Consider the following 57,671-nt stretch of genomic DNA (forward strand, 5'->3'; position numbering starts at 1 on the left):
GGGTGTGACCGGGGCGGGCGCCGCGGCCGGCTCCTCCTCGACCGAGACGCCGAAGTCGGTCGCGATGCCGGCCAGCCCGTTGGCATAGCCCTGGCCGACCGCGCGGGCCTTCCAGGCGCCGCCGCGGCGGTAGACCTCGATGACCACGAGCGCGGTCTCGGCGCCCAGCCGCGGCGGGGTGAACGTGGCGAGCGCAGTGCCGTCGTCCGCGTTGCGCACGGTGGCCGTGGGCTCGATGCCCTGGAAGGTCTGACCCGCTCCGTCCGGGCTCGCGGTGACGACGATCTTCTCGATGCCGGGCGGCACGGCCGCGGTGTCCACCACGATCGCGTCGGGTGCGGTGCCGCCGCCGGAGCGGTAGGTCACACCCGGGCCCGCGGGCTGGTTGTAGAAGATGAAATCGTCGTCGGAGCGCACCTTGCCGTCGGCGGTGAGCAGCAGGCCCGATACGTCGAGCCGCACGGGAGCGGCGACGTCCACCGCCACGCGGGGGGCGGAGAGGGGGATGTTCGAGCCGGGTGTCATAGCGGTCATGCCAGGGGTAACGACTGACCCGGCTTTGCCGTTCCCTTACCTTCGGACGGCTTCGCCCGTACGGCGGCGGCGCGAGCCCTTCCGGGTGGGCTCAGTGCGGCCAGATCGGCGGGTTGGTGCAGAAGTGGCCGCCGAGGTGGGCGTGGTCCGGGTTGTCCGGGTCGAGCTCGCCGTGTTCGGCGATGAGCTTCGCGGCGTACTCCTCCGAGTCGTCCTGGGGTTCGTAGCCGAGGGAGCGGGCCGTCGTCAGGTCCCACCACAGGCGGGTGTTGTCCGAGGAGCCGTGGATCACGGTGTGGCCCACGTTCTCCGCGGTGAGCGCGGCGTCGAAGAGCCGGGCCCCGTCGCCGGGGCTCATCCAGACGGACAGCATCCGTACGGAGGTCGGCTCGGGGAAGCAGGAGCCGATGCGTACGGATACGGTCTCCAGGCCGTGCCGGTCCCAGTACAGCTGGGCGAGGTCCTCGCCGAAGGACTTGGACAGCCCGTAGAAGGTGTCCGGGCGGCGAGGCGTGTCGATGGGGATGAGCGGGTCGCCGGGGAGCGGCCGGGGGGTGAAGCCGACCGCGTGGTTGGAGGACGCGAAGACGATGCGCCGGACGCCCTCCGCGAGAGCGGCCTCGTACAGGTTGTAGGTGCCCTCGATGTTCGCCCGGAGGATCTTGTCGAAAGAGGCTTCCAGGGAGATACCCGCAAGGTGGATGATCGCGTCGACGCCCCGCACGGCCTCGCGCAGCGCCTCCTTGTCGCCGAGGTCCGCGGTGATCGCGTCCGGCTCGCCCTCGACGGGGACCATGTCGAACAGGCGGAGCGCGTAGCCGTGGGCGGGCAGCAGTCCGCGCATCAGGGTGCCGAGACCGCCGGCGGCGCCGGTGAGCAGGACGGTGCGGGGAGCGGACATACGCGGATCTCCTCGGTAGGCCGGCGAGCGTGGCGAGCGGGCGCTCGCCCGATGCGTGGATGGCATTCACATGCGTGGACAAGTTACGGAGCGTGTGTGGTGGCGTCAAGGGGTGTTGTCCCTCCCCTGGGCTGGGGGTTCCGTCCTCCATCGCCGGACGGGCTGGGGGTGGCGTGCACCACTCAAGCCCGTCCGGCGATTGAGGACGGAAGCCGGCACCCCGGAAAGGGGCAACGGCAAGGGGCCCTGCGGCCCCCAGGACCCCCAACTGCCGCCCGCCCAAGGGCCCCGCCTTGACCCGCCCCAGCCGCTGCCTTAGCGTAAGAGCGTTCATGAATATGGACGTCAATCAGAATTGTGCACGCCTGAATCCGCTCAGGGAGCGCCCGTGACCTCAGCCCCACTTGCCGCCCGACTCACCGCTGTCGCCGGGCCGCTCTTCTTCCCCGTCACCGCCTACGGGCCGGACGGCTCCGTCGACCTCGACGTCTTCCGCGCGCACGTGCGCGCGGGCGTCGACGCGGGTGCCGCGGCCGTTTTCGCCTGCTGCGGCACGGGCGAGTTCCACGCCCTGACGCCCGAGGAGTTCCGCCTCGTCGTCGCCGCGGCCGTCGAGGAGACCGCCGGTGCGGTGCCCGTCGTGGCGGGCGCCGGATACGGCACCGCCCTGGCGGTCCAGTTCGCGAAGCTCGCGGAGGAGGCCGGCGCGGACGGGCTCCTCGCCATGCCGCCGTACCTGGTCGTCGCCGGACAGGAAGGGCTGCTGGCGCACTACGCGGCGCTGGCCGCCGCCACCCGCCTGGAGACGATCGTCTACCAGCGCGACAACGCCGTCTTCACCCCCGAGACCGTGGTCGCGCTGGCGAAGACGCCGGGGATCATCGGCCTCAAGGACGGCTACGGCGATCTGGACCTGATGCAGCGCATCGTCAGCGCCGTCCGCACCGGACTGCCCGGCCAGGACTTCCTGTACTTCAACGGGCTGCCCACCGCCGAGCTCACCGGCCTCGCCTACCGGGGCATCGGCGTCACGCTCTACTCCTCCGCCGTGTTCGCCTTCGCGCCCGACATCGCGCTGGCGTTCTACCGCGCTCTGGAGTCCGGCGACGACGGCCTCGTCAACGCGCTGCTCGACTCGTTCTACCGGCCGCTCGTCGAACTGCGCGCCAAGGGCCGCGGCTACGCCGTCTCCCTGGTCAAGGCGGCCGTCCGCCTCCAGGGTCTGGACGTCGGCGAGGTCCGCAGCCCGCTCACCGAGCCGCCGGCCGCGCACATCAAGGAGCTGACGGAGATCATCGGGGCCGGCCGGGCACTGCTGGAGAGCGCCGGCGCGGGGGAGCGCGGGTGAAGACCTCCGCCTTCCTCTACCCCTGGGACGTCGTCGGGGATCCGGACGCGGCTGCCCGCGTCCGGGACCTCGGCGTCCAGCAGGTGACGCTCGCCGCCGCCTACCACTCCACCCGGGCGCTGACCCCGCGCCATCCTTCGCGCCGCATCGTCACGGCCGAGTACGCCGCGGTGCTGTACCCACCGGACGCCGAGCGGTGGGCGGGACGCGCGCTGCGGCCGTTCACCCAGTCCTGGGTGGACTCGGACGACGCCTACGCCGAGGCCGCCGAGGCGCTGACCGGCGCCGGGCTCGATGTGCACAGCTGGGTCGTGCTCGCGCACAGCTCCCGGCTGGGCGCGGAGCATCCGGAGACCTCCGTGGTCAACGCCTATGGGGACCGCTACCCGTGGGCCCCGTGCATCGCGCAGCCCGCGGTCCGCGCGTACCTGGTGGACCTGGCCGCCGAGGCGGCGGTACGGGACGGGGCGCGCGGGACCGAGCTGGAGTCCTGCGGCTGGTACGGCTTCGCGCATCTGCACGCCCACGACAAGGTCGGGGGCGTCGGTCTCGGGGACGCGGCGCAGTACCTGATGTCGCTGTGCTTCTGCCCGGACTGCCGGGCCGGATACGAAGGGCAGGGGCTGGACGCCGAGGAGTTGGGCCGTGCCGTGCGGGGCGCGCTGGAGCCGGTCTGGGCCGGTTCCGGCACCCCGGAAGCGGGCTGGGGCGGGGTCGAGAAGCTGCTCGGCGCCGATCAGGCCGGGGCCGCGCTCCGCCATCGCACCGAAGTGGCCCGGGGGCTCCAGGAGTCGGTGGTCGCCGCGGTGCGCGCGGCCGCCGCCCCCGGGTTCCAGGTGCTGCTGCACGCGGACCCCGCGCCCTACCGGTCCGGCGCCAACGTGGGCGTCGACCCGGGGCACATCCTGTCCGTGGCGGACGGCGTGGTGCTGCCGTGCACCGGCGGTGACGCGGCGCGCGAGGCGGTGCTCGGCCCGTTCGCCGGACGCGGGGGTGTCCTCGCGGCCAACCTCACCGTGGTGCGCGGGATGGGCGGCAGCCCCGGCACGCTGGAGCGCGACGCCGCCCACGCGGCCTCGCTCGGCGCGAACCAACTGCGCCTGTACCACGCGGGGCTGGCCTCGGGGCCGGACCTCGAAGCAGTCGCCGAGGCGCTCTCACGCCTCGGCCGCTGACGCCCGCGGGCCGGCGGGGAGTCTTCCCCGCCGGCCCGTGACCAGCGCGGCGGCCGTCAGCAGCGCCATCGCGCCCACCAGCGGCAGCAGCACCCGCACGTCCGCCAGCGCGAGCAGCCCCGCGCCGAGCGCCAGCGCCGCCGCGTTGGGCGCCATCATCAGCGTGCCCGCGGTCGCTGACGTCCGGCCCAGGACCGCGTCCGGCGTCTCCCGCTGTACCGCAGTCATCGCGGTGATCAGCACGCAGGGCAGGCCCAGACCGATCAGTGCGCACGCCGTCAGCGCCACGGGGTCGTACGGCAGTGCCCGCAGGCCCACCGCCACCGCGAACACGGCGATGCCCGCCGCTGCGAAGACCCGTTCCGGCAGCCGTCGCAGCAGCGGTCCGGCCAGCAGTCCGACCGTGACGGACCCGATGCCCTGCGCCGCGTAGAGCACTCCGGCGTAGGCGGGGGAGCGGCCGAGCACCCCGTCCACGACGGCGTACAGCATCGCCCCGTTGAGCCCGGCGCACAGCATCGTGACGGATCCGGCGAGTACCAGCGGCCGCAGCACCGGCGACCCCCACACCTGCCGCATCCCGGAGGAGCGGCGGACCTCGGCCGGTGCCGCTCTCCGCACCCGCAGCAAGCCGTAGAGGGCTGCGGCCAGGGCGAAGGATGCCGCGTCCAGCAGGGCCACCGCGGCGCCGCCGAAGCGGGCGTAGAGCGCCGCGCCGGTGAGCGGGGCCACCAGCTTCATGCCCTCGTTCGCTGTCATCCGCAGGCCGTTGAAGTCGCCCAGCAGCCGGGCGTCCACGGCCTGCGCGACCAGGGCGGACTCGGCCGCGTCCATGAGGACCGAGCCGGCCCCGTACAGCAGGAGGACGGCGAACAGGATCCAGATCCGCCCCGACCGGTCCACGGCGGTCAGTGTCGTCAGCAGCAGCGCCATGACGACGTTCGCCCCGACCAGCAGCGGCTTCATCGGCAGCCGGTCGGCCACCGCTCCGAGTACTGGCCCGAAGAGCACCGGCAGCCAGACGGCGAAGAGGGCCAGCGCCGCCAGACTGTCCGAGCCCGTCAGCGACTTGACCCAGATCCCGGCGGCCAGTGACATCGCGGAACTGCCGAAACCGGACACGACCACCGAGGTGAGCAGCAGCCCGGCCGTCCGGTCCCGCAGTACCCGCCCCGTTGCCGACTCACCCATCGAACCTCCCCGACCTGCACGTTCGTTACCCGATCAGGCTGGCGGGTAAGGCCATTGCCGGACATCGGGAAGGTGCCGTAGGCGGCGGGGCGGGTGCGGGCCGCCGCGGAGATCGGTGTACGGCACACGTCGTAGTCCGGTGAAGTTCTTCTGTCAGAAGCGTTGACGAAACATTCGTGGCGCCTCTAGCTTCATCGCGTCGTACTTCGTACGTCATATATGAGACGCGATACGCGAGATGCGAGAGCCCTTCACTCATGACCTTTGCGCCCACCCCGATTCCGTCCCGCACCCAGTACGTGCTGGAGGCGATCAAGCACGCGATCCTCACGGCGCAGCTGAGACCAGGGCAGGCGCTCGTCGAGACCGAACTCGCCGCACAGTTCGGGGTGTCCAAGACCCCCGTCCGTGAGGCGCTCAAGACGCTCGCCGGAACCGGCCTGGTCGTCATGAGCCAGTACAAGGGCGCCATCGTGCGGCTGGTCGACGCGACCATGGCCCGGGAGGTGTACGACGTGCGGCTGCTGCTCGAACCCGAGGCGCTGCGTCGCTCCATCACCCGCAGGGCCTCGCTCGACGAGGCCCAGGAGGCCTTGGAGCGCGCCGACTCGGCGGGGGACAAGGCCGACCGGTCGCTCGCCAACCGGGACTTCCACCGGGCGCTCTACCTTCCCTGCGGCAACCCCCTGCTGGCCCGGATGCTCGACGAGGTCCGCGACCAGGCGGCGCTCGTGTCGACGGTCGCCTGGTCGACGATCCCGTCCTGGGAGCGGGAGGCGGCCGAGCACCGGGAGATCCTGCGGCTCGCGCTCGCCGACGACGCGGACGCGGCGGCCGGGGCTCTGCACGACCACATCGCGTCGTTCGTGCGCCGCGCGTTCCCCGACGACGAAGACGGGGGCGGGGCGGCGTGAACCAGCAGCACATCGACGAAAGGCCTGTCCGCATGGACCTCACACCGCTGAAGGCGGCCCTCGCAGACGTCGTGGCGATCCCGGTGACCCCGTTCGCCGGGGACGGCACCATCGACACCAAGGCGCACCGCGCCCTGCTGCGAAGGATGCTCGACGGCGGCGTGCGCATCCTCACCCCGAACGGCAACACCGGGGAGTTCTACGCGCTCACCCCCGAGGAGCGGCGTACCGTCACCGAGCTGACCATCGAGGAGGCCGGCGGCCGCGCCACGATCCTGGTCGGTGTCGGGCACGACGTGCCGACCGCCGTCGCCGCCGCCGAGCACGCCCGCGACGCCGGCGCCGAGATGGTGATGGTGCACCAGCCCGTTCACCCGTACGTCTCGCAGGACGGCTGGATCGACTACCACCGGGCCATCGCCGAGGCCGTCCCCGGCCTCGGTGTCGTCCCCTACATCCGCAACCCGCACCTCGACGGCGCGTGCCTGGCGGTGCTCGCCGACAGCTGTCCCAACGTCATCGGCGTCAAGTACGCCGTCCCGGACGCCGCGCGCTTCGCCGCCTTCGCCCGGGACGCCGGCCTGGACCGCTTCGTCTGGGTCGCCGGTCTCGCCGAGCTCTACGCCCCCGCCTACTTCTCCGCGGGAGCCACCGGCTTCACCTCCGGCCTCGTCAACGTCGCGCCCGGCGTCTCGCTGGCCATGCTGGAGGCGCTGCGGGCCGGTGACCACCCGGCCGCGATGAAGGTCTGGGAACAGATCCGCCGCTTCGAGGAACTGCGCGCCGACCGGCAGTCCGCCAACAACGTGACGGTCGTCAAGGAAGCCCTGGCCTCCCTCGGCCTGTGCGGCCGCGATGTCCGCCCGCCCAGCCGGGTGCTGCCCGAGTCCCAGCGCGCCGAGGTCGCCGACCAGGTCGCCGGGTGGTCCATATGACCGGTCGCATCGCCCCCGAGGAGCTGCGCAGCCACCAGTGGTACGGCACCGACGGGCTGCGCTCCTTCAGCCACCGGGCCCGCACCCGTCAGCTGGGCTACCTCCCCGAGGAGCACCTGGGCAAGCCCGTCATCGCGATCCTCAACACCTGGTCGGACATCAACCCGTGCCACGTCCATCTGCGCGATCGCGCCCAGGCGGTCAAGCGCGGAGTCTGGCAGGCCGGCGGATTCCCGCTCGAGTTCCCCGTCTCGACCCTCTCGGAGACGTTCCAGAAGCCGACCCCGATGCTCTACCGCAACATGCTGGCGATGGAGACGGAGGAGCTGCTGCGCTCCTACCCCGTCGACGGTGCGGTGCTGCTGGGCGGCTGCGACAAGTCGACGCCCGCGCTCCTGATGGGCGCCGCCTCCGTCGACCTGCCCGCCGTCTTCGTACCGGCCGGGCCGATGCTGCCGGGGCACTGGCGCAACGAGGTCCTCGGCTCCGGTACCGACATGTGGAAGTACTGGGATGACAAGCGCGCCGGCCTCATCGGTGACTGCGAGATGGACGAACTGGAGAACGGCCTCGCCCGCTCACCCGGCCACTGCATGACGATGGGCACCGCCTCCACCCTCACCGCCGCCGCCGAGGCGCTCGGCGTCACCGTCCCCGGAGCCTCCTCCATCCCGGCCGTCGACTCCGGCCACGACCGGATGGCCGCACAGTCGGGTCTCCGGATCGTCGAACTGGTGTGGCAGCAGCGGAAGCTGTCGTCGATCCTCACCGCGGAGGCGTACGAGGACGCCGTCGCCACCGTCCTCGCGCTCGGCGGCTCCACCAACGCCGTCATCCATCTGATCGCGATGGCGGGCCGTTCCGGCATCAAGCTCACCCTGGACGACTTCGACCGCATCGCCCGCACCGTACCCGTGCTGGCCAACCTGCGGCCCGGCGGGAAGTACCTCATGGAGGACTTCCACTTCGCCGGCGGACTGCCCGGCTTCCTGGCCCGGCTGACCGACGTCCTGCACCTGGACCGGCCCACGGTCGCGCACGACACCCTGCGCGAACAGCTCGACGGCGCCCTCGTGCACAACAGCGACGTCATCCGCGAACGCGACAACCCCCTGGCCGAGGAAGGCGGCGTGGCGGTGCTGCGCGGCAACCTCTGCCCGGACGGCGCCGTCATCAAGCACATCGCCGCCGAGCCGCACCTGCTGCGCCACACCGGCCCCGCGGTCGTCTTCGACGACTACAAGGAGATGCAGCGCACCATCAACGACCCGGCCCTGGCCCTCACGCCGGACCATGTGCTGGTGCTCCGCAACGCCGGGCCCAAGGGCGGTCCGGGGATGCCGGAGTACGGGATGCTGCCGATCCCCGACTACCTGCTGAAGCAGGGCGTACGGGACATGGTGCGGATCTCCGACGCCCGCATGAGCGGCACCAGTTACGGCGCCTGCGTCCTGCACATCGCCCCCGAGTCGTACGTGGGCGGGCCCCTCGCGCTGGTGCGGACCGGTGACCCGATCACCCTGGACGTCGAGGCGCGCCTGCTCCATCTCGCCGTGACGGAAGAGGAGTTGGAGCGGCGCAGGGCCGAGTGGACGCCGCCCGCCACCCGGTACGAGCGCGGCTACGGGGCGCTCTACCACGACCAGATCACCCAGGCCGACACCGGCTGCGACTTCGCCTTCCTGGCCCGGCCGGGAGAAGTCCCGGACCCGTACGCCGGCTGAACGGCCCAGCAGAATTCGGGCGCCCCGCAGCGTTCGGTATATCGAACACCATGCGGCAAGCGCTTGCGCACTACACGCATCACCGCACGTCACGCATCACACGCATCACCGCACCGTCCAACACCCTCACGCACCCTCAGCACCACCGTGCACCCCGTACCTGAGAGAACGGAGACGTGTCATGGCCCAAGCCGCCGCTGTGGCCACACCGCCCAAGGTGCCCAGGCGCCGCTCCGCGAGCCCCCGCCGACTGCCGTATCTGCTGATCGCCCCCGCGGGGCTGCTGATGCTTGGCTTCATCGCCTACCCGGTGATCAGCGTCTTCTACTACAGCCTGCAGAACTACAACGTCACCAAGCCGTGGCGGAACGGCTTCGCGGGCTTCGACAACTTCACCCGGATCTTCACCGAGGACGACCAGTTCTGGACGACGCTGGGCTTCAGCGCCCAGTGGGTGGTCGTGCAGGTCGCGCTCCAGCTCACCCTCGGGCTCGCGCTCGCCCTGATCGTCAACCAGAGCTTCATCGGCCGCGGCATCTCCCGCGCCATGGTCTTCTCGCCGTGGGCCGTCTCCGGCGTGCTGACCAGCACCATCTGGATCCTGCTCTACAACTCCTCGACCGGGTTCAGCCGCTACCTGGCGGACGCCGGCATCGGTGACTACGGCACCTCGGTCCTCTCCGACACCGGAACCGTGTTCTGGGCCGCGACCGTCGCCGAACTCTGGCGCGGAGTCCCCTTCTTCGCCATCCTCATCCTCGCCGACCTGCAGTCCGTCTCCAAGGAGCTGTACGAGGCGGCGTCCGTCGACGGCGCCGGGCGGCTGCGCCAGTTCTTCCACATCACCCTGCCCCACCTGCGGGACGCGATCATCCTGTCCACGCTGCTGCGCGGTGTCTGGGAGTTCAACAACGTCGACCTGCTCTACACCCTCACCGGCGGCGGACCGGCCGGCGAGACCACCACGCTGCCGCTCTACGTCGCCAACACCGGCATCGAGGGCCACGACTTCGGGTACGCCTCCGCGCTCACCACCGTCGCCTTCGTGATCCTCCTCTTCTGCTCGATCGTCTATCTGCGCCTGAGCAAGTTCGGAGGCGAACACAAGTGACTGCCGCACTGGCCGAGAAGAACGGCACCGACGCAGCACGACAGCCCGTCCGGGACCCCCACCGCACACCCGCCGCGCACCGACGCGGCAAGCCCGGCCGTGAACGCGCCTTCGACGAGGTACCGCGCTGGCAGATCTACGTACCGCTGGGCATCTACCTCGTCTTCACCCTCATCCCGTTCTACTGGATGTTCCTGTTCGCCGTGCGCCCCGCGGGCTCCACCTCGCTGGTGCCGTGGCCGATGACCGGGGAGCACTTCTCCAAGGTCTGGAACGAGCGCAGCTTCGCCGTCTTCTTCCAGAACAGCATGATCGTCGGGGTCTGCACCCTGGTCTGCACGACGCTCGTCGCGCTGGCCGGCGGTTACGCGCTCGCCCGGTTCAACTTCAGAATCAAGAACGGCTTCATGCTGGCGCTGCTCTGCTCGCAGTTCATCCCGGGCGCGCTGATGCTCGTACCGCTCTTCGAGATCTTCAAGAACCTCCAGATGATCAACTCACTGGGGAGTGTGGTCATCGCGGAGACGGTGTTCCAGCTGCCGCTCTCCATCATCCTGATCAGCGGTTTCATCAAGAACGTGCCGGTCACCCTGGAGGAGGCCGCGTGGGTGGACGGCTGCTCGCGCTTCCGGGCCTTCTGCGCGGTCGTGCTGCCGCTGCTGCGGCCCGGCCTCATCGCGGTCGGCTCCTTCGCCTTCGTACACAGCTGGAACCACTTCCTGTTCGCCCTGATGTTCCTCAGCGAGCAGGACAAGCAGACGATCCCGGTCGGCCTGAACACCCTCATCGGCGCGGACAGCGTCGACCTGGGCGCGCTCGCCGCCGGCGGAGTGATCGCCGCGGTCCCCGTGGTGATCGTCTTCGCCTTCATCCAGAAGTGGCTCATCACCGGCTTCAGCGCCGGCGCAGTGAAGGGGTGACGGACATGCCGTCCCTGCCCACCACACCCGTCCCGATCGTCCTCGCGGGCGCCCGCGGCCACGGACGCTGGCACCTCGCCAATATCCGCCGCCTCCAGCACCAGGGCCTCGTCCGGCTCGCCGGAGTCTGTGAACTGAACCCCCTCGACGACGGCGAACTCGACGCCTTCGCCGGTGAACTCCCGGAGCAGTCCGCCGACTTCGGCGCGCTCCTGGACTCCACCGGGGCGCGTGCCGCCGTCATCTGCACCCCGATCCAGACCCACGCCGAACTGGCGCTGACCGCCGCCGGCCGGGGCGTGCACCTCCTGCTGGAGAAGCCGCCCGCCGCGACACGGGCCGACTTCGAACGGATCCTGGCCGGGGTGCAGGAGGCCGGTATCGCCTGCCAGGTGGGCTTCCAGTCCTTCGGCTCGCACGCCGTGCCCGCCATCCGCGAGCTCGTACGCTCCGGCGCCATCGGTACCGTCCGGGGCTACGGGGCCGCGGGCGCCTGGGTCCGGGACGAGGCCTACTACCGGCGGGCGCCCTGGGCAGGGCGGCGCCGGATCGGGGACACCGACGTCGTCGACGGGGTCCTGACCAACCCGCTCGCCCACGCCGTCGCCACCGCCCTCGAACTGGCCGGCAGCGGCACCGCCCAGGACATCGCCTCCATCGAGACCGAGCTCTTCCGGGCCCACGACATCGAGGCCGACGACACCTCCTGCGTCCGCATCACCACCGCCTCCGGCGTCCCGGTCACCGCCGCCGTCACCCTCTGCGCGGAACAGGCCGGGGAACCCTATGTGATCGTCCACGGCGACCGAGGCCGGATCACCTTCTGGTACAAGCAGGACCGGGTGCTCGTCCAGCGCGCCGGACACGGTCCGGAGGAGGCGGTGCACCGGCGGACCGACCTCCTGGAGAACCTCGTCGAACACCTCGTACGGGATACCGCACTGCTCGTCCCGCCGCACCGCACCGGGGCGTTCATGGAGGTCGTCGAGGCCGTACGGACCGCCGACGAGCCGCGCGCCCTGCCTGCCGACGCCTGGTACACCGTGCCCGCGACCGAATCCGCCGCCCCCCGCCGGGTGGTGCGCGGGATCGGCCAACTGGTCGCGGCGGGCGCCGACACCCTCACCCTTTTCTCCGAACTCGGCGCCCGCTGGGCGCTCAGGTCCGGCCTGGGGACAGGACCTACCACTGAGGTGAGTTCATCGTGACGACCACCGCACTGCTGAGCTGCGCCGGGCGACCGGTCGGCCGCTACACCTACCTCCCCGCCCCCGACGGCCGCCCCTACCTGGACGAGCAGTGCGGTATCCCGTACGAGGTGTTCGACGAGGTTCTCCAGGAGGTCGGTCCGCCGGTGCACCGCCTCCTCCGGACCGTGTCCGGCGCGCTGGACGAGCACCCGGTCACCACCCTCGCCGGCACCCCCGTCACCGAGGAACGCCCGGCCGACCACGTGCACCACCTGGGCACCTCCGTCGCCGTCCCCGACGTCGCCGGGCACAACTTCTGGGGCGGCCGCACCTTCGTCCGCGGCCAGGGCCCCACCGTGCTCGACAACCACGGGGTCCAGCGCCACCTCGGCTGGAAGCTCCGCGACCCGGACGGGTTCGTCGAGGAGCTCAGCTGGGAGGCCGGCGACACCGAACTGCTGCGGGAGCACCGCACGGTCGCCGCCACGGAACTGTCCCCGGCCGCCTGGGCGCTGGACTTCTCCTTCTCGCTCACCAACCGGGGCACCTCCGACCTGTCGATCGGCAGCCCCGCGACCAACGGGCGTCCGGGCGCCGGATACGGCGGCTTCTTCTGGCGGGCGCCCAAGGAGACCTCGGCGCCCGCCGTGTTCAGCGGGACGGCGGACGGCGAGGAGGCGGTGCACGGGAAGGCCGCCGACTGGGTGGCGATGAGCGGCGACGGCTGGACCCTGGTGTTCGCCGGGGCCACCGAGGAGACCCGCCGGGACCCGTGGTTCGTGCGGACCACCGAGTACCCGGGAGTCGGCTCCTCCCTCGCCGCCGACCGCCGCCTCCCCGTCCCCGCGGGCGCCACGATCGTGCGCCGGGTCGTCACCGTCATCGCGGACGGCCGGCTCGGCCGGGACGAGGCCGCGGCCCATGTCCGCCGGGCGGTGACCGCGTGAGCGCCCCGGCCGAGCGGCCCTGGACCGCCGACCTCGGCGACGGCACCTACCGCAACCCGGTGCTGAACGCCGACTGGTCCGACCCCGACGTGGTGCGGGTCGGCGAGGACTTCTACCTCACCGCCTCCAGCTTCGGGCGGGTCCCCGGACTGCCGCTGCTGCACTCGCGCGACCTCGTCAACTGGACCCTGATCGGCCACGCCCTGGACCGCCTCGAACCGGCCGCCGACTTCGCCGTGCCCCGGCACGACTGCGGGGTGTGGGCGCCGTCGCTGCGGCACCACGCCGGACGGTTCTGGATCTTCTGGGGCGACCCCGACCACGGCATCCAGCAGATCAACGCCGAGGACGTGCGCGGACCGTGGAGCGCGCCGCACCTGGCCAAGGCCGGCAAGGGACTCATCGACGCCTGCCCGCTGTGGGACGAGGAGACCGGCGAGGCGTATCTCGTGCACGCCTGGGCCAAGTCGCGCTCCGGGATCAAGAACCGGCTCACCGGCCACCGGATGAGCCCCGACGGACGGGAGCTCCTCGACGAGGGCAAGACCCTGATCGACGCGGACACGATCCCCGGCTGGTTCACCCTGGAGGGCCCCAAGCTCTACCGCAGGGACGGTGAGTTCTGGATCCTCGCCCCGGCCGGCGGGGTCGCGACCGGCTGGCAGGGCGCCTTCCGCTCCCGGGAGTTCTTCGGGCCGTACGAGGAACGCGTCGTCCTCTCCCAGGGCCGTACCGAGGTCAACGGGCCGCACCAGGGCGGCTGGGTCACGACCCCGGCCGGTGAGGACTGGTTCCTGCACTTCCAGGAGCGCGGGGCCTACGGCCGGGTGGTGCACCTCCAGCCGATGCGCTGGGACGCGGCGGACGGCGGCTGGCCGGTCATCGGCGACGGGGGCGAGCCCGTCACCGTCCACACGAAACCGGCCGCGCCCGAGCAGTCCGCGGCGGCCCCGGCCAGCGGCGACAGCTTCCCGGGCGGCCGGTTCGGCAGACAGTGGCAGTGGACGGCCAATCCCCGTCCCGGCTGGACCGTCGAGCACGGCGGGGACGGGCTGCGGCTCAGCTGCGTACGGACCGCGTACGCGCACGATCTGCGGGCCCTGCCCAACGTGCTGGTCCAGCGGCTGCCCGCCGAGACGTTCACCGTCGAGGCCGATCTCGCGCTCGGCAGCGAGGTGCCGGGGGCCAAGTCCGGTCTCGCGGTGCTCGGGGACGCGTTCAGCTGGATCGGCCTGGAGCGGCCGGCGGACGGCGCGGGCGGGATACGGCTCGTGCACCGGTACGCCGAGACGGTCGCCGAGCACGAACGCGACGCCGCGCACGCCAGGGCGGCCCCCGACGGCACGGCCCGGCTCCGGATCGAGGTCGCCGCCGGCGCCCGCTGCCGCTTCTTCGCCGACACCGGGGACGGGGCCGGCTTCAGGGCATCGGGCCAGGTCTTCGCCGCCACACCGTGGCGCTGGGTCGGCGCGCTGCTCGGCCTGTTCGCCACCGCACCGCCGGGAACGGGGCCGGCCGGGACGGCCTGCTTCACCGGATTCCGCACGACCCCCTGAAACGCGTACCGGCCGGGCCGTCGAAGCACGACGGCCGGCCGGCACCGGACCACCGAACCCCCCACTCATGCGCACGAACCGAGAGAACCGAGAGAGAAGAGCCGATCATGAACATCTCGAAGACGCAGCGGGGGCGTGCCGCGGCGGCTGTCTCCCTTGCCGCGGTGCTCGCACTGACCGCGACCGCCTGTGGTGACGACGGCAGCGACACCGGTACCGAGGGCAGCGGTAAGGGCGAGATCACCTTCTGGGACAACAACGGTGGACCGCGTACCGCCATCTGGACCGAGATCATCAAGGACTTCGAGAAGAAGTACCCGGACATCAAGGTCAAGTACGTGCCGATCCCGATCGCCGACGTGCAGTCCAAGTACGACACGGCCATCGCGGGCGGCGGGCTGCCGGACGTCGGTGGCGTCGGCACCGCCTACCTCGCCAACATGGTCTCGCAGGAGGCCCTCGACCCGCTCAACGACCGGATCAAGGGTTCCTCCCTCAACGGCAAGCTCGTCGAGAGCATGGTCGACGGCGTCAAGGTCGCGGGAGGCCGGGGCGACGACATGTACTCCGTGCCGACCTCCGCCAACAACGGCGCACTCTGGTACCGCACCGACCTGTTCAAGACCGCGGGCCTCGAAGCGCCCACCACCTGGGCCAACTTCTACAAGGCGGCCGAGAAGCTCACCGACTCCAAGGACAACAAGTTCGGCTACACGATCCGTGGCGGCGCCGGTTCCATCGCCCAGGCGATCGACGCCGCGTACGGCCAGTCCGGCATCACGGAGTTCTGGAACGGCGACAAGACGACGCTCAACGACCCGAAGAACGTCGCCGCGGTGGAGAAGTACGTGGCGCTGTACAAGAAGGCGACGCCCGCCGCCGACGTCAACAACGACTTCACCAAGATGGTCGCCCAGTTCGACACCGGCACCATCGGCATGCTGAGCCACAACCTCGGCTCCTACCAGGACCACCTGAAGGCGCTGGGCAAGGAGAAGTTCGCCGGCATACCGAACCCGATCGGCGACGGCGGCACCCGGGTCCAGGTCTCCAACCCGGTCGACGGGCTCGGCCTGTTCCGGTCGAGCAAGAACAAGACGGCGGCCTGGAAGTTCATCGAGTTCGCCGCCTCGCACAAGTGGAACAGCAAGTGGAACGAGTCCGCGGGCGCCATCCCGGCCAACACCGAGGCCGCCAAGGACCCGTGGATCAGCGCCACCGAGTCGACCGAGCTCGCCGCGAAGGCCCTCACCGACGGCTCCACGAAGATCGTGCAGCTGCCGTACTACCTGCCGGACTGGAACAACATCAGCAAGGCGGACAACGAGCCCGAGTTCCAGAAGCTGCTGCTCGGCAAGGTCACGGCCAAGGACTTCCTGGACAAGATCGCCGACGAGCTGAACACGGCCCAGAAGGAGTGGAAGGAGATCGGCAACGGCTGATCAGGCGCGGCCGACCACCCCGGTGACCGGGGACCGGTGGCGGTCCGGGTCGCGTCCCGCCGCCGGTCCCCCTCCTCCTGCACTTCTCCTCCTGCACCCCGTACCGCCGTACGCCCCGCGCGTACGCACCGCTACGCACCACGAGAGAGGCAGCTTCACCGTGTCACTCACCCGCAGGCAGGCCGCGGCCGCCGTCGCCGCACTGCCCCTGGCTCTGGCCACCGCCACCACCGCGGCGGCGCACGGCCCGGGCGGCCGTCCCCGCCCCCGCACCCTGCACATCGCCGGCGATTCGACCGCCGCGCAAAAGTACGCCGACGCGGCACCCGAGACCGGCTGGGGCATGGCCCTGCCGTTCTTCCTCGGCCGCACGCTGGCTGTCGCCAACTACGCGATGAACGGCCGCAGTTCGAAGAGCTTCATCGACGAGGGACGGCTCGCCGCCCTGCTGGAGGAGGTGCGCGGGGGCGACCTCCTGCTGATCCAGTTCGGGCACAACGACGAGAAGACCGAGGACCCCGCCCGCGGCACCGACCCGTACACCACCTACCAGGACCACCTGCGCCAGTACGTGCACGGCGCACGGTCGCGCGGGGCGCGGCCGGTCCTGCTCACCCCGGTGGAGCGGCGCCGCTTCGCCGACGACGGTACGGCCAAGCCCACCCACGGCGCGTACCCGGCCGCGATGCGCGCGCTGGCCGCCGAGGAGCGCGTACCGCTGCTCGACCTCCAGGCGCTCACGCTCGCGCGCTGGCAGGAACTCGGCCRCGACGGCACGTTGGAGTACTTCAACTGGCTGGAGCCGGGACAGTCGCCCAACTACCCCGACGGGCGACAGGACAACACGCACTTCCAGCCCCGCGGCGCCGTCGAGGCCGCGCGGCTCGTCGCCCGGGCCCTGGTGACCGGGAAGGTGCTCGCCCCGCGCGACGTACGACGCACCGACTCCGCGATCCCGCTCGAATGGATCACCTGGCCGCAGGCCTGACCCCGGCCGCCACCCCGTACCTCCCTCCTTCTTCTCACCTCACCTCACCACCGAAGGATCCGCCATGCCCGCACGCATCTGTCATGCCCGCGCCATTGCCTTGGTGATGGGCTGCGCCTCCCTGGCGCTCGCCGTGTCCGTCCCCGCCCAGGCCACCGCGCACCCGGGCGGAGCCGGCCACCAGAAGGGCATCGACCGCGCCGTCCTCGCCCAGGGCGACGGCTGGGCCGCCGCCGACGGCTCCACCACCGGCGGCGCCGCCGCCACCCCCGACCACATCTACACCGTGAGCAACCGGGCCGAACTCATCGCCGCCTTCGAGGACGCGGGCGACGCCCCGAAGATCATCAGGATCGACGGCACCGTCCACGGCAACTCCGACGCGGCGGGCACCCCGATCGACTGCGAGGCGTACCAGACCGACGGCTACACCTTGGACAAGTACCTCGCCGCCTACGACCCGGCCACCTGGGGCCGCACCGAGGTTCCCGCGGGCCCCCTGGAGGACGCCCGGCTGGCCTCGGCCAAGCTGCAGAAGGCAGCCGTGAACGTCTACGTCCCGTCCAACACCACGCTCGTCGGCGTCGGCAAGGACGCGACGGTCATCGGCGCCAGCCTCCAGATCCAGAACGTCTCCAACGTCATCGTCCGGAACATCTCGTTCGAGGACACCTACGACTGCTTCCCCCAGTGGGACCCCACGGACGGCGAGACCGGCCACTGGAACTCCGAGTACGACAACCTCGTCGTCTACGGCTCCGACCACGTCTGGGTCGACCACAACACCTTCAGCGACGGGGACCGACCCGACGCCGCCCAGCCGCGTTACTTCAATGAGCTGTACCAGCAGCACGACGGGCTCTTCGACATCGTCAAGGGCGCCGACCTCGTCACCGTCTCGTACAACGTCCTCAAGGACCACGACAAGACGATGCTCATCGGCAACAGCGACGGTGCCGGAGCGACCGACAGCGGCAAGCTCCGGGTCACCCTGCACCACAACCTCTTCAAGGACGTGAACGAGCGCGCTCCCCGCGTCCGCTTCGGCCAGGTCGACTCGTACAACAACCACTTCGTCGCCACGAAGGGCAGCGTCTACGGCTACACGTACGGCATCGGCTCGAAGTCCCAGCTCGTCGCCGAGCACAACGCGTTCAGCCTCAGCGGTGAGTTCGACAAGGCGAAGATCCTGAAGAAGTGGTCCGAGTCCTCGGTCACCGCCGCCGACAACTACGTCAACGGCCGCCGGACGGACCTCATCGCCGTCCACAACGCGGGCGTTCCCGCCGAGCAGCTCACCGCGGGCGCCGGATGGACGCCGGCCCTGCGTACCCGGGTCGACCACCCGCTGCTCGTCCCCCTGGTCGTCGGCCTCAAGGCGGGCGCCGGCCGGATTCCCGGCGCCTGAGCGGCGACAGTCCCGTAGCGGCGGGGCCGTGCCGGTGCCTTTCCGGTACCGGCACGGCCCCGCCGCACACCCCGCGCACGGAAGTAAGGAAGTACCGCCATGCCCAGCAGACGCAGTGCCCTGGCCCTGCTCGCGGGCGGCAGCGCCGCCCTCGCCCTCGGCGCGGCCCCCACCGCGCACGCCCACGGCCGGCCCGGCGCCCGCCCCTTCGGACGCCACGGCTCACCGTCCCGCCGCCTCGACGCCGCGACGCTGTACGTCGACGCACGCGGCCGGGGCGACCACACCACCGTCCAGTCCGCCGTGGACGCCGCGACCGGCCCCGGCCGCACCCTGGTGATCGCCCCGGGAACCTACCGCGAGACCGTCGACATCCCGGCCGACCGGACCGGCCTCACCCTCATCGGCGCGAGCGACGACCCCCACGACACCGTCATCGTGTACGCCAACGCCAACGGCACCCCCCGGCCGGACGGTTCGGGAACCTACGGCACCAGCGGCTCCGCCACCGTCACCGCCCGCCCCGCCCAACTCGCCGCCCACGGCCTGACCTTCGCCAACGACTGGCTGCGCGCCGACCACCCCGAATACACCGGAACCCAGGCCGTCGCCATCAAGGTGCAGGGCGACCGCTCGGCGTTCTACGGCTGCCGCTTCCTCGGTCACCAGGACACCCTGTACGCCGACTCCCTCGCCCTGACCGACTTCGCCCGCCAGTACTACCGCGACTGCTACGTCGAGGGCGACGTCGACTTCGTCTTCGGCCGCGCCACCGCCGTCCTCGACGGCTGCCACTTCCGCACCCTGGCCCGCACCGACCTGGCGGCCGCACCGTACGGCTTCGTCTTCGCGCCCAGCACCGCCGGCGCCAATCCGCACGGCTACCTGGTGCGGCGCTCCCGCTTCACCAGCACCGCGCCGGACGGCTACTTCAAACTGGCCCGCCCCTGGGTGCCCTCCTCCGACCTCACCGCACACCCGATGCTGACCGTGCGCGACAGCCACCTCGGCGCCGGGATCGACACGGACGAGCCGTACGGCACCATGTCCTCGGGCTTCCCCTGGCAGGAGCAGCGGTTCGCCGAGTACCGCAACACGGGCCCCGGCGCGCGCGTCACCGTGCCCGCCAACCGCCCCCGGCTGACCGCGGCCGAGGCGCGCCTGCACACCCCGGCCGCCTGGTTCGGCGACTGGCGCCCGTACCGGTAGGAACGCCACGCATGACGGGAGCCCCGCCGGACCGGTCCGGCGGGGCTCCCGTCACCGTCGCTCAGCCGTAACTGATGTCCGAGCTGCTGTACTTGCAGTACGTGCCGTCCGGCCCGCTGCCGGTCTCCGTCGGCTCGTCACCGTCGTCGTTGCCCGTGTAGCGCACGCACGGCTTGATCTTCTTGCCGCTGTCGCCGTGGATCCGGACCGACCTCAGCGTCGCGGTGTCGCCGTAGTTGGTGTTGATACCGACCAGGGCCTTGCCGGGCGCCGTCACATCGACGTCGCTGACCGCGATCGTGCGCTTGTACTGCTTGGAGCAGTTGCCGCAGGACCGCACGAGCTTGCCGAAGTCCGAGACCTGGAAGCCGCTGATGGTCAGGGTGCCCGCGCCGTTGAACTGGAAGACCTTGTCGTCGGCCTTTCTGGCGCCGCCGCCGGTCACCTTGTACGTGGCGCCCGACGACGTGCCCTTGAAGGACGCCGCGTCCTCGCCGACGTCCTCCCACCACACGTTCTGGATCGTGCAGCTGCCCTTGCAGTGGATGCCGTCGGCGGCCGGTGAACCGACCACCACGTTCTTCAGGACCGCCCCGTCGGCCAGTTCGAAGATCGGGTCCTGGCCCTCGTCCTGCCCGCCGTCGCCCAGGTCCCCGCTTCCGTAGAAGCGCTTGAGCCCGCCGTCGTACGTCCCCGAGACCTTGATGGTCGCCGAGACGGCCTTCGAACCCGAGGGCGTCGGCCACGCGGCGGCCGCGGCGGCGCTGGGGGCCGCCCCGGCCGACTGGACCAGCAGGCCCGTGGTGAGCGCGGCGCCGGTGACGGCCAGCGCGGTGGCCGATGCGGCGATCATGCGGCGGCGGCCGGTGCGCCGGGCGTGGCTGCCGTGCAGTGCGGCTCGTTTCTTCATGTCGGTGTCCCGTTCCTTGGTGGTGGGGGGAGCGTTGCGCTTCTTGGTCGCCACCGCGGGGCACAAGGGTTGCCGGGTTCCGCCGCCTTCTTTCCGTCCGGTCCTGCCCGTCAGCGGGCCCGGCCGAAGGAGTCGCCCACCGAGGCCCGTTCACCGTCGGCGCGGACCGCGTGCACCGTCAGATAGTCGCCCGTCGCGTCCCGGTCGCCCTCCGCGTGGTTGTACTGCCCGGCGAACGTGTGGGTGCCGGCGGGCACGGTCCGGCCCGCCCGCAGCGCCCACCGGTAGACGAGATGGCCGCTGTTCTCGGTCACCGACACGGTGAAGTCCTTCGCGGGCAGCGAGCGCCAGGAACCGGTGCTGTTCACCCCGCCGGTGAGGGCGATCCGCAGCTCCACGGTGAGCGAGGTGAGCGGCTCGGACGTCCGCAGCGTCACCTCGCTCTGCGCCCAGTACGCGTTGGAGTGCGGGTCCACGGCACCGTCCGTCCACAGCGGCCCGTCCTCGGTACGCAGCGAACCGAGGCCCGCGGGCGGGGTCACGGACGGCGCGGGGGAGGACGCCGCGGGCGCCGCGGCCTGCTCCCCGTGCGAGCCGCCCTCCCCGGCGGACGTGACGGCCACCGCGCCGAACGCCAGCACCCCGCAGACCGCGGCCGTCGCCCCCGCGACCCGCAGCCACGGAGCCGCCGCACGCCGCGGGCGCACCACCCGGGCCGGCGGACGGCCCTCGGCCATGCCCCGCTCCACCCGGGCCAGCATCCGCTCCCGGTCGGGGCGGTGCGCCTCGGCGGCCTCCCGCAGCCGCACGGACAGCTCCTCGTCCTTCACCGGTCTCCTCCGCTGCGCTGCGCCGCGACGGCCGCCTGGACCTGAGAGGCGGCGGGCGCCTGGGGACCCAGCAGCCGCTGCAGTTCCGCGACGGCCCGCGAGGTCTGGCTCTTCACCGTACCCACCGAGATCCCGAGCACCAGCGAGGTGTCCCGCTCCGAGAGGTCGAAGGCATGCCGCAGCACCACACACGCGCGCTTGCGGAACGGCAGCCTGCGCAGGGCTCCCTGGACGTCGACGACCGCCGACACGTCCGGATCGTCGACCGCGTCCCCGCTCCCGCGCGGGGCCCAGAACAGCGCGATCCGCCGTCGCTCGCGCACCGCGCTGCGGATCCGGGACCGCGCCATGTTGGCGACGACACCCCTCGCGTACGCCACCGGATGGTCGGCGTCCCTGACCCGGTCCCAGCGGTGCCAGAGCGCCAGCAGGGCGTCGGCCGCCAGATCGTCGGCGGCGTCGGCCTCGCCGGTCAGCAGATGGGCCAGCCGCGCGAGTTCGGCGTAATGGGCCTCGAAGAACTCATGGAACTCGGCGGCAGCGGCATCGGCGTGGTCGATGGATGTGCCCACAGCTACCTCATCTCAGCGCTCGAATCCCGGTGCCCGCACGGTCGGACTGTGTACGTTCCCACCCGCCGCCCACAGCGGGCGGGCGGGGCGAGAGCGTACCAGCGCGTCACGGAAGCGCTTCGACGTGGGTGCGTAACCAAGTAAGACGTAACCGGGCGAAAACCTGAAGGGGCCCGGGACATGGCAGACGTCCCGGCACCCGAGGCGGGGTGCCGGGACGTCTCTCATGTCCCGCTTACCGCTGGAGCGCGGCCTTCATCATCTTCTGGGCGATCGGGGCCGCGAGGCCGTTGCCGCTGACCTCCGAAGCCGCCGAGCCCGAGTCCTCCACGATCACGGCGACCGCGACCTCCTGGCCGTCACCGTCGTCCTTCGCGTACGAGGTGAACCACGCGTACGGGGTGTTGCTGTTGTCCACCCCGTTCTCCGCGGTGCCCGTCTTGCCGCCCACCTCGGCCCCGTCGATCCGGGCGTTGGTGCCGGTGCCCTCCTCCACCACGGTCACCATCGCGCTGCGCAGCTGCGCGGCCGTGGACGAGGACACGATCCGCTTCATGTCGCCGTCCTCGAAGTCCTCCAGCGTGCCGCCGTCCGCGTCCGTCACCTTGGAGACCATGTGCGGTGCGGCCAGCTCGCCGTCGTTGGCCAGGGCCGCGGAGACCAGGGCGATCTGGAGCGGCGTCGCGGTGACCTCGAACTGGCCGATGCCGCTCAGCGCCGTCTGCGCCTTGTCCATCCCGGACGGGTAGACGCTCTTCGAGGCCCGGACCGGCACGTCGAGCTTCTCGGTGTTGAACCCGAACTTCTCCGCCATCGCCCGCACCTTCTCCTGGCCGAGATCGGCGGCGACCTTGCCGAAGACGTTGTTGCAGGAGTACTGCAGCGCCACGCGCAGCGTCGCGTTCTGGCAGGGGGCGYTGGCGCTCTCGTTCTTCAGGACGGTGCTGGTCCCGGGCAGCGTGTACGGGACCGGGCTCTTCGTGGGCTCGTCGACCGAGCCGTACAGCCCGTTCTCCAGCGCGGCCGCGGCCACCACCAGCTTGAACGTCGAACCCGGCGCCAGCGGCTGCCGCAGCGCGCGGTTGACCAGCGGCTTGTCCGGGTCGGCGAGCAGCTTCTGCCAGGCGTCGCCGTCCGTCGTCCCGCTGATGGTGGACGGGTCGTAGGACGGGGAGGAGACCATCCCGAGGATCTGCCCGCTCTTCGGGTCGATCGCGACGGCCGCGCCCTTGTCGTCGCCGAGCGCCTCGGCGGCCGCCTTCTGGACCGCCGGGTCGATCGTCGTCAGCACGTTGCCGGGCGCGCTCCGCTTGCCGGTCAGCGCGTCCAGCGGATTCTTCAGCCGGGTGTCGGTGCCGTCCAGCACCTCGCTGTAGATCCCTTCGAGCTGCGTGGAGCCGTACGCCTGCGAACCGTAACCGGTGACGGCCGCGTACAGGTCGCCGTCCTTGTAGGTGCGCTTGTACGCGAGATCACCGCCCTCCGTCCTCTTCGATCCGGTGACCGGGGAGCCGGCCACGATGATGTCGCCGAGCGGCTGCGCGTACTGCGCGATGGTGTTCCGCCGGTTGTGGTCGTCGTCTGCGAGCGCCCGGGCCTGGTACGCCTGCACCCAGGTCGCCCGCCCCAGAAGGGCGAGGACCAGCAGCAGGGAGAAGACCGAGGCGCGCCTGATCGTCTTGTTCATCCCGCTGGAGGGACGAGCGGGACGGCGCGCCGCGTTCCCGGTTGTGCCGCTTCTCACCGATTCCTCATGAAAGCGGTCCCGGGGTCTTTCGTTCGGATCATGCCGGGCTCGCGGGGTCCGGCCTGATCCGAACGGTCAGCGGGGCGTGATGAAACCGGACTCGTACGCCGCGATGACCGCCTGGGTGCGGTCCCTGGTCCCGGTCTTCGCGAGGACGGCCGCCACATGGCTCTTCGCCGTCGCCGGGCCCACCCGCAGCCGGGCGGCGATCTCCGCGTTGGTGAGCCCGCTCGCCATCAGCCGCAGCACGTCGGCCTCCCGGTCGGTGAGCCTGGCCACCCACGGCGGCGCGGCGGCCGGCTGCCGCTTCCCGTACGCGGCGGCCAGGCCCCGTACCGCGGAGGGAAAGAGCAGCGAGTCGCTGCGGGCGACGAGCCGTACCGCCTGCACCAGCTCCTCGGCCGCCGCCCGCTTGAGCAGGAAGCCCGCCGCCCCGACACGCAGCGCGTCGTACACATAGGCGTCGTTCTCGAACGTGGTCACGACGACGATGCGCGGGGCCGGGTCGAGCGTGGCCAGGATCTGTTCCGTCGCCCGGATCCCGTCGGTCTCCGGCATCCGCACATCCATCAGCACCACGTCGGGCCGCAGTTCGCGCACCACGGAGACGGCCTCGGCACCCGTGGACGCCTCGCCGACGACCTCCAGGCCGGTCTCCGCGTCCAGGATGACCCGCAGGGCGGTGCGGACCATGCGTTCGTCGTCGGCGAGGACGATCCGGACCGGTGGGCTCATCGCTGCTCCTGTACGGGGGTGTGGAGGGGAAGGCGGGCGGTGAGCCGCCAGTGGCCGTCGTGTTCGCCTGCCTCGGTACGGCCGCCGAGCAGGACGGCCCGCTCCGTGATGCCGCGCAGCCCGCGGCCGCCTCCGGGGCGTACCACCACCGGCTGTCCGGGCAGCGGACTGACCAGGACGATCTCCAGCTCCCCGGCGGCGTGCACCGTGATCCGCAGCCGCACCGGCGCGCCGCGCCCGCCGTGCCGCAGCGCGTTGCTCAGCCCTTCCTGCACGATCCGGTACGCCTCGCGGGACACCGTCCCCGGGACGCCGTCCGGATCGCCTTCGGCGGTGTACCGGACGGGCAGCCCGCAGTGCGCGAGCAGCCCGTCCAGCGCGTCGAGCCCCGGGCCGGACGGCTGGTCCGGCGCCCCGCCCCCGTCGTCGTCCCGGCGCAGCAGCCCCAGCACGGTGTCGAGCTCGCCGACGGTGCGCCGGGTCGTCTCCTCGATCGCGGTCAGCGCGGCCCGGACGAACTCCGGGTCGCTGTCCAGCACCCTGCGGGCCGCGCCCGCCTGGAGGGTGACGGCGCTCAGCGCGTGGCCGACCGAGTCGTGCAGTTCGCGGGCCAGCCGGTTACGGACCGCCAGTTCGGCCGCACGGCGTTCGGCGGCGGCCAGCCGGTCGTCCGGGGTCGGGCCCAGCAGGACCGGCGCCCGGTTCGCCAGCAGCGCCCCGGCCGCCGCCGCGCAGCCCGCCAGGGCCGCCAGCATCGCGATCCCGGCTAAGGGCGCCAGGACCAGGACCCATGTCCGGTCCAGCGCCTCGGGCAGATAGAGCGCAAGGGGGTCGCGCAGACCCGAGAGGAACGGCAGCCCCATGACCCCGATGGCGAACGGCACCAGCGACAGCGTCATCCCGCTGATGACGCCGCCGAGCCCCACGTGGAGGGTGAACCAGGCCGCCGAACGGACCCTGGCCTGCCGGGTCCTGGCAGGCCCGTCCGCGAGCGGCCGGTCCGGCGGCAGCCCGCACAGCGCGCGGGCGACGGCCACCGAGAGCGGCCGGGCGAGCGGGACGAGCGCGGTGACCGCGGCCATCGGCAGGGCGTAGGCGAACGCGGTCAGCTGGTTGGCCGGCGAGCTGAAGACGTCGGCGTCCGGACGGTACAGGCCGACGATCACCGTGCCGACCAGGAAGTACGGCATCAGCAGGGCGCCGCCGATGATCAGGTGCAGCCAGCGCTGCCGGGCCCGCCGGCCGAGCAGGGACGTCACGCCCGGGGGCTCGCCGGTCTCGTCGCGGCCGCGCGCTCCGCCAGGAAGTACGCGCCAAGCGTCATCACGAGCGTCCCGACCAGCATCTGGACAGCGTAGATGAGCACCATGGTGGCCGTGGGCCGATCGGCGATCTCGTCGGCCCGGCCCAGCGAGGCAATGCTCATCCAGCCGCCCCAGCAGGCCGTCGCTCCGGAACCGCCCCAGGCCAGGGCGAGCGGCACCCGCAGCGGCAGCGCGGAGTCGCGGCGGAAGGCGAGGAGCAGGACCCCGGCGACGGTGACGACGACGAAGAGGACGTAGACCGCTTCGAGTACCGCGGAGCCGCTGGTGCGCTCCTCGATCCGGCCCTCGTTGAGTCCGGCCGTCGAACCGGCGGCCCAGAGCAGATGCAGGGTGCCGGGCACCAGGGCGATGAGTGAGGCCGCGACGGCGGCGGCCCGCAGCACGGGAGCGGTGGGACTGTCCGGCAGTTCGCGCAGCGTGCCCTGCCAGAGGTGGCCCCAGCGGTTCCCGGCGTACAGCGCGAACAGGGTGCCGAGGGCCAGCCCCTGGATGATGAAGCCGGTGTAGACGACGCCGAAGACCCACTCGTCCAGGAAGGGCCGGCCCACATCAGCCTTGTTGACCGTGCTCCCGCCCAGAAGCCGGACCAGGAGCTGGAGCGGATAGCCGGTCATGATCGGCAGCAGCAGACCGGTGGCCACCCACATCGGCAGGGCGAGCAGCCAGGCGGGCACGCGCCGGCCCCAGGCCTGGGTGAGCAGCAGGGCGATCACCACGACCGCACTGTCCATCAGGACCGACGCGCCGTTCGCGACGGCCATGGTGGCGCGGTGGTCGAGGAGCGGGCTGCCGTCCGGGATGCCGACGTGACTGCCCGAGATCCAGGCGGCCTTGAGCACGATGTAGGGCAGGCAGGAGACGATCGCGACGCAGCGCAGCGCGGTGCGGAGGCGGTCGGTCACCGGAACGGCGGCGGCCGGTCCGGGAGCGGGTGGGGGAGCGGGTGCGAGAGGTGTCTGCGTCATGGCACCCACGCTGCCGCGCGGCGGGGCGGGGCACGTCCTGCCGGGCGACGATCCGTCTCCGCCGGACGGCGGAGACGGATCGGCTGGGCGGCTCGTCGCGGCTCGTCGCGGCGAACGGCTGCGGCGACGGTCGTGGCGAACCGCGGTGATCGGTTGCGGCGATCGGTCGTGGCGAACCGTCGTGGCGGATCAGACCAGTTCGGGCCGCAGTTCCGGCTGCCGAACCGGTGCGGGCTTCGGATCCCACTGCCGGGTGGTCCGCACATACGCGTAGATCACCGAGACCAGCGCCCCGACGAGCAGTGGGCCGAACACCCAGGCATGGGCGGCCATCTGCGTCGGTATCCAGCGGGCGGCCACCAGGATCGCTGCGAAGACCGTGCTGCCGTAGGCGACCAGCTGGATTCCGGACCGGTCCCAGCCGCGTTCGAGCGAGCGCAGGGCCGTCTCGATCGTGAGGGTGAAGATCACACCGGTGATGATGTCGATGCCGTAGTGGTAGCCGAAGCCCAGCGTCGCGGCGAGTGTGGCGATCAGCCAGAACGTGCCCGCGTACCGCAGGAACCGGGGGCCCTTGCGGGAATGGATGAAGATCGTGGTGGCCCACGCCGTGTGCAGGCTGGGCATGCAGTTGCGCGGGGTGAAGTCGTCGAACGGCATGTGGCCGGGGCCGCTGCGCGGCGGCAGGGTGTCGGGCCACAGGTTGGCCGCGGCCCAGTGCCCGCCGTCGGCGCCGAAGGCGAAGACCGGTCCGACCACCGGGTAGATCATGTAGATGGCCGGCCCGAGGAGGCCGATGACCAGGAAGGTGCGCACCAGATGGTGGGCCGGGAAGCGGCGTTCGGCCGACACGTTGCGCAGCTGGTACAGCGCGACGACGACCGCGGCGACCGCGAGCTGCGTGTAGACGGAGTCGAGGAAGACCTCGCCGAACGAACCGGTGGCCCTGACCATCCGGCCCACCAGCCAGGAGGGGTTGCCCAGCGCGTGGTCGGCGGTCGCCACGTACTGGTCGAGCACCAGCGGGCGGGTCTTCGAGGTGATGAGCAACCAGGTGTCGCCGGTCTTGCGGCCGGTCACCAGCAGCAGGCCCAGCCCGACACCCTTGAGCAGCAGGAGGCGTTCCGCGCCGGTGCGGCGGGTGACGGCGATGACCGCGCACCCCAGGATCACCCACAGGGCGCCGTTGCCGAAGGGGTGGCCGTGGGTCACCGGGGCGTCGGCGACCCAGCGCACCAGCAGGATGACGAGGTCGATGCCGATCGCGGTCCCCACCGCGATGAACCGCTGACGCCAGGTGAGCACCACCAGCATCAGTCCCATGCTGGCGTACAGCAGGAACCCCGAGGCGGGCGCGAAGATCACTTCTCGCGCCTGGGTGGCGATCGGTCCCGGCAGTCCGTAGTGACGCGCGGCGATTTCGAGAGCGACGAGGAATCCGAGGCCCGCCACTCCCGCCGTGGCCCACAGAACCGTCTTCGGCCGACGCCAGGTACCGGACGTGATTCCGTTGGTTATTCGCGAAAACACCCGCGATGCTATAGGTATCAAGAGTTTGGCCGATTTGTTAGATGCTGGTGGAGTACGTCGCGACATGGGTCATTTGTCGCGACGGGTGGCGCGGTTCGCCGGTGCGGTGTGGACGATGAGGTCAATCGCCATGAATTCGAGCATGTTATCGGAGCGGTGTTCGAGGCCCCGATGGACATGGCACATGACGCCGCAGGCCGGCCTGCCTGCGGCGTGGGACGGGCCGGCGGTCCTCGCCGGTACGGGACCTGAAGGCCCTCGGGCGGTCCTCGCCGGTACGGGACCCGAAGGCCGTCGGGCGGTCCTCGCCCGTAGCAGCACCTGGAGGCCGTCGGGCGGTCTTCTTCGTTCGTACGGGACCGTGGCGTCGTCACGCGCCCCGTGCACTCCGGTGTGTCCTGCGCCGCGCGCGGCGACGCATCTGCGGCGACGCATCTGCGGCGAGGCGCCCGCGGCGAGGCGCCTGCCGGTCAGAGCCTCCGGGTCGCCAGCGTCAGTCGGTCCCGCGCGTCAAACAGCGCGTCCTTGACCATCTGCTCGTGCGCCGGGGTGAGCCGGGCGACCGGCACCGAGCAGCTGATGGCGTCCCGGGCCGGGGTGCGGTACGGGACGGCGACGCCGAAGCAGCGCAGCCCCAGGGTGTTCTCCTCGCGGTCCACCGCGTAGCCCTGTTCGCGGATCAGGTGCAGCTCCTCGATGAGCTTCTCCCGGTCGGTCAGGGTGTGCTCGGTCAGCGCGGGCAGTGTCTCGGGCAGCATCTTGCGCACCTGCTTGTCGCTGTGGGTGGCCAGCAGCGCCTTCCCGAGCGAGGTCGAGTGCGCGGGCAGCCGGCGGCCGACGCGGGTGAAGGGGCGCAGGTAGTGCTGGGACTGGCGGGTGGCGAGGTAGACCACGTTCGTTCCGTCGAGCCGGGCGAGGTGGATGGTCTCCGTGGTGTCGTCGGAGAGCCGGTCCAGGGTCGGGCGGGCGGCCGCGACGACCTCGTCGCCGTCGATGTACGAGGTGCCGACCAGCAGCGCGCGCACCCCGATCCCGTATCGCGTCCCCGTAGCGTCCGTCTCGACCCAGCCCAGCTCGACCAGCGTGCGCAGCAGCATGTAGAGGCTGGACTTGGGGTAGCCGACGGCCTCCTGCACCGCGGCGAGGGAGTGCATGCCCGGCCGCCCGGCGAAGTACTCCAGCAACTCCACCGTCCGTACCGCGGACTTGACCTGTGCCCCACCAGACTCGGCAACCGACATGCCCAACGCCCCTTCCAGCCCACTTGGGAAACCCTGCGACTTCTTGCCAACACCGAACGCCCGGAAATAGAGTCGCTTCATATTCACGATCAGGAACTCTGTTCAGAATACCGAACAACTTCTGATGTGTGGCAGTGGAGCGGAAGGAAACACGGTGGCAGCAGCACCAGTCTGGAGCGTCGACCCCCGCACCGGGAACCCGCGTGAGCAGGTTGCGGTGGAGGCTACAGCGGAGGAGGTCGACCGCGCGGTCCGGGCCGCCCACGCCGTACGGGCCAGTCTCGCGGACCGCGCGGTGCGCGCCGCGTTCCTGCGTACCGCGGCCGATCTGCTCGCCGGGGCCAGTGAGCACGTGATCGAGGCCGCCGACGCGGAGACGGCGCTCGGGCCCGCCCGGCTGACCGGCGAACTGGCACGCACCGCAGCCCAGTTGCGGGCGTTCGCGGAGGTCGTCGACGAGGGCGCGTACCTCGACATCCACATCGACCACGAGGACGCCACCCGCACCCCGCCGTGGCCCGACCTGCGGCGCTACAAGATCCCGCTCGGCGTCGTCGCCGTCTACGCGGCCAGCAACTTCCCGCTCGCCTTCTCCGTACCCGGAGGCGACACCGCCAGCGCCCTCGCGGCCGGCTGCCCGGTCGTGATCAAGGCACACCCCGACCACCCGGCGACCTCCGAGCTGTGCGCCTCGCTCCTGCGCCGGGCCGCGGCGCAGCACGGGCTGCCCGAGGACGTCGTCACCCTGGTGCACGGCTTCCAGGCGGGCGTCGAACTGGTGAGGCACCCGCTCGTCAGCGCCGCCGGCTTCACCGGCTCCATCCGCGGCGGCCGCGCGCTCTTCGACGCGGCGGCGGCACGGCCGGTCCCCATTCCCTTCCACGGCGAGCTCGGCTCCCTCAACCCCGTCGTCATCACCGAGGCGGCCGCCGCCGAGCGCGGCGAGCAGATCGGCGCGGGGCTCGCGGGCTCGATCACCATGGGCGTGGGCCAGTTCTGCACCAAGCCCGGCTTCGTCCTGGCCCCCGCGGGCGAGAGCGGCGACCGGCTGCTGAAGTCCCTCACCGGCGCGGTCAGCGACACCGAGGCCGGAGTCCTCCTCGACCACCGCATGCGCGACGCCTTCCTCGCCGGAGTGAGCGAGCGCGCCGCACTCCCGGACGTCGAGCTCCCGGTCACCCCCGGAGCCGGCGGCGAGCACACCGTCGCGGCCGGCTTCCTGACCGTACCGGCGCACCTGCTCGCCACCGAGGGGCCGCACGACGCGCTCCTGGAGGAGTGCTTCGGCCCGGTCACCGTCGTCGCCCGCTACACCTCCGAGGACGAGATCACCGCGATCCTGTCCCGGCTGCCCGGCAACCTCACCGCCACCCTCCAGATCGCCACCGAGGAGGCCGACGGCAGCGCGGCCGGACTCCTCGCCGCGCTCACCCCGCTCGCCGGACGCGTCCTGGTCAACGGCTGGCCGACCGGCGTCGCCGTCGCGCCCGCCCAGCACCACGGCGGCCCGTACCCGGCCACCACCTCCACGTCCACGTCGGTCGGCGCCACCGCGATCGAGCGCTGGCTGCGCCCGGTCACCTACCAGACCACCCCCGAGGCGCTGCTCCCGCCGGAGCTGCGCGAGGACAACCCGCAGGGCCTGCCCCGCCGCGTGAACGGACGCCGAGCATGACCGTGACGCTTCCCGAACTGCCTTTTGCACTGGCACCGTTCGGCCCCGCAGCCGGCTGGACCTACGAGGACGGCGTACTCACCGGCAGCGCGGGCGCCCGCCAGGACCGCTTCGTGCCGCCCGGCAGCGCCGCCCTCGACACGGAGAGCGACGCGCCCCGCCTCCTGGGCCCCGCCCCGGCGGGCGACTTCCAGCTGATCGCCCGGGTACGTGTCGGCTTCGCCGCCGCTTTTGACGCGGGGGTCCTCTACCTCCACGTCGGCGACCGGGAGTGGGCCAAGATCTGCCTGGAGCTCTCCCCGGACCGCCCCACCGTCTGCACCGTCGTCACCCGAGGCCACTCCGACGACGTGAACTCCTTCGTCGTCGACGGCGACACCTACTGGCTGCGTCTGAGCCGCACCGGCAACGCCTTCGCCTGCCACGCCTCACCCGACGGCGAGAAGTGGACCTTCGTCCGCGTCTTCGCCCTGGGCGACGCGGAAGCGGCCGCCACCGCGTCGATCGGCTTCCTCGCCCAGTCACCCACGGGTGAGGGCTGCGAGGTCTCCTTCGACCGGATCGCGTTCCGCCCGACGGGGATCGCGGACCTCCGCGACGGCAGCTGACCGAGGCCGCACCTCGATGCCCCCGCTCTCCTTCCTTGTCGGGAGGGCGGGGCATCGGTGTGTGTGGCGCGCGTGGCCGTGCCGCCGGGACCGCACTCCTTCGGCCGCCGAAACCGTCGGCGAAGCCCTGGTGGGGTCAGTCCCGCGGCGCTTTCCCGGAAGCAACCTTGAATCCGGAGGATTCATCCCAGGGAACCGCCTTCCAAAGTCTCACCACAGCGGCCCAGATGCGGTGCACGAGACTCCAGTCAGGGTTGTCCCCGCTGAGGGTGACGATGGCAAGCAGGTCGCATCCCCAGACACCCCACTCGTCATTGGGTGATGCGGCGATGACGGACTCCGCGATCTCGGCCACGCCTACGTGCAGTTCCAGTGTCAGCAAGTCCGCGACCGGCCTGTCTGTCTCCTCACTGCGAGTACCGAGCCTGAACGCGGCCACCGAATCGTCGAATGGACCCAACCACTCGCCCACCAAACCGTCGCCGCTCTCCAGCAAGTAGTCCAGCAGGCGATCAAGCGCCTCGTCGCCGTTCTCTTCGCCGGAGCGACAGAAGAAGCTGAGTTGGTAGGCCACGATTCCCCTGTCGTCCACGTGATCGGGAGCTGATGCACCGCGCCATCATCCATGCCGCGCCCGCGGTCTCGGTCGGTGGAGTCCCCATGCCCGACGCGGATTCAGTGCCGGATCGTCACCACGATCTTGCCGGTGTGAGTGTTCGACTCCATCAACCGGTGCGCGTCCGGCATCCGCTCCAGACCGTCGAACGTCGCACCCACCACGGGAGCCAGCGCACCGCTGCGCAGACCTGATCCGATGAAGTGGGCGGCGCGGCGGCGGCCCGCCGGGTCTCCCGTCAGGCTGAGGTTGTTGTAACCGATCACCGTCAGGGGCCAGTTCATCGGCAGCACGCTCGGCCGCCCGTCCAGCCACCCGTACACGATCAGCGTCCCGTCGTGCGCCGCCGCCTCGCCCAACGTGGCCAGTCCGGGTCCGCCGATCGCGTCGAAGATCACCTCGGCGCCCTTGCCGCCGGTGATGCGCTGGACCTCCTTCACCACGTCCTCATCGTTCGTCGTGATGACATGGGCGGCCCCCGCGTCCAGCAGTTGCTGCCTCTTCGCGGCCGTACGGGTGGTGGCGATCGGGATGGCCCCGGTCAGCCCGGCCACCTGAAGCGCCGCCGTGCCGACCCCGCTCGACGCCCCGGTGACCAGCACATGGTCGCCGGCCCGCAGCCCGGCCTTCTCCAGCAGAGCGCCGTAGGCGGTGGAGTACGTCAGCCAGGCGGCGGCCGCGTTCACCGCGTCGACGCCCGTGGGCCGGGGGAGTACCTGCCCGGCCGGCACGACCACGCGCTCGGCGTAGAGGCCATGCCCGCTCAGCTCCGCATCCGTGGCGACCATCACGAGGTCGCCGGGCGCCGGCTCGCTCACCCCCGCGCCGACCGCTTCGACGACTCCGGCCGCCTCGTAGCCGTTGCGGGAGGAGGGCAGCGTCGGCGGGTAGAAGTACGTGCCCGCGCGGAAGAGCGCTTCGGCCCGGTTGAGGCCCAGCGCCTCGACCCGGATGAGTACGTCGCCGGGTCCGGGTGCGGGCAGGGCCACCTCTTCGACGGTGAGGACGTCGGGACCACCGGTGGTGTGGAAGAGAACGGCCTTGGTGGTGCTGGGTGTTGATGTGTTCATCTCAGTCATGATGCCCACCGTACGAAGCCCTTCGGAGACGATCCATATCCCAGAAGCGCCGCTTCATGCCCGATCGTCTTTCCTCCGTCGCGCCTATGTATAGCCTGACGGCATGGATGTCCTCAGCGACGTGATCACGGCCGTGCGGGCAGGGCGCCCGCATTCGTCCCGGCGCAGCAAGTACGCCCCCTGGGGCATGCGGTTCCCCGCGTCCGAGGGTGCCGGATTCCATGTGGTGCTCCAGGGTTCGGCCTGGCTGATCCCTCCCGGCGAGGCGCCCGCGGTGCGACTGGGCGTCGGCGACGTGGTGTTCCTGGCCCACGGTCGCGGGCACGCGCTGGCCGACGACCCCGGCACACCCCTGGCCGACGTCTTTCCCGGTCCGGACGGCACCTGGCCGACACCCGCCGACGAGCCGCCCTCCGACGCGTCGGCTCCGGCCACGCAACTGTTGTGCGGTGCCTACCAGTTGAACCGGTCACGCGGGCATCCGCTGCTGTCGCGCCTGCCCGACGTGGTTCACCTCCCTGCCGGGGTCGGCGCACAGCCCGCCCTGCGTGCGGCGATCGACCTGCTCGGCGGCGAGCTCCGGACCCCGCTGCCCGGCTCCGACGCCGTGATACCCGCACTGCTCGACACTCTGCTGCTGTACATCCTGCGCACCTGGTGGCTGGGCGAGCATGCGTCGTCCCGTACCGATGGTCGCGCAGCGGGCTGGGCGGCGGCCCTGGCCGACCCGGCGGTGTCGGCCGCCCTGACCGCCGTCCACGACGACCCGGCCCGCCCCTGGACCGTCGGAGAACTCGGAGCCCTGAGCGGTCTCTCCCGGGCGGCCTTCGCCCGCCGGTTCACCACCCTCGTCGGAGAACCGCCGCTGACCTATCTGACCTGGTGGCGGATGACGACGGCGGGCCGGATGCTGCGGGCCGATGACGCACCCTTGCGTTCCGTCGCCCAACGAGCGGGTTACGCATCGGAGTTCGCCTTCGCCAAGGCGTTCAAGCGCGAGTACGGCGTGCCCCCCGGGCAGTACCGTCGCCGGGCGGGCTGACGGGCGGCCCGCGACGGCTCACTAGGGTGGAGGCAGGACATGCGATGTGTGGTGCGGGTCTTCTGGGGCCCCCGGAAGGAGACACCCCAGGAGCTCGCGGGACGCTGGAAGGCGATGCTGGACGCGCTGCCCGCACTGCTTCCGGAGGGTGGCTCCGCCCCTGAGGGGCAGCCGTGGACCTGGACCCGGCACCACACCTCCGGCCGCCCCGCGGAGCTCCGGCCCGAGGAGGCGGAGCTGTCCGCCGCGCTGCGGGCCGACCGCGATTCCCCGCAGACCTCGGACGGGGCCGGACTGAGGTTGTCGAGCAGGGGCGGGCCGGGCTGGGAGATCAGCATCTCCGGACGCGGCGGCGGTGAGTCGGAGTACGTGACCCAGGCCGTCGTGCTGGCGGTCGTCTCCCCGGACGGCACCGAGGTCCCCGAAGCCGCACTCCTCGCGCTGATCGCGGACACGTGGCAGCCGGACATCGGCGATGTGACCGACGACGACCTTCTCGACGCCCTGGAGGACGACGCCGGCTACGACTACACGCAGTCCCAGCTGTGCGTCGGCCGGCTCGGCTACCTCTCCCCGGGGCGCGCGGCGCTGGCTCCCGACGGGGTGGGCGCGGCGCGTAAGGAACTGCGCGGCGAGGGGGTGCTCCTCGACATCGCCCCGCCCGGGGACGCCGGGGCCGTGGTGGACGCCTATGTGCGCCTGCGGGAAGCCGGCGCCCTGGAGCCCCTGCCCCGCCCGATGAACCGCACCCACCTGTAGAAGGCGCGCCGGGTGCGGGCCTCTGCGCCGACGAGCGGACCGGGGGAATGACGACCACCCCGGCGGGTGTTCCCCCGTGAGCGGAGGGTCCCTCCGTGCTGCGGGAGCAGCCGCACGAGAGCCTGGAGAGAAGAAGAGTCATGCGCGTCGAGATCTGGAGCGACATCGCCTGCCCGTGGTGCTACATCGGCAAGGCCCGGTTCGAGAAGGGCCTGGCAGGGTTCGCCCACCGCGACGACGTCGAGGTGGTCCACCGCTCCTTCGAGCTCGATCCCGGGCGCGCCAAGGGCGACACCGGGCTGGTCATCGACATGCTGGCGCAGAAGTACGGGCGCACCCCCGAGGAAGCGCGCTCCATGGAGGCGAACGTCGCGGCCAACGCGCAGGCCGAAGGGCTCGGCTACCTCGCCGAGGGCCGTGACCACGGCAGCACCTTCGACATCCACCGGCTGCTGCACCTGGCCAAGGCCCGCGGCCGTCAGGACGAGCTGCTGAGCCTGGCCTACCGGGCGAACTTCGCCGAGGAGCGTTCCGTCTACGACGACGAGGTACTGGTCGAGCTGGCCGTCGAGGCCGGTCTCGACGTGGACGAGGCGCGCGCGGTGCTCGCCGATCCCGAGGCGTACGCGGCCGAGGTGCGGGCCGACGAGCGGGAGGCGTCCGAACTGGGCGCCAACGCGGTGCCGTTCTTCGTGCTCGACCGGCGCTACGGCATCTCCGGCGGCCAGCCCGCCGAGGTCTTCGCCCAGGCGCTGGAGCAGGCGTGGAAGGACCGCCCGCTGACCGCGATCGGCGGGGACGCGGCGGCCTGTGACGCCGACGGGGCGTGCGAGGTTCCGCAGGCCGGCGGCACCGCCTGAGGGTGGGCGTGAGCTGCACCCATAAGGTTTGCTTGGGTTTGCCCCTTAACTCTTGGTGATTGACTATGAGTTAAGGGGGATCCAGGCTGGGCCCATGATGATCTCTTCGCTCAGCCGTGCGGTGGCCGCCGAGTTCGCGCCGGAGACCGCCTACCTCAACACCTCCTCCTGCGGGCTGCTGCCCCGCCGTACCGTCGACGCCGTGAAGGCGCTCGCCGAGGAGAACGCCACCGGCCGCAGGGCCGGTGCGGGCGACTTCGACGCGGTGGACCGCGCCAGGGCCGGCTTCGCACGGCTCGCCGGGGTCGACGCCGGCCGGGTCGCGGTCGGCAGCTCGGTCGCCGTCCATGTGGGCCTGATCGCCTGCTCGCTGCCGGCCGGGGCCGAAGTCCTGGCGCCCGAGGGTGAGTTCAGCTCCGTCACCAGTCCGTTCGCGGTCCGTGGTGACCTCCGGATGCGGTACGTACCGCTGGCGGAGCTGGCCGACGCGGTGCGGCCCGAGACCGCACTCGTCGCCTTCTCCTCGGTGCAGTCCGCCGACGGCCGGCTCGCCGGCCTGGACGCGGTACGGGCCGTTGCCGCCGCCCACGGGGCCCGTACGCTGCTCGACGCCACCCAGTCGGCGGGCTGGCTGCCGCTGGACGCCGGGGCGTACGACTACACGGTCACCGCCGGCTTCAAGTTCCTGCTCTGCCCGCGGGGCACGTCATTCCTCACGGTCACCGAGGACGCGCAGCGCTCGCTGCCGCCCGTCTTCGCGGGCTGGGTCGCGGCCGCGGACGCGTGGAACAGCCTGTACGAACCGGTCGGGACGCTCGCCCCCGACGCCCGCCGCTACGACGAACCCCCCGCGTTCCTTCCGTACCACGGCGCCGAGCACTCCCTCGCGCTGCTGAACGAGATCGGCATCGACGCCCTCCACGACCACGCCACCGGGCTCGCGGCCCGGTTCCGGGAAGGGCTGGAAGGGCTGGGCCACAAGCCGGTGCCGGGGACGACGGCCGTCGTCGGCGCGCCCGGGCTCGGTGACCGGGCCGCGGAACTGGAGCGTGCCGGGGTGATGGTCTCCGACCGGGCCGGCAATCTTCGGGCGGCCTTCCACCTGTACAACACCGAGGCCGACGTGGACCGGGCGCTGGACGTGCTCGGGGGCTGACCCCGGCGGTCAGCGGTTCCGGGGGCGGCCCGGTGGTTTCGGCAGGTGCCCTGCCTTCACCGGCCCTCGGGACGGTCCGGCCGTCCCCGGCGGTGGCCGCCGGCGGTTTTCCGGACGGTCAGGCAGTCAGCGGTTCACGGGGCGGCCCGCCGTCTCCCGCTGTCTCCCGCCTCAGGCCGTCAGCGGTTCTCCGGGCAGTCCGCCGTATCCCGGCAGAGGTTCTCCTCGACCTTGGCCAGCAGCCGTGCCAGCTCCTTGCGCTCGCCCCCGTCCAGGCCCGCGAGCGTGTGCTCCTCCAGGCTCGTCCAGGCCCGCTCCACGTCGGAGAGCAGCGCGCAGCTGTTGTCCGTGGCCTCGACCAGGACGGCCCTGCGGTCGGCCGGGTCGGGGCTGCGGCGGACGTGTCCGGACTGCTCCAGGCGCTGGAGCATCTTGGTGACGGTGGACGGATCCAGGTCGACCGCCTTGATCACCTCGGACTGCCGGACCGCCCCCGCGTCCCACAGGTACATCATCAGGAACTCCTGGCCGGGGTAGAGGCCCGCCCCCTTGAGCAGCTTGCCCGCCGCGATCCGGTGGAGCCGTGCGACCCGGGACACGGCGTGGCTGACCGGGCCGCCGCGTGCGGCGCTGGGCAGCTCGGTACAGGCGGGATCGGAGGTCATCGGGGGCTCCTCTGGTGGTGCGGGGCGGCTCCGGGGCCGCCGGACGCGGCGTCTCACCAACTTTACCTTGGTCGGCCAAGTAATGAGTTACAGTGGCACGCGTCGCAGATGCTTGGTCGACCACATAGTTTTGGTTGCCCGGCCATATATCTCTTTCTGGGGGGCTTCTCATGACCACCGCATTCGACGCGCTCGACCTGGCCGGCACCCCGCTCGCCAACCGCATCGCCCTGGCGCCGATGACCCGCAGCAGGGCGGGCGAGGGCGGGGCACCGGGCGAGCTGGCCGCGGAGTACTACGCCCAGCGCGCTTCCGCCGGGCTCCTCATCACCGAGGGCATCCAGCCGTCCGCCGTCGGCCAGGGTTACCCGAGCACCCCGGGGCTGCACAGCGCCGCGCAGATCGCCGGCTGGCGCAAGGTCACCGACGCCGTGCACGCCCGGGGCGGCAGGATATTCGCGCAGGTCATGCACACCGGCCGCATCGGCCACCCGGTCCTGCTGCCCGACGGGCTCGTCCCCGTAGGCGCCTCCGCCGTCGCGGCCACCGGGCAGGTCTTCACCCACGAGGGCCCGAAGGACTTCGTCACCCCGCGCGAGCTGACCGACGCCGAGATCCGGGCGACGATCGCCGACTTCGTGACCGCGGCGCGCAACGCCGTGGACGCCGGCTTCGACGGCGTGGAGCTGCACGGCGCCAACGGATACCTGATCCACCAGTTCCTGGCGCCCAACTCCAACCTCCGCACCGATGCGTGGGGCGGCTCCGTCGAGGGCCGGATCCGGTTCGCCCTGGAGACCGTGCGCGCCGTCGCCGCCGAGATCGGTGCCGCCCGCACCGCGATCCGCCTCTCGCCCGGCAACGGGTACAACGACATCGTCGAGCCCGCGCCCGAGGCCACATACAGCGCGCTGGTGCAGGCGATCGAGCCGCTCGGGCTCGCCTATCTGCACCTCGTCGAGGGCGCGGCCGGCGACCGTGGGCTGACCGAGTCCCTGCGCAAGCAGTTCAACGGCACCCTCGTCCTCAACCCGGCGAGTGAGGGTCCGACCGGACCCGAGGCGCTCGCCCTGATCGAGGAGGGAGTGGCCGACATCGTCTCGTACGGCGTGCTGTTCCTGGCCAACCCGGACCTGCCCGAGCGGCTGCGCGCGGGCGGCCCCTTCAACACCCCGGACGCCACCACCTTCTACGGGGGCGACCACCGCGGGTACACGGACTACCGGGTTCTGGGAGCGTGACGCCGGGCGGCAGGGGCCTGGGGAAGGCACGGGTTCCGCTGTGCGCGCCCTCACCGCCGGACGGCTGACGCGTCACCCCGACGCGTCAGCCGTCCCGAGGCCCCGGCGGACTCGGTGTTTCGGCCGGCCGGCGTGGACGCCGTCCGCCGGTTCCGGCACCTCGGTGTGCGGCGGGCCCGGCCCGAGGGTGGGCCCGCCGCGGTCCCTACGCCTTCTTCAGGGTGAAGTCGGTGGTCACCGTTCCCTTCTTGACGACCTTGACGGTGGCCACCGTCGGGGCGTAACCGTCCTTGGCGACGATCACGGTGAGGGGGTTGTTACGGGCGTCCAGCCAGAGGGAGTAGTGGCCGTCCTTGTCCGTGATCAGGGTGTACGAGGACGCCCATGAGTCGATCTGGACGGTCGCCCCCTTGAGGGGTGCCGTGGCGCCGGTGGCCGACTTGCCGAGCACCGTTCCGGTGATCTTGCCCCAGGTGTTCGGCGGGGCCACCGTCATGGTGACGGGGACCGGTGCCACCGGGTAGGGGGTGCTGGCCGAGATGCCGATCTGGGCCGTGAACTCACCGGGCTGGGTGATCTCCTCGACCGAGGCGTTCAACGCCACCGCGACCGAGACGCTGTCCCCCGGGTGGAGTTTGACCTCCGAGGTGTCCAGCGACAGCCAGCTGACGTCCGAGCCGCCGGCCTGGTCGTAACCGGCCAGCAGTTCCACCGCGGTGGACGGGGAGCTGGGAGCGTCCGCCCCGCCGACCTTGTAGAAGCCGGGGGCACCGCCGCCGCGGTAGGTCGCCACGTCGGCGTTGGGCAGGGACGACCAGGTCCCGGCGTCCGGGTCGTAGGCGTACCCCGCATTGGTGAGGGCGCCGCCGCTGACACCGGAGGAGACCAGCAGCAGCCCGTTGGCCGACGTGTAGGACGAGGCCCACACGGTCTCCGGCATGTCCGGCAGGGCCGACCAGGAGTCGGCGGACGGGTCGTAGGCGTACGCGGACTTCAGCTCACCGGCACTGTTGGTACCGCCGGCGCAGTACAGCAGCCCGCTGATGCTGCCGCAGGATTCCCAGGCGACGTTCTCCGGGTAGTCCGCCGCGGTGGACCACGAGTTGTCCGACGGGTCGTACACCGTCACCGCGGTGGAGCCGCACGCGGTGGTGCAGCCGCCGACGGAGTACAGCTTGCCGTTCAGGACCGCGGAGCCCGCGCCCGCCAGTGGAGCCGGCGAGGAGGCACCGGTCGTCCAGGTGTTGGAGGCGGGGTCGTAGATCTCCAGCTTGGCGTCCGGATCCCCGCCGGCGCCCCAGCCGCCGGCGATGTACAGCTTCCCGTTGATGAAGCCGCGGGCCGGCGCCTCCCGGGTGTCGGCCGCGTCGGCCAGCTTCGTCCAGCCGTCCGCCGCGTCGTAGGAGTACAGCGACCTGGTGTCGTCCGTACCGTCGTACCCGAACGCCGAGTAGATCTTGCCGTCGTTCACGGCGACCGCGTTGTCCATGATGGCCTCGGGCAGATCGGCCACCGTCTGCCAGGCGTCACCGCCTTCGGCCGGAGAGGCCGTGGCACCGGCGGTTCTGCCGGCCTTCCGGCTCTTCGACGACAGGGGCGAGTAGGACCCCTTCTCGCTGATCAGCGGGGCGCCCGAGGCGGCCGGTGTGTAGGCGCCGCTCTTCTCCTCCAGCTTGACGGTGGCGTCGGCGCCACCGGTGTTCTTGATCGTGACGGTTCTGGTGGCCGCACCGCCCCAGGCGAGCGGGGCGGTGACCGCGGCGGGGGTGACCTTGAGACGTCCCGCCTTGAGGGAGAAGTTCTTGGTCACGGTCGAGTCGGCGGCGAGGGTCACAGCCTTGGAGGCGCTGGTGTACTTGGCCTTCGCGGCCGTCACCGTCTGCTTGCCGACCGGCGCGAAGGCCCAGAAGAAGCCGTCACCGAGCGCCGCGTCGTCCGGGGTGGCGGCCGAGGTCGTGCTCACGGCGCCGTCGCCGGTACCGGTGAGAGTCCCGCCTGCGATGCCGGAACCGGTGTTGGCGTCGGTGACCTGCCCGACGACAAGGCCGCCGGGGACGGCCGACAGACCGCGCGAACCGATGAACACGTCATCGAGCTGCCACCACCAGCTGAACTTGCCGGTGAAGTGGAACCGTACCCGGACGTCGGACTCGCCGGCTTGGCCGGTGAGCGCAAGAGTGACCTTGGAGCCGGTGACGGCGGTGGTGTGCGAGGAGACCTTGGACCAGGTGGTGCCACCGTCCGAGCTCACCTCGACGTCGGCCTTCTGGCCGGAGTACGGCTTGTAGCTGGTCCGGTAGCTCAGCTCGGGCAGCTCCGTGCCCGAGAAGTCGAAGGACGGGCTGGTCAGTGTGGAGTCCTGGACCTTCCCGCTGCCCGCCTTGTCGCTGTCCACGATGGCGAAGGCGCCCTTGCCGCCGGTGGTGTTCGTCCGCTTGCCCGGGTCGTCGAACTCCCATCCGCCGGTGGTGCCCTCGGCGTTGTCGACGGTCCAGCCCTCGGGTGCCGATGTGGTCGAGTCGAAGGGCTCGGTGACGCCCTCGTCCGTGACGGTGTAACCGGGCGCGGTGCCCGCCCAGACGTCCACCGGCAGGGCCACATTGGCGGAGACCGCCGAAGCGCCCACAGTGATGTCCTTGGTGGCGCTCCGGTAGCCCGGGTAGTTGCTCGTGACCTTAAGGGTGTACGACTTGCCGGCCGGGAGGTCGAGCGCGTAGGTGCCGGTGGCCGGGTCGGTCTCGACGGGCGTGCCGGGCGCCCCCTCGACGCTGATGGCCGCGTAGAGCGGCCAGCCGTGGCCGGAGCCGTCGGTGACCTTGCCGGACACGGTCCGGGTCGGGACCGGGGTGAGTGCGAGGTTCCTGGTCACCGCGGTGCCGTCGGTGATCTCGACGCCGGGGAAGGTGGCCGTGGTGTAGCCGTAGGCGGCGACCTTCAGGTCGTAGGTGCCCGGCGGAAGAGTCAGCGAATAGCTGCCGTCCGCACCGGACGCGGCCCGGGAGTCGCCCGCGGTGATCTCCGCGCCCGCGAGGGGTTCGCCGGTGGCGGCGTCGGTGACGCCCCCGCTCAGCACGCCGTGCGGCCCGCTGCGGAAGGCCTGCACGCCGTTGGGTGTACCGAGACCGGTCGGACCGTCCCAGCCCGTACCCGCGCCGCACAGCTTGGCCGGGGTGCAGGAACCGTTGGTGCCGTCCACGACGTCGTTCAGACCGCTGCCGCCGGCCGCGTAGGGGTAGGCGGCCGGGTAGGAGCCCGCGGGCGGGGTGCCGGCGGCCGCGTACACGCCGGCGATGATGGGTGAGGAGGCGCTGGTGCCGCCGTAGACGGCCCAGCCGTCCCCGCCGTAGGTCTGGTAGACCGAGACACCGGTCAACGGGTCGGCGACCGCGGCGACATCGGAGACCGCTCGCTTGCCGCAATCAGTGCTGACGCCCTCCTGCCAGGCCGGCCGGGCCTCGTAGAGCGAGCAGCCGGAGCCCGGTCCGCCGTAGCTGTTGAACCAGACCGATTCGGACCAGCCGCGGGCGGTGGAGGAGTCCTGCTCCAGGGCCGTGCCGCCCACGGAGGTCACGTACTGGGAGGCTGCGGGGTAGGAGACGCCGTACGCGCTGTCGCCCGAGGAGGCGACCACGGCGACGCCCGGGTGGTTGTAGTGGGCGTCGAATTCGGTGGTCTCCGCCGGGTCCTCACCACTGCCCGGAACGCTGGAGTAGCCCGTGCCGTAGGAGTTCGAGACGTACTTGGCGCCCTGGGCGACCGCCTGGTCCACGGCGGCGCCCATGTCCTCGAAACTGGCGGAGTCGGCTTCGACCAGGACGATCTTCGCGTACGGCGCGGCGGCCGAGACCATGTCCAGGTCGAGCGAGATCTCGCCGGCCCAGCCGCTGTCGGCCGCCGGGTAGTCGGTGCCACCGCGCTGGTCGACCTTCTTGAAGCAGCCGTTGTCCGTGGTGCAGGCCGGCAGTCCGTACTGCGCCCGGTAGACCGCGAGGTCCTCCTCGGCCGTCGGGCCGTCGTAGGCATCGACGATGGCGATCGTCTGACCCGCCCCGCCGTCGGCCGGCAGGTTGTAGGCCCCCTGGAGCGCGGTGGCGCCCCACCCGTCCGGGGTGGCGGCGTCGGGCTGGACGCCCTTCCTGGCGCTCACGTCGGTGCGGCGCAGGGCGAAGCAGCGGACGTGGCCGGGACCGGGATCGGCGCAGGAAGCCTCCACGGACGGTTTCGTGGTCGGGTCAGTACTCGCGGAAGCCGTCGCGGTCGCTGCCGGAGCGGTGAGTCCCAGTAATGCGATGGCTGAGGCGCCGGCCAGGGCGGTCAGCCCGGTCCAGGCGGATCTTGTCCGTCTGGCAGCCGGTCTGGATATGCCGGTGACAGTCAATTGCGTGTCTCCCATGTGATGCACGGGTCGACCACACGCTTTTCAGGTCGACGGCGAATGGTATTCGCCGGTCACCACTTAGCCGGTATTTGGGAGGCATATGTCAATGATGCGATCGTTAATTGTTTATTTCTCGCGGGCCGAAGTGGATCATTTCGAGCGAATCGAGCGGAAAGAGGCGTTCGGTCGATTCCAGTGGTCTAGGCCTGACGGGCCGCCCACCGTTCGACTCGCGCGATGGCGGGATGCGTGGGGTTTGGGGTGGCGTTGCCGAGGGTGAACCCATCTACCGTTAAGCCGCGATATCACCGGTCAAAAGTGACGTCCGGGTTGGCAGGGTCGGGGCGGCCGTGCTCGGCGGTGTGCGTTCGGGGAGTAGTCCGAACTCGCCAGTATGGGGAGTTCCGTTCCAGCCACGTGATCATGGTTCATCGGGGCGGAGGTTCCGGGGTGGCGCCCGTGACCGGCGCACTCGCTGATGGGGGAATGATTTCGCGACTGGTTTCGGACATGATTTGTGTAGGCGGCACGGGTGTGGTCGATATCTGCTTGCGGGTGTCCATGGGAAATTCCGCTCCGCTTGCGGGTTCCGTGTGGCGGTTTGCCGATCGGGCGGAAAAGAGCCGAAAGCGGGAGTGGGTGGAATGTTTATCCGCGGCGGCCCGGTGAAGATACCGGCGAGCCGGGGGAGTCAAACCCGGTTCGAAGGGTTTCTGGATGGAAATGCGGAAGGTGGAAGGGGAGGTGTCCGGTTCGCGGGGCCGGGCCTCGCGGTCCCGCTGTCCCCGTGACGTACGGAGGGGTGCGTTCGTGCGGCCGGGGTCCACCTCGTGCCTATTGGTCTAGACCGCATCGCGGCACCCGCAGGGTGGCGCCTTCGGGAGGTGCCGCCGGGGTGTGGCCGCGGCCGTTCCGGCGGGCCGTGGTCACGGGCGCCGGGGCGCCCACCTCACGCCGACTCGCGGCGGACCAGCTCCGTGGGCAGGATCACCGCGGCGGGGTCCTCCCCGCCGATCTGCGCCAGCAGCACCCGCACCATCTCGGCGCTGATCCGGTCCCACGGCTGACGGATCGTCGTCAGCGCGGGCCGGGAGGCGAGGGCCGCGGGGGAGTCGTCGAACCCGCCCACCGCGACGTCCTGCGGCACCCGGCGCCCCGCCTTCTCCAGAGCGGCGAGCACGCCCTGGGCCATCAGGTCCGAGGCGACGAACACCGCGTCCAGGTCGGGCGCCCGTTCCAGCAGCAGCCCGGCCGCCGCCTCGCCGCCCGCCCGGCTGTAGTCGCCCGGCACGATCAGCGCGTCGTCGGCGGGCAGTCCGCAGTCGGCCAGCATCTCGCGGTAGCCGGCCAGCCGCTCCACACCGCCCGGGGTGTCCAGCGGTCCGCTGACCGTACCGATCCGGCGGCGCCCCGACTCGTACAGGAAACGCACCATCTCCCGGGCGCCGTCCCGGTCGTCGGCCGCCACATAGCTGACCTTGGAGCCCTGTCCGAGCGGCTTTCCGCAGGCGACCAGGGGGACGCCCGCCTCGTGCAGCTGGGCGGCGACCGGGTCGCCCGAGTGGCTGGAGACCAGCAGGACCCCGTCCACATGGCCGGCGATGTAGCGCATGTTCCGGCGGCGCTCCGCCTCCGTGCCCGCGATCATCAGCAGCAACGGGATGTCGTGCGCGGCGAGCGCGCTCGTGCAGCCGCGCAGCAGCACATTGAAGTTCGGGTCCTCGAAGAACCGCTCCTGCGGCTCGGTGAGCAGGAACGCCACCGAGTCGGAGCGGCCCGTGATCAGCGACCTGGCGTGCCGGTTCACCGTGTAACCGGTCTTGCGGATCGCGGAGTTGACCGCGTCCAGCGCGGCCGGACTGACGTTGTGACCGCCGTTCAGCACCCGGGAGACCGTGCCCCGGGAGACCCCGGCCTCCCGCGCCACGTCATGGATCGTCGGCGGCCGTCGGCGTCCCGTACCGGTCTGTTCTGTGCGGCTCATGGTGCGTGATCTTTCATCAAGTGACGTCCTGGCGGGGCCCGTCAGGACTTTACGGCCCCGGAGAGCAGGTCGAGGCTCCAGAACCGCTGGATGACCAGGAACAGGGCGATCAGCGGGACGATGGCCAGCAACGCCCCCGTGATCACCAGCGTATAGAGGGCCGGAGTGGTGGAACCCTGCTGGAGCAGGGTGAAGAGGCCCAGTGTGACCGGGAACTTCTCGTCGTCGCCGAGCATGATGTACGGCAGCAGGAAGTTGTTCCAGATCGCGACGAACTGGAAGAGGAAGACGGTCACCAGGCCCGGCACCATCATCGGCAGCGCGATGGTCCGGAAGATCCGCCACTCCCCGCCGCCGTCCATCCGGCCGGCCTCGATCACATCGCCCGGCACGGCGGCCGCCGCGTAGATCCGGGCGAGGTACACCCCGTACGGGGAGAGGATCACCGGCAGCATCACCGACAGGTACGAGTCGGTCAGGTCGGCCTTCGCCATCAGCAGGTACTGCGGCACCGCCAGGATCACCGGCGGCATCAGCACCCCGGCCAGCAGGATGTTGAAGATGCTCTCCCGGCCGCGGAATCGGTACACCGCCAGCGCGTATCCCGAGACGGCGGAGACAGCCGTGGACAGCAGCGCGCCCACCCCGGCGTAGAGGGCCGAGTTGGCCATCCACTTCCAGTAGACGCCGTCCCGGTACGCGGACAGGTCGGCGACGTTGTCCGCGAAGCCGGAGCCGGGCAGGAAGGTGAAGGTGGAGAAGAGCTCGCTGCCGGACTTGGTCGAGGCGACCAGGATCCAGGCGACGGGCAGCAGACAGTAGAGCGCGCCGAGCAGCAGGGCGGCGGTGGGCACGAGGGCGAACCGGCGGGGGGCCGCGGTCAGGGGCCTCAGGTGCGGCGTGGTCACTGGGAGGCCCCCTGCTTCGTACGGGAGTTGGCCGCCTTCAGGAAGCCGAAGGACAGGGCCAGGGTGGCGACGGCGATGATGACCGCCTGGGCGGCCGCCGCGTAGATGTCGTTGTTGACGAAGGCGTCCTGATAGACCTTCATCAGCGGACTCCAAGTGGTGGACAGGGAGTTGGTGAGCGGCTTCAGCGTCGTCGGCTCGTTGAAGACCTGGAGCGTGGCGATGATCGAGAAGAAGAACGTCAGCACCAGGGACGGCGCCACCATCGGGATCTTGATCCTGAGCGCGATCTGCAACTGCGAGCAGCCGTCGAGCCGGGCCGCCTCGAAGATCTCGGCGGGGATCGCCCGCAGCGAGGTGTAGATCACGATCATGTTGAAGCCGGTGCCGCCCCAGACCGCGATGTTGGCGAGCGCGAGGTAGAGCGGTCCGCCGTCGAGCAGATCCGGCTGCGGCAGACCCGCCTTGTCCAGCAGGAAGTAGAACGGGCTGACGTCGGGCAGGTAGAGGAAGCCCCACATCAGCGCGGCGACGACGCCCGGAATCGCGTACGGGAGGAAGATCGCCAGCCGGGTGAAGCCGCGCAGCCGGAGCCGTTCGGTGTCCAGGAGCAGGGCGAAGAGCAGGGCCAGGCCCAGCATCACGGGGACGACGATCGCGCCGTAGCCCAGGATGCGCAGCGCGCCGTGCAGCAGTTCCGAGTCGGAGAGCGCGTCGGTGTAGTTGGCGAACCCGGCCCAGATCTCCTTGCGGGCGCCCTTGCCGAGACCCAGTCCGCTGACCTCGGTCCGGCGGAAGCTGAGGTAGAGCGCGTAGCCGATGGGCAGGGCGAAGAAGAGCAGGAACAGCACGGTGGCGGGGATCAGGAAGGCGTACGGGGCGCTCTTGACCCCGTACGGCTTCCGGCGGCGTGCGCGTGTCACTCGGAGACTCCGAAGCCCTGCTTCTTCAGGTCGGAGACGGTGGCGTCCTGCATCGCGGTCAGGGCCGGCGCGAAGTCGGACCTGCTCTTGGCGGCCTTGGCGAAGTTGTCCTTGAAGGCGGTGTACGCGACGTTCACGTTCGGGCCCCAGGCGGCCGGGGCGGTGCCCTGGGCGATCTTGGCGGCCTCGGTGTAGAAGCCGGGCTGGTTGGCGAAGTAGGCCGGCGGCTTCGCGAGCGCGCCGCCGGTCTGGGCGGCCGTGGCGGCGGGGTAGATCCCGCTCTCCTTCACGAGCGCGGCGAGCGCCGCCGGGTCGGTGTTCAGCCACTTGGCGAAGGCGGCGGCGGCCTCCTTGTGCTTCGAGTCGTTGGTGACCGCGGTGGAGGAGCCGCCCCAGCTGCCGGTCACGCTCTCACCGGACGTCCACTGGGGGAGCGGGGCCATGGCCCACTTGCCCGCGGTGTCGGGAGCGGCGGTGGTCAGGGTGCCCGGCGCCCAGACCGCGCTGACCCAGGCGATCTGCTTGCCGGTGTTGAGCGCCTTGTTCCAGGCCGGGGTGTACATCGGCTGGTTGTCGATGGCGCCCTCCTTGACCAGGCCGCCCCAGAAGCCCGCGACCTTCTGCGTGGCCGGGTCGTCGATGGCGACCTTCCACTGGTCGCCCGAGGTGGTCCACCACTGGGCGCCGGCCTGCTGGGCGAGGCCGGCGAAGAGACCGGAGTCGTTGGAGGAGAAGGTGGTGAGGTCCTTCTCCGGAGCCTTCTTCTTCAGCGCCCGGGCGGTCTCGGCGAACTCGTCCCAGGTGGTGGGCACGGACAGGCCGTACTGCTTGAACAGGTCCTGGCGGTAGTAGAACATCAGCGGGCCGGAGTCCTGCGGCAGCGCGTACAGGGCGTCCGAGCCCAGCGTCGCCTGCTGCCAGACACCGTCGGCGAACTTCCCCTTGGCGTCGCCCGCCTCCTTGGATATGTCGGCCAGCACATCGTTGGAGACCAGGGTGGGGAGCGCCTGGTACTCGGCCTGCACCAGGTCGGGGGCCTTGTGCGCCTTCGCCGCGGTGATGATCTTGGTGACCAGGTCGTCGCCCGAGGCCTGCTTCTTCACGGTGACCGTGATGCCGGCCTTCTTGCCCTCGCCCTTGTTCCAGATGTCCGCGACCTTGTCCAGGCCGGGGGCCCAGGCCCAGTAGGTGAGCGATGCGGGGCCGGAGGCGGCCGGGCCGTCGCCGCTGCCGTCGTCGTCCGACGAGCCGCAGCCCGTGAGCAGTGCGGTGGCGGCGAGCACGGCGGCCGTGGACGCCGCGACGATGCGGTACTTCATGGAGGTCTCCCCTGACGAGAAGCGAGGGTGCAGCGCTGATGTGCGCTGTGAGCGTTCACAGTAGAGAAACGAAACCGACACTTGTCAATGGTTGATGCTGTGCGGTTATGTTGGGCCTGCGCCACCGAGAGTGTGTGTGCACGTTCCCAGAAGTTGTACCAAAGAGCCCAGGAGACGCCCATGCCGCACACCTCTCGCGCGACTGGACCGCAGGGTCTGCACCAGCTGGCCTTCGGCGGCGACTACAACCCCGAGCAGTGGCCCGAGGAGGTCTGGCACGAGGACATGCGCCTCATGCGGGAGGCCGGCGTCACCATGGTCAGCGTCGGGATCTTCTCCTGGGCGCTGCTGGAACCAGGCGGGCGGGGCGACGGTGGGGGTACCGAGGTCGGCGCGGATGCCGTTGACGTGCAGCAGGTCCAGGAGCCGGTCGAGCCAGCCGAAGTCGTACACACCCGGCCCTCGCCCTGTGGCACGTCCACAACGAGTACGGCGTCCCGGTCAGCGCCTGCTACTGCGAGAACTGCGCCGCCCACTTCCGCCGCTGGCTCACCGCCCGTCACGGATCCGTCGAGGCCGTCAACGAGGCCTGGGGCACCGCCTTCTGGGGCCAGCGCTACCGGGGCCTCGACGAGATCGACCCGCCCCGCACCACGCCCACCGTAGGCAACCCGGCCCAGCAGCTCGACTACGCCCGCTTCGCCGACGCCACCATGCGCGAGAACTTCTGCGCGGAACGCGACATCCTGCACCGGCTTGCCCCCGGCATCCCCGTCACCACCAACTTCATGACCGCGCTCAGCCAGTGCGACTCGGTGGACTACTGGGCCTGGGGCCGTGAGGTCGACCTCGTCACCAACGACCACTACCTGATCACCGACGGCCGCCGCACCCACGTCAACCTCGCCATGGCCGCCGACCTGACCCGCTCGGTCGCGGGCGGAGCCCCCTGGCTGCTCCTGGAACACTCCGCCGGCGGCGTCAACTGGCAGCCCCGCAACCCCGCCAAGCGCCCCGGCGAGATGGCCCGTAACAGCCTCGCCCACGTCGCCCGCGGCTCCGAGGGCGCAATGTTCTTCCAGTGGCGCCAGTCCCTGCGGGGCGCGGAGAAGTTCCACTCGGCGATGCTCCCGCACGCCGGCACGGACTCCCGCATCTGGCGCGAGGTCACCCGGCTCGGCGCCGATCTCGGCCTGCTGAACGGGATCCGCACCACCCGGACCGTCGCCGACGTGGCCATGGTCTGGGACTGGCAGTCCTGGTGGGCCCAGTCCCTGGAGTGGCGTCCCAGCCAGGACCACGACGCCCGCGAGCGCGCCGACGCCTTCTACGCCTCGCTCTTCGACAGCCACCTCACCGTCGACTTCGCCCACCCCGACGCCGACCTGTCCGGCTACCCCCTCGTCGTCGTCCCGGCCCTCTACCTCGCCACCGAGGAGTCCGGCCGGAACCTGCGGCGGTACGTGGAGGGCGGCGGCACGCTCGTCGTCTCGTACTTCTCCGGCATCGTCGACGCCCACGACGCCGTGCACCCCGGGCCGTACCCGGGCGCGCTCAGGGACGTCCTGGGGCTGACCGTCGAGGAGTTCTCCCCGCTCGCCGAGGGCGGCACGGTCCGCCTGATCACCCCCGAGGGCGCACCCGAGGGCCCGGAGCTGACCGGTGACCTCTGGTCGGACGTGGTGATCCCGCGCGGCGCCGAGACCATGTGGTCCTACGCCGACGGCATCCCGGCCGGCCGGCCCGCCGTCACCCGCCACCGCCTCGGCGAGGGCACGGCCTGGTACGTCTCCACCCGGCTGACCGGCGCCGGCCTGGACGCCGTCCTGGACCGGGCCCGCGAGGACGCCCGCATCGCGCCCCGTACCGGCCTCCCGTACGACGTCGAGGTCGTCACCCGCACCGGTGACGCCGGCACGTATCTCTTCGTCATCAACCACACCGGGGGCGACACCAAGGTGCCGCTCGACGCCCCCGGAACCGAACTCCTCACCGGAGAACCGGCCACGGGCCACCTCGCCGTCCCGGCGGGCGCCGTCCGCGTGGTCCGCCTCGACAGCTGAGGACGCACGACCGCTTCCCCCGCACCTCCCGCGCAACGGTCGAAGGGACATCGACGATGTACGCAGCGACGCACGGCAAGAAGAGAGCGGGGGTGCTGGCGGCCTCGCTCTCCGGCCTCCTGCTGGCAGCGCTCCCCGCCCTCCCCGCCCACGCGGCCACGGCCGCCACGACCCCCTCCAACACCGGATTCGAGTCCGGCACCACCGGCTGGTCGACCTACTCGGCCGGCGGGCAGAACGCCGCCTCCTTCACCGAGGCCGGCGGCCACAGCGGCAGCGCCCGGCTCAGCCACTGGTCCGCCTCCGCCTACAAGGTGGAGACCTACCAGTACCTCACCGGCCTCACCGACGGCACGTACACCCTGAGCGCCTGGGTCAGGTCGGGCGGCGGCCAGAACTCCGCGTACCTCGCCCTGCGCAACTGCGGCAGCACCGAACAGCGCACCGACCTGCCGCCGACCGCGAACGGCGGCTGGATCCGCCTCGTCACCTCGGTCGAGGTCACCGGCGGCTCGTGCACGATCAGCCTGAACTCGGACGCGCACGCGGGGGAGTGGGCCAACTTCGACGACATCGCCTTCACCAAGGGGGCCACCGGCCTGAGCGTCAGGGGCGGTGACCTCTCCACCCTCCCGAAGAACGAGGCGCACGGCGCCGTCTACCGCAGTGCGAGCGGCACCACCGGCGACGCGATGAGCCTCCTGAAGTCCGCCGGGATGAACTACGTCCGCCTCAAGGTGTGGGTGAACCCGGCCGACGGGTACAACGACAAGGCCCATGTCCTGGCCATGGCCAAACGGGCCAAGGCCCTCGGCATGAAGACCCTCGTCGACTTCCACTACTCCGACGCCTGGGCCGACCCCGGCAAGCAGAACAAGCCCGCCGCCTGGTCCGGCCACGGCTACGCGCAGCTGCGCACGGACGTCTACCACCACACGTACGACGTGCTGGGCGCCCTCAAGGCCCAGGGCACCACCGCCGACATGGTCCAGATAGGCAACGAGACCAACGCCGGAATGCTCTGGCCCGAGGGCTCCGCCGACCACTGGTCCCAGCTCGCCGGGCTGCTCACCTCCGGCGCGAACGCGGCGAAGGCAGTCTCCTCCGGTACGAAGGTGGCCCTGCACCTCGCCAAGGGCGGCGACAACGCCGGCACCCGCTGGTGGTTCGACAACGCCGTCGCGTACGGCGTGCCCTTCGACGTCATCGCGCTCTCGTACTACGGCTACTGGCACGGACCGCTGAACGACCTCCAGACCAACCTCGACGACGCCGCCGCCCGCTACGGGAAGCCGGTCCTGGTCGCCGAGACGGCGTACGCGCACACCCTGGCCGACGCCGACGGCCTGGAGAACAACATCGCCACCGCGGACCAGCTCGTCAGCGGCTACCCGGCCACCCCGGCCGGCCAAACGGCGAATCTCCGTGACGTGATGAACGTCGTCGAGGCGGTCCCCGGCGGCCGGGGCCTGGGCGCCGTCTACTGGGAGCCGGCCTGGACCGCCGTGAGCGGCAGCGGCTGGGACCCGGCCGACCCGGCTTCGGGCAACGCCTGGGAGAACCAGGCGCTGTTCGGCTACGACAGCAAGCTGCTCCCGGCGGCGCGCTGGTTCTCCCACCGGTAGCCCTTCGACGGAGGTGTGCCCGGCCACTTTGACCCGCCGACGCTGACCGGCCGGGGTTCACGGGCGGGGAAGGTCCTGGTGTGCCGGGTCCGGGACGCTGTCTCGCGTGAGCGCCCAGAGTGCGAGCGCGAGGCAGCTGACCGCCGCGCCCAGCGCGCACACGGCACCCCAGCCGGCCGCCGTGTAGAGGGAGGTCGCGGCGATCGCGCCGGTCGCGCTGCCGATCGAGTAGAAGACCATGTATCCCCCGATCAACCGGCTGCCCGCGTCCGGATGCAGCGCGTGGATCAGGGTCTGGTTGGTGACATGGACGGCCTGTACGGCGAGGTCCAGGAGGATCACGCCGACGACCAGGGCCCAGAGCGAACTGCGGGTGAAGGCCAGGGGCAGCCACGAGGCGGCGAGCAGCGCCAGGGCGATGCCGGTGGTCGGTCGGGAGAGTCCGCGGTCGTTGAGGCGGCCCGCCCAGGCCGCCGCCAGGGCGCCGGCTGCTCCGACCAGGCCCAGCGCGCCGATCGCGGTGTGGGAGAAGGAGTACGGGGGCTCGCTGAGAGGCAGGGCGATACTGCTCCACAACGTGCTGAACGCCGTGAAGACGAGGAGGCCGAGCAGGGCGCGGAGCCGCAGGAGCCGTTCCCGTGCGAACAGGGTGACCGTGGAGCGCAGGAGCTGTCCGTAGCGCAGGGATGCCGGCGGGGCGGCGTTGTCGCGCGGCAGCACGCGGTACAGGACCAGGGCGAGCAGCGCGGTGAGCGCCGCCGAGGCGAGGTAGACGGAGCGCCAGCCCGCGAGGTCGGCCAGGACACCCGATGCGGTGCGGGCGAGCAGGATCCCGACGACCACGCCGCTGGTCACCGTGCCGACGACGCGTCCGCGCCGGGCGGGCGCGGTCAGGGCCGCGGCGAAGGCCACCAGTGTCTGCGTGACCACCGCGAGCAGCCCTGTCCCGGCCATGCCCGCGAGCAGGACCGCCGCGGTGCGGGAGGTGGCGACCACGGCCAGCGCCGCCACCAGGAGGAGCAGTTGGGCCACGACGAGCCGTCTGCGGTCGGCCACGTCGCCCAGCGGTACGAGGAAGAACAGCCCCAGCCCGTATCCGACATGAGTCAGCGTGACGACGCTGCCGACGAGTGCCGGGCGCATGGCGAGGTCGTGGCCCACGGTCACCAGGAGCGGCTGGGCGAAGTAGACGTTCGCCACCGCGGTTCCACAGGCGACGGCGAACAGCAGTGTGACGCCGCGGGACAGGACGAACCCGGAGCCTGCACCGCCGAGGTCCGCGGTCCGCGGTGGTGTCGCATCCTCACAGTCGTTGAGCATCAGCACTCCTCCGCACACATGGTTTCATCTTGCTACCAGTGCGGGACCATAGCTTTGTTGGTAGCATCTTGCAACTAGCATGAATGTGCCGGCGTGGATATGGAGGACGGCATGGTGACAAGGACGCGTTTCGACGACAGCGACTGTCCCGTCGCGCGGTCGGTGGACGCGATCGGCGACTGGTGGTCTCTTCTGATCGTGCGGGACGCCTTCGACGGGAGCCGGCGCTTCGGGGAGTTCCAGCGCAGCCTCGGCGTGGCGAAGAACATCCTCACCGCACGCCTGCGGGCCCTGGTCGCCGGCGGTGTCCTCGAATCCGTCCCCGCCTCGGACGGCAGCGCCTACCGGGAGTACGTACTGACTCCGAAGGGCGAAGCGCTCTTCCCCGTCATCGTGGCGCTGCGGCAATGGGGGGAGCAGAACTTCTTCGCCCCGGACGAACCGCACTCGCAGTTGCTCGACCGCCGGCAGGGACAGCGTCTACGCGCGCTGGAGGTCCGGGCGGCGGACGGGCGACGGCTGAACCCCGAGGACACCACCGTCCACAAGGTCTCCTCCCAGTGATCCTGGTGGACGGCCCTCAGGCCGGCGGGGCCCCGTGCCACTTCCACGACGTCACGCGCTCGCGGCCCGGCAGATCGGCGCGGCCGGTGGACCACAGCAGGACGGTCCACCGGTCGGCGTCGTCCGGGGCGTCGGGGAAGAGCCGGGCCAGCACCCGGTCGCACAGGTCGGCGGGCGGCGTCCAGGTGACGCCGAGACCCTCGGCGATGTCGTGGGTGTGCGCGAGGGTCTCCACGATGCCCATCGCGGCGAACCCCTCCGGGTCCGAGACGCCGTAGGAGTGGTACGAGCGGACACCGGGGGAGGCCGTCCGCACCATCGCGGACAGCAGGGCGCCGCTCGCCTCCAGGGTCTGGAGCAGCCCGGCGGTTCCCGCCTCCGGGTCCGCGAAGATCGCGTTCCAGGGGCCGCCCTCACGCTCCGGAGCCCAGCGGTAGGGAACCTCGGTCTCCAACGGGGGCCTGCGCGGGCCGAGCTGGACGGCGTACGCGAAGAGGTCGTCGCTCAGGTGCTCCACGGTCTCCCAGCAGTCCCAGGTGAGCGTGCCTGCGGGAATGCGCCAGTCCTCGGCCGGCGAGTTCGCGAGCGTGTCCACCGCCAGGCTTACCGCCGATGTCACGTCGTCCGCGGTGACCGGCAGCCGCTTCCCGGTCAGCCGCGCCCGCTCACGCGCACTGCACTCGACACAGAACTCGTTGCCCTCCGGATCGGCCAGGGTCGCCCAGCCCCGCCCGTCCGGCCTGCGGTGGTCACCGACCAGCGTGGCGCCGAGGCCGAGCAGCCGCTCGACCTCCTCGTCACGGGTGCGGTCGTCGGGCTGGATGTCGAAGTGGATGCGGTTCTTGACGCTCTTCGGCTCGGGCACGGTGACGAACAGCAGGGCGGCATCGGGGGTTTCGACCAGAGCCTCGGGATCGCCGGGGAAGTCGTCGTCGGCGAGGGAGGAACCCAGCACCTGCGCCCAGAACGTGCCGAGCTTGTAGGCGTCGGCGCAGTCGATGGTGACGTGGTGTACGTGTGAAGTCATGGGGTCACTGTCTCCGCTGCCCGCGCCGGGGTCCAGCGAGTTGAACCACGGGGTGCCCCGGCCCGGTCACTCCCTCTCCTCCCGGCTCAACAGCCGCCGCCCCTGCCCGCTCTCGTCCGCCCCCCAGTAGTCGGCGTATTCTTTGTCGTCGACCATGCCGGAGACCCGGAAGACACCGACGCCGGTACCGGGCTCGTTCACGACGAGAGAGTGCTGACTGCCCTTCTTGTCGAGGTAGTTCACCTTCAGGTGGTATTCGACGTACTCCCTGCCCAGGAGTTTCGCCTCGACGGCCATGACGAAACCCTCCCCCGCCTTGAGGACCTGCGACTGACGGGTGAAGTAGGGCTTTCCGTTCTGGGTGAACTTCGGGTAGCGGTTGTCGAGGTTCAACCGAACCGGGATGCTGTTTGACGCCATCCCTCCCAGAGGCTCGATCAGCGTGGTGTCGATCGCCGCGGTGCGGCGTGTGATCACCGGGAGGATGTCCACCACCCTGACCGGGGAGGAGACGTTGGTGACAGCGACCTTGTACGCGGTCATGTGGATCGAGGTCGCCTTGATCTTCCGGAGCAGGCGCTCCCACTCCTCCGGCGTCTCCGCTCCACGGATCACCTCGGCTCTGTCCTCGGGGCTTGTCACGCGCTGCTCCGAGACCAGGAACGAGCCGCCCTTCTCCGGTATGGCCACCACTTTGAGCGGTACCGCGGGCTCCGTGTGCGGCGGCGCGGTAGCCGCCGGTTTCTTCTCGTCCGTCAGCACGTCGGTGACGAATCCCTGAACCGACGATCCCAGGCCGGTGATGAAGCTGACGATCACGGCGGAGACGCCGGCCAGAACCGATGCCGCGATCACCGTGCGCGCCGAGTTCCGGTCGGTTTCCGGTCTTCCCCCGGCACGTCGTCGTTCGGACACCCGCCGAAGGTGTTCACGTTGGTTGGCCCGTCGCACCATGCTGCCCCCGCTCCGGAAATTCCTTGATCCTCACGCGGTTCACGAGGGTGGGGCCAGTGGATTCGCGGCGGGTCGAGGGCATGCGGACGGGGCGGGACGCATCGCTGCGTCCCGCCCCAACCAGCTTTCGTACAGCCTTACTTCACCGGCGTGAAGTCCCGCGCCCCGATGAACTCCGGGCGGCGGATCGGAGCCGCGAAGGGCTCCTGGGCCGTGTTCTCCACGCTGTTGAACACGATGAACACGTTGCTGCGCGGGTACGGGGTGATGTTGTCGCCCGACCCGTGCATCGCGTTGCAGTCGAACCAGGTCGCCGAACCGGCCTTGCCCGTGAAGAGCCTGATGCCGTGCCGGTCGGCCATCTTCGTCAGCGCCTCGTCGGACGGGGTGCCGGCGTCCTGCATCTGCAGGGACTTCTTGTAGTTGTCCTTCGGCGTCTCGCCCGCGCAGCCGAGGAACGACTTGTGCGAGCCGGGCATGATCATCAGCCCGCCGTTGGTGTCGTAGTTCTCGGTCAGCGCGATCGACACGGACACGGTCCGCATGTTCGGCAGACCGTCCTCGGCGTGCCAGGTCTCGAAGTCCGAGTGCCAGTAGAAGCCCGAAGCCCCGAAGCCCGGCTTCACGTTGATCCTCGACTGGTGGACGTACACGTCCGAGCCGAGGATCTGACGGGCCCGGCCCACCACGCGCTCGTCGCTGACGAGACGGGCGAAGACCTCGCTGAGCCGGTGGACCTCGAAGACCGACCGTACGGAGTCCGACTTCGGCTCGATGATCGAGCGCTCGTCGGCCCGCACCGCAGGGTCGGCGATCAGCCGTTCCAGTTCGGCGTGGTAGCCGGCCACCTCGTCCGGGGTGATCAGCTGGTCGACGGTGAGGAAGCCGTCGCGCTCGAAGCCCTGGAGCTCCTTGGCGGCGACCGGACCCGGTGCGCCCGGCGCGGACCAGATGACCGGGTCCTGGCGGGGAGTGGTCATCTCGGCGGCGCCGCGCGACGGGTACAGGTCGGCGCGTACTTCGGTGGTCATGGGGGTTCAGCCCTCCTCGGTCAGCAGCGGGTAGACACCGTTCTCGTCGTGCTCCTCCCGTCCGGTGACGGGCGGGTTGAAGACACAGACGCAGCGGAAGTCCGTCTTCGGACGCATGGTGTGGTGCTCATGGCCGTTGAGCAGGTACATCGTGCCGGGAGTGATCCAGTGCTTCTCGCCGGTCTCGTCATTGGTGAGCTCGGCCTCGCCCTCGACGCACAGGACCGCCTCGATGTGGTTGGCGTACCACATCGACGTCTCGGTGCCCGCGTACATCGTGGTCTCGTGGAGCGAGAAGCCCACCTTCTCCTTGGCCAGCAGGATGCGCTTGCTCTCCCACGTGCCGGAGGCGGCCTTCACATGCCGGTCGGTGTTCTCGATGTCACTGAACGATCGGACGATCACGGTGGGTCGGTGCCTTTCTCTCTACGGTGTCTCTCGTCGGGCCCGCCCGGGGCGGGCCCGGGTCAGGCGGTCTCGCGGACGCAACGGGCCAGCGTGCGCAGGCCCTCGTCCAGTTCCTCGG

Annotated in this window: 49 protein-coding genes and 2 pseudogenes (1 of these 51 only partly in view); 24 read left to right on the forward strand and 27 right to left on the reverse strand. The window is 71.2% G+C overall.

Features of this window, described 5'->3' with window-relative positions:
• Together EAO72_RS42780 and EAO72_RS04645 are read right to left on the reverse strand one after the other, a co-directional pair.
• On the reverse strand, positions 1-525 hold a 525-nt coding region (locus tag EAO72_RS42780; protein WP_261991351.1), incomplete at its 3' end, for a TerD family protein.
• Positions 526-625: 100 nt separating this feature from the next.
• On the reverse strand, positions 626-1,435 hold the full coding sequence (locus tag EAO72_RS04645; protein WP_148015913.1) for an NAD-dependent epimerase/dehydratase family protein: 810 nt from the start codon (positions 1,433-1,435) through the stop codon (positions 626-628).
• Between the two features lie 388 nt (positions 1,436-1,823).
• On the opposite strand from EAO72_RS04645, the gene EAO72_RS04650 reads away from it, so the two are divergent.
• A complete protein-coding gene (locus EAO72_RS04650) occupies positions 1,824-2,783 on the forward strand; it encodes a 5-dehydro-4-deoxyglucarate dehydratase (protein WP_148015914.1) in 960 nt (319 codons plus the stop codon).
• Positions 2,780-3,958: a hypothetical protein gene (locus EAO72_RS04655; protein WP_148015915.1), complete on the forward strand. Its 1,179-nt coding sequence runs from the start codon at positions 2,780-2,782 to the stop codon at positions 3,956-3,958. The genes EAO72_RS04650 and EAO72_RS04655 overlap by 4 nt, the downstream gene beginning before the upstream one ends.
• On the opposite strand, the gene EAO72_RS04660 is transcribed toward EAO72_RS04655, so the two are convergent.
• A complete protein-coding gene (locus EAO72_RS04660; RefSeq protein WP_148015916.1) occupies positions 3,941-5,149 on the reverse strand; it encodes an MFS transporter in 1,209 nt (402 codons plus the stop codon). The genes EAO72_RS04655 and EAO72_RS04660 overlap by 18 nt on opposite strands.
• 257 nt (positions 5,150-5,406) lie before the next feature.
• On the opposite strand from EAO72_RS04660, the gene EAO72_RS04665 reads away from it, so the two are divergent.
• The 12 genes from EAO72_RS04665 to EAO72_RS04725 all read left to right on the forward strand — a co-directional run bounded on the left by EAO72_RS04665 (position 5,407) and on the right by EAO72_RS04725 (position 19,493).
• A complete protein-coding gene (locus EAO72_RS04665) occupies positions 5,407-6,063 on the forward strand; it encodes a GntR family transcriptional regulator (RefSeq protein ID WP_148015917.1) in 657 nt (218 codons plus the stop codon).
• A 32-nt stretch (positions 6,064-6,095) separates the two neighbouring features.
• Entirely contained in the window at positions 6,096-6,998 is a 903-nt protein-coding gene (locus tag EAO72_RS04670; protein WP_148015918.1) for a dihydrodipicolinate synthase family protein, read from the forward strand.
• Positions 6,995-8,722 carry an L-arabinonate dehydratase gene (gene araD / locus EAO72_RS04675; RefSeq protein WP_148015919.1) on the forward strand — a complete coding sequence of 576 codons (1,728 nt, stop codon included), beginning with the start codon at positions 6,995-6,997 and terminating at the stop codon, positions 8,720-8,722. The genes EAO72_RS04670 and araD overlap by 4 nt, the downstream gene beginning before the upstream one ends.
• Positions 8,723-8,903: 181 nt before the next feature.
• Entirely contained in the window at positions 8,904-9,833 is a 930-nt protein-coding gene (locus EAO72_RS04680) for a carbohydrate ABC transporter permease (protein WP_148015920.1), read from the forward strand.
• Entirely contained in the window at positions 9,830-10,753 is a 924-nt protein-coding gene (locus EAO72_RS04685; protein WP_148015921.1) for a carbohydrate ABC transporter permease, read from the forward strand. Before EAO72_RS04680 ends, EAO72_RS04685 begins: the two co-directional genes overlap by 4 nt.
• 5 nt (positions 10,754-10,758) lie before the next feature.
• Positions 10,759-11,961: a Gfo/Idh/MocA family protein gene (locus EAO72_RS04690; RefSeq protein ID WP_148015922.1), complete on the forward strand. Its 1,203-nt coding sequence runs from the start codon at positions 10,759-10,761 to the stop codon at positions 11,959-11,961.
• A complete protein-coding gene (locus EAO72_RS04700) occupies positions 11,958-12,890 on the forward strand; it encodes a DUF6807 domain-containing protein (protein WP_261991320.1) in 933 nt (310 codons plus the stop codon). Before EAO72_RS04690 ends, EAO72_RS04700 begins: the two co-directional genes overlap by 4 nt.
• Positions 12,887-14,446 (forward strand): glycoside hydrolase family 43 protein, encoded by a 1,560-nt coding sequence (locus tag EAO72_RS04705; protein WP_148015923.1) that lies wholly within the window; start codon positions 12,887-12,889, stop codon positions 14,444-14,446. The genes EAO72_RS04700 and EAO72_RS04705 overlap by 4 nt, the downstream gene beginning before the upstream one ends.
• A 107-nt stretch (positions 14,447-14,553) precedes the next feature.
• Positions 14,554-15,888 carry an ABC transporter substrate-binding protein gene (locus EAO72_RS04710; protein ID WP_148015924.1) on the forward strand — a complete coding sequence of 445 codons (1,335 nt, stop codon included), beginning with the start codon at positions 14,554-14,556 and terminating at the stop codon, positions 15,886-15,888.
• Positions 15,889-16,048: 160 nt separating this feature from the next.
• On the forward strand, positions 16,049-16,876 hold the full coding sequence (locus tag EAO72_RS04715; RefSeq protein ID WP_148015925.1) for a rhamnogalacturonan acetylesterase: 828 nt from the start codon (positions 16,049-16,051) through the stop codon (positions 16,874-16,876).
• Positions 16,877-16,940: 64 nt separating this feature from the next.
• The gene (locus EAO72_RS04720) at positions 16,941-18,284 is read left to right on the forward strand and encodes a pectate lyase family protein (RefSeq protein ID WP_148015926.1); all 1,344 of its coding nucleotides are present in this window, start codon (positions 16,941-16,943) and stop codon (positions 18,282-18,284) included.
• Positions 18,285-18,383: 99 nt separating this feature from the next.
• Positions 18,384-19,493 (forward strand): pectinesterase family protein, encoded by a 1,110-nt coding sequence (locus tag EAO72_RS04725; RefSeq protein WP_148015927.1) that lies wholly within the window; start codon positions 18,384-18,386, stop codon positions 19,491-19,493.
• 61 nt (positions 19,494-19,554) lie between these two features.
• Here the strand turns inward: EAO72_RS04725 and EAO72_RS04730 are convergent, their stop codons facing one another.
• The 9 genes from EAO72_RS04730 to EAO72_RS04770 all read right to left on the reverse strand — a co-directional run bounded on the left by EAO72_RS04730 (position 19,555) and on the right by EAO72_RS04770 (position 29,348).
• The gene (locus EAO72_RS04730) at positions 19,555-20,403 is read right to left on the reverse strand and encodes a pectate lyase (RefSeq protein ID WP_148015928.1); all 849 of its coding nucleotides are present in this window, start codon (positions 20,401-20,403) and stop codon (positions 19,555-19,557) included.
• Between the two features lie 110 nt (positions 20,404-20,513).
• Positions 20,514-21,233, reverse strand: a complete 720-nt coding sequence (locus EAO72_RS04735; RefSeq protein WP_148015929.1) for a hypothetical protein — start codon at positions 21,231-21,233, stop codon at positions 20,514-20,516.
• Positions 21,230-21,805 (reverse strand): SigE family RNA polymerase sigma factor, encoded by a 576-nt coding sequence (locus tag EAO72_RS04740; RefSeq protein WP_148015930.1) that lies wholly within the window; start codon positions 21,803-21,805, stop codon positions 21,230-21,232. Before EAO72_RS04740 ends, EAO72_RS04735 begins: the two co-directional genes overlap by 4 nt.
• 235 nt (positions 21,806-22,040) lie before the next feature.
• Positions 22,041-23,492, reverse strand: coding sequence for a peptidoglycan D,D-transpeptidase FtsI family protein (locus EAO72_RS04745; RefSeq protein WP_148015931.1), 1,452 nt, complete (start codon positions 23,490-23,492; stop codon positions 22,041-22,043).
• A gap of 135 nt (positions 23,493-23,627) precedes the next feature.
• On the reverse strand, positions 23,628-24,287 hold the full coding sequence (locus tag EAO72_RS04750; protein ID WP_148015932.1) for a response regulator transcription factor: 660 nt from the start codon (positions 24,285-24,287) through the stop codon (positions 23,628-23,630).
• Complete coding sequence (locus tag EAO72_RS04755; RefSeq protein WP_261991321.1) at positions 24,284-25,546, reverse strand: sensor histidine kinase; 1,263 nt, start codon at positions 25,544-25,546, stop codon at positions 24,284-24,286. Before EAO72_RS04755 ends, EAO72_RS04750 begins: the two co-directional genes overlap by 4 nt.
• The gene (locus tag EAO72_RS04760; RefSeq protein ID WP_261991322.1) at positions 25,543-26,577 is read right to left on the reverse strand and encodes a hypothetical protein; all 1,035 of its coding nucleotides are present in this window, start codon (positions 26,575-26,577) and stop codon (positions 25,543-25,545) included. The genes EAO72_RS04755 and EAO72_RS04760 overlap by 4 nt, the downstream gene beginning before the upstream one ends.
• A gap of 189 nt (positions 26,578-26,766) precedes the next feature.
• The gene (locus EAO72_RS04765) at positions 26,767-28,107 is read right to left on the reverse strand and encodes a phosphatase PAP2 family protein (protein WP_261991323.1); all 1,341 of its coding nucleotides are present in this window, start codon (positions 28,105-28,107) and stop codon (positions 26,767-26,769) included.
• Positions 28,108-28,577: 470 nt separating this feature from the next.
• Positions 28,578-29,348, reverse strand: a complete 771-nt coding sequence (locus EAO72_RS04770) for an IclR family transcriptional regulator (protein ID WP_148015934.1) — start codon at positions 29,346-29,348, stop codon at positions 28,578-28,580.
• A gap of 154 nt (positions 29,349-29,502) precedes the next feature.
• Here EAO72_RS04770 and EAO72_RS04775 point away from each other — a divergent pair, with 154 nt between their 5' ends.
• Complete coding sequence (locus EAO72_RS04775; RefSeq protein WP_148015935.1) at positions 29,503-31,023, forward strand: aldehyde dehydrogenase (NADP(+)); 1,521 nt, start codon at positions 29,503-29,505, stop codon at positions 31,021-31,023.
• A complete protein-coding gene (locus EAO72_RS04780) occupies positions 31,020-31,631 on the forward strand; it encodes a DUF1349 domain-containing protein (protein ID WP_187284931.1) in 612 nt (203 codons plus the stop codon). The genes EAO72_RS04775 and EAO72_RS04780 overlap by 4 nt, the downstream gene beginning before the upstream one ends.
• 136 nt (positions 31,632-31,767) lie before the next feature.
• Here EAO72_RS04780 and EAO72_RS04785 read toward each other — a convergent pair whose 3' ends face one another.
• A complete protein-coding gene (locus EAO72_RS04785) occupies positions 31,768-32,205 on the reverse strand; it encodes a hypothetical protein (protein WP_148015936.1) in 438 nt (145 codons plus the stop codon).
• Between the two features lie 101 nt (positions 32,206-32,306).
• Positions 32,307-33,317, reverse strand: a complete 1,011-nt coding sequence (locus EAO72_RS04790) for a zinc-dependent alcohol dehydrogenase family protein (RefSeq protein ID WP_148016422.1) — start codon at positions 33,315-33,317, stop codon at positions 32,307-32,309.
• Positions 33,318-33,429: 112 nt separating this feature from the next.
• Between EAO72_RS04790 and EAO72_RS04795 the strand changes: the two genes are divergently transcribed.
• The 4 genes from EAO72_RS04795 to EAO72_RS04810 all read left to right on the forward strand — a co-directional run bounded on the left by EAO72_RS04795 (position 33,430) and on the right by EAO72_RS04810 (position 37,143).
• Positions 33,430-34,368, forward strand: coding sequence for an AraC family transcriptional regulator (locus EAO72_RS04795; RefSeq protein ID WP_148015937.1), 939 nt, complete (start codon positions 33,430-33,432; stop codon positions 34,366-34,368).
• A gap of 39 nt (positions 34,369-34,407) precedes the next feature.
• Complete coding sequence (locus EAO72_RS04800) at positions 34,408-35,127, forward strand: hypothetical protein (protein WP_148015938.1); 720 nt, start codon at positions 34,408-34,410, stop codon at positions 35,125-35,127.
• 140 nt (positions 35,128-35,267) lie between these two features.
• On the forward strand, positions 35,268-35,987 hold the full coding sequence (locus EAO72_RS04805) for a DsbA family oxidoreductase (RefSeq protein ID WP_148015939.1): 720 nt from the start codon (positions 35,268-35,270) through the stop codon (positions 35,985-35,987).
• Between the two features lie 94 nt (positions 35,988-36,081).
• Positions 36,082-37,143, forward strand: a complete 1,062-nt coding sequence (locus EAO72_RS04810; RefSeq protein ID WP_148015940.1) for an aminotransferase class V-fold PLP-dependent enzyme — start codon at positions 36,082-36,084, stop codon at positions 37,141-37,143.
• Between the two features lie 179 nt (positions 37,144-37,322).
• Here EAO72_RS04810 and EAO72_RS04815 read toward each other — a convergent pair whose 3' ends face one another.
• Positions 37,323-37,808 carry a MarR family winged helix-turn-helix transcriptional regulator gene (locus EAO72_RS04815; protein ID WP_148015941.1) on the reverse strand — a complete coding sequence of 162 codons (486 nt, stop codon included), beginning with the start codon at positions 37,806-37,808 and terminating at the stop codon, positions 37,323-37,325.
• 170 nt (positions 37,809-37,978) lie between these two features.
• On the opposite strand from EAO72_RS04815, the gene EAO72_RS04820 reads away from it, so the two are divergent.
• Positions 37,979-39,049: an alkene reductase gene (locus tag EAO72_RS04820; RefSeq protein WP_148015942.1), complete on the forward strand. Its 1,071-nt coding sequence runs from the start codon at positions 37,979-37,981 to the stop codon at positions 39,047-39,049.
• 205 nt (positions 39,050-39,254) lie between these two features.
• On the opposite strand, the gene EAO72_RS04825 is transcribed toward EAO72_RS04820, so the two are convergent.
• From EAO72_RS04825 to EAO72_RS43985, 6 genes and pseudogenes are all read right to left on the reverse strand, one after another.
• Positions 39,255-43,340 (reverse strand): carboxypeptidase regulatory-like domain-containing protein, encoded by a 4,086-nt coding sequence (locus tag EAO72_RS04825; RefSeq protein WP_459112816.1) that lies wholly within the window; start codon positions 43,338-43,340, stop codon positions 39,255-39,257.
• 1,036 nt (positions 43,341-44,376) lie between these two features.
• A complete protein-coding gene (locus tag EAO72_RS04830) occupies positions 44,377-45,411 on the reverse strand; it encodes a LacI family DNA-binding transcriptional regulator (RefSeq protein ID WP_148015944.1) in 1,035 nt (344 codons plus the stop codon).
• A 41-nt stretch (positions 45,412-45,452) separates the two neighbouring features.
• Positions 45,453-46,319: a carbohydrate ABC transporter permease gene (locus tag EAO72_RS04835; RefSeq protein ID WP_148015945.1), complete on the reverse strand. Its 867-nt coding sequence runs from the start codon at positions 46,317-46,319 to the stop codon at positions 45,453-45,455.
• A complete protein-coding gene (locus EAO72_RS04840) occupies positions 46,316-47,242 on the reverse strand; it encodes a carbohydrate ABC transporter permease (protein ID WP_148015946.1) in 927 nt (308 codons plus the stop codon). Before EAO72_RS04840 ends, EAO72_RS04835 begins: the two co-directional genes overlap by 4 nt.
• The gene (locus EAO72_RS04845; protein WP_148015947.1) at positions 47,239-48,561 is read right to left on the reverse strand and encodes an extracellular solute-binding protein; all 1,323 of its coding nucleotides are present in this window, start codon (positions 48,559-48,561) and stop codon (positions 47,239-47,241) included. Before EAO72_RS04845 ends, EAO72_RS04840 begins: the two co-directional genes overlap by 4 nt.
• 105 nt (positions 48,562-48,666) lie before the next feature.
• Positions 48,667-48,963 (reverse strand): annotated as a pseudogene (locus EAO72_RS43985) (hypothetical protein); the annotation flags it as partial.
• Between EAO72_RS43985 and EAO72_RS04855 the strand changes: the two are divergent.
• Together EAO72_RS04855 and EAO72_RS04860 are read left to right on the forward strand one after the other, a co-directional pair.
• A pseudogene (locus EAO72_RS04855) lies at positions 48,856-50,624 on the forward strand (beta-galactosidase). The pseudogenes EAO72_RS43985 and EAO72_RS04855 sit on opposite strands and share 108 nt — an antisense overlap.
• Positions 50,625-50,680: 56 nt before the next feature.
• The gene (locus EAO72_RS04860; protein WP_148015950.1) at positions 50,681-52,249 is read left to right on the forward strand and encodes a glycoside hydrolase family 53 protein; all 1,569 of its coding nucleotides are present in this window, start codon (positions 50,681-50,683) and stop codon (positions 52,247-52,249) included.
• 57 nt (positions 52,250-52,306) lie between these two features.
• On the opposite strand, the gene EAO72_RS04865 is transcribed toward EAO72_RS04860, so the two are convergent.
• Positions 52,307-53,569: an MFS transporter gene (locus EAO72_RS04865; protein WP_148015951.1), complete on the reverse strand. Its 1,263-nt coding sequence runs from the start codon at positions 53,567-53,569 to the stop codon at positions 52,307-52,309.
• Positions 53,570-53,680: 111 nt separating this feature from the next.
• Between EAO72_RS04865 and EAO72_RS04870 the strand changes: the two genes are divergently transcribed.
• Positions 53,681-54,133, forward strand: coding sequence for a winged helix-turn-helix transcriptional regulator (locus tag EAO72_RS04870; RefSeq protein ID WP_148015952.1), 453 nt, complete (start codon positions 53,681-53,683; stop codon positions 54,131-54,133).
• A gap of 16 nt (positions 54,134-54,149) precedes the next feature.
• On the opposite strand, the gene EAO72_RS04875 is transcribed toward EAO72_RS04870, so the two are convergent.
• The 5 genes from EAO72_RS04875 to ectB form a co-directional block, all read right to left on the reverse strand.
• The gene (locus EAO72_RS04875; RefSeq protein ID WP_148015953.1) at positions 54,150-55,160 is read right to left on the reverse strand and encodes a VOC family protein; all 1,011 of its coding nucleotides are present in this window, start codon (positions 55,158-55,160) and stop codon (positions 54,150-54,152) included.
• A 66-nt stretch (positions 55,161-55,226) separates the two neighbouring features.
• Positions 55,227-55,922: a hypothetical protein gene (locus tag EAO72_RS04880; RefSeq protein ID WP_261991326.1), complete on the reverse strand. Its 696-nt coding sequence runs from the start codon at positions 55,920-55,922 to the stop codon at positions 55,227-55,229.
• 329 nt (positions 55,923-56,251) lie between these two features.
• Positions 56,252-57,145: an ectoine hydroxylase gene (gene thpD / locus EAO72_RS04885; protein WP_148015955.1), complete on the reverse strand. Its 894-nt coding sequence runs from the start codon at positions 57,143-57,145 to the stop codon at positions 56,252-56,254.
• Between the two features lie 6 nt (positions 57,146-57,151).
• Positions 57,152-57,550 carry an ectoine synthase gene (locus tag EAO72_RS04890; RefSeq protein WP_148015956.1) on the reverse strand — a complete coding sequence of 133 codons (399 nt, stop codon included), beginning with the start codon at positions 57,548-57,550 and terminating at the stop codon, positions 57,152-57,154.
• A 62-nt stretch (positions 57,551-57,612) separates the two neighbouring features.
• Positions 57,613-57,671, reverse strand: the end of a protein-coding gene (ectB, locus tag EAO72_RS04895) for a diaminobutyrate--2-oxoglutarate transaminase (protein ID WP_148015957.1). It continues 1,204 nt past the right edge of the window; only the last 59 of its 1,263 coding nucleotides appear in the window; the start codon falls outside the window, past its right edge; it ends in the stop codon at positions 57,613-57,615.

Origin of the sequence: Streptomyces sp. OR43, from assembly GCF_008042275.1 — a bacterium.
In the GTDB taxonomy this organism is placed as follows: Bacteria; Actinomycetota; Actinomycetes; order Streptomycetales; family Streptomycetaceae; genus Streptomyces.

Coding starts and splice junctions, on each gene's coding strand:
- EAO72_RS04645 (WP_148015913.1), bottom strand. CDS start 1,435: ATGTCCGCTCCCCGCACCGTCCTGCTCACCGGCGCCGCCGGCGGTCTC.
- EAO72_RS04660 (WP_148015916.1), bottom strand. CDS start 5,149: ATGGGTGAGTCGGCAACGGGGCGGGTACTGCGGGACCGGACGGCCGGG.
- EAO72_RS04665 (WP_148015917.1), top strand. CDS start 5,407: ATGACCTTTGCGCCCACCCCGATTCCGTCCCGCACCCAGTACGTGCTG.
- EAO72_RS04670 (WP_148015918.1), top strand. CDS start 6,096: ATGGACCTCACACCGCTGAAGGCGGCCCTCGCAGACGTCGTGGCGATC.
- araD (WP_148015919.1), top strand. CDS start 6,995: ATGACCGGTCGCATCGCCCCCGAGGAGCTGCGCAGCCACCAGTGGTAC.
- EAO72_RS04680 (WP_148015920.1), top strand. CDS start 8,904: ATGGCCCAAGCCGCCGCTGTGGCCACACCGCCCAAGGTGCCCAGGCGC.
- EAO72_RS04690 (WP_148015922.1), top strand. CDS start 10,759: ATGCCGTCCCTGCCCACCACACCCGTCCCGATCGTCCTCGCGGGCGCC.
- EAO72_RS04710 (WP_148015924.1), top strand. CDS start 14,554: ATGAACATCTCGAAGACGCAGCGGGGGCGTGCCGCGGCGGCTGTCTCC.
- EAO72_RS04720 (WP_148015926.1), top strand. CDS start 16,941: ATGCCCGCACGCATCTGTCATGCCCGCGCCATTGCCTTGGTGATGGGC.
- EAO72_RS04725 (WP_148015927.1), top strand. CDS start 18,384: ATGCCCAGCAGACGCAGTGCCCTGGCCCTGCTCGCGGGCGGCAGCGCC.
- EAO72_RS04730 (WP_148015928.1), bottom strand. CDS start 20,403: ATGAAGAAACGAGCCGCACTGCACGGCAGCCACGCCCGGCGCACCGGC.
- EAO72_RS04750 (WP_148015932.1), bottom strand. CDS start 24,287: ATGAGCCCACCGGTCCGGATCGTCCTCGCCGACGACGAACGCATGGTC.
- EAO72_RS04760 (WP_261991322.1), bottom strand. CDS start 26,577: ATGACGCAGACACCTCTCGCACCCGCTCCCCCACCCGCTCCCGGACCG.
- EAO72_RS04770 (WP_148015934.1), bottom strand. CDS start 29,348: ATGTCGGTTGCCGAGTCTGGTGGGGCACAGGTCAAGTCCGCGGTACGG.
- EAO72_RS04780 (WP_187284931.1), top strand. CDS start 31,020: ATGACCGTGACGCTTCCCGAACTGCCTTTTGCACTGGCACCGTTCGGC.
- EAO72_RS04790 (WP_148016422.1), bottom strand. CDS start 33,317: ATGAACACATCAACACCCAGCACCACCAAGGCCGTTCTCTTCCACACC.
- EAO72_RS04795 (WP_148015937.1), top strand. CDS start 33,430: ATGGATGTCCTCAGCGACGTGATCACGGCCGTGCGGGCAGGGCGCCCG.
- EAO72_RS04800 (WP_148015938.1), top strand. CDS start 34,408: ATGCGATGTGTGGTGCGGGTCTTCTGGGGCCCCCGGAAGGAGACACCC.
- EAO72_RS04805 (WP_148015939.1), top strand. CDS start 35,268: ATGCGCGTCGAGATCTGGAGCGACATCGCCTGCCCGTGGTGCTACATC.
- EAO72_RS04810 (WP_148015940.1), top strand. CDS start 36,082: ATGATGATCTCTTCGCTCAGCCGTGCGGTGGCCGCCGAGTTCGCGCCG.
- EAO72_RS04815 (WP_148015941.1), bottom strand. CDS start 37,808: ATGACCTCCGATCCCGCCTGTACCGAGCTGCCCAGCGCCGCACGCGGC.
- EAO72_RS04820 (WP_148015942.1), top strand. CDS start 37,979: ATGACCACCGCATTCGACGCGCTCGACCTGGCCGGCACCCCGCTCGCC.
- EAO72_RS04830 (WP_148015944.1), bottom strand. CDS start 45,411: ATGAGCCGCACAGAACAGACCGGTACGGGACGCCGACGGCCGCCGACG.
- EAO72_RS04845 (WP_148015947.1), bottom strand. CDS start 48,561: ATGAAGTACCGCATCGTCGCGGCGTCCACGGCCGCCGTGCTCGCCGCC.
- EAO72_RS04860 (WP_148015950.1), top strand. CDS start 50,681: ATGTACGCAGCGACGCACGGCAAGAAGAGAGCGGGGGTGCTGGCGGCC.
- EAO72_RS04865 (WP_148015951.1), bottom strand. CDS start 53,569: ATGCTCAACGACTGTGAGGATGCGACACCACCGCGGACCGCGGACCTC.
- EAO72_RS04870 (WP_148015952.1), top strand. CDS start 53,681: ATGGTGACAAGGACGCGTTTCGACGACAGCGACTGTCCCGTCGCGCGG.
- EAO72_RS04875 (WP_148015953.1), bottom strand. CDS start 55,160: ATGACTTCACACGTACACCACGTCACCATCGACTGCGCCGACGCCTAC.
- thpD (WP_148015955.1), bottom strand. CDS start 57,145: ATGACCACCGAAGTACGCGCCGACCTGTACCCGTCGCGCGGCGCCGCC.